Below are 54,626 nucleotides of genomic sequence, written 5' to 3'. Positions count from 1 at the left end.
GATCGCGCGACGGATGTGCGTGACCCCGGTCACTTTGACCGGACAAACCGGACACAATCTTTGTGCACGCGTTCACAAAGACATAGCCTGCATTCGACGGGGCGGTCCTGGGACATACGGCCGCCTGCAGCCCCGCTCATCCCGCAGGAGCACCGTGGCAACTGGCCGAAATCACCGACCGGCGACCCGTAGCCGAGGAATTCCCGAGGCCACCGTCGCCCGACTTCCGCTGTATCTCCGTGCGCTGACCGCGCTCTCCGAGCGCTCGGTCCCCACGGTCTCCTCCGAGGAGCTGGCCGCGGCTGCGGGGGTCAACTCCGCGAAGCTGCGCAAGGACTTCAGCTATCTCGGCTCGTACGGGACGCGCGGCGTCGGCTACGACGTCGAGTACCTCGTCTACCAGATCTCGCGTGAGCTGGGCCTCACCCAGGACTGGCCGGTCGCCATCGTCGGCATCGGAAACCTCGGCGCGGCCCTCGCCAACTACGGCGGGTTCGCCTCGCGCGGGTTCCGCGTCGCCGCGCTGATCGACGCCGATCCGGCGATGGCGGGTACGCCCGTCGCCGGTATCCCCGTGCAGCACGCCGACGACCTGGACCGCATCATCAGCGAGAACGGCGTGTCGATCGGTGTGATCACCACCCCGCCCGGCGCCGCCCAGCAGGTCTGCGACCGGCTCGTCGCCGCCGGTGTCACCTCGATCCTGAACTTCGCCCCGACCGTCCTCTCGGTGCCCGACGGCGTCGACGTGCGCAAGGTCGACCTCTCCATCGAGTTGCAGATCCTCGCCTTCCACGAGCAGCGCAAGGCCGGTGAGGAAGGCGTCGACGCCGGTCCCGACCCGGCCGCGCCGCCCGTGCGCGCCACCACCACCACGAACACCGGCCGGAAGGGACCTGACGGGGACATGCCCGCCGTGATGCCGGCATGAGCCTGCTCCTCGTGGGTCTGAGCCACCGCAGCGCCCCCGTCTCCCTGCTGGAACGGGCCTCGCTGGCCGCTGACACCCAGGCCAAGCTGCTCCAGGACACCCTGGCCGCCGAGCCCGCGGCCGAGGCCGCCGTCCTCGCCACCTGCAACCGCATCGAGCTGTACGCCGACGTGGACAAGTTCCACGCGGGCGTCGCCGAGCTGTCCACGCTCCTCGCCCAGCACAGCGGCGTCGGTCTGGACGAGCTGACTCCGTATCTTTATGTGCACTACGAGGACCGGGCCGTCCACCACCTCTTCTCGGTGGCGTGCGGGCTGGACTCGATGGTCGTGGGCGAGGGCCAGATCCTCGGCCAGATCAAGGACGCCCTGGCCCTCGGTCAGGAGCTGCACACCGCGGGCCGGCTGCTCAACGACCTGTTCCAGCAGGCCCTGCGGGTCGGCAAGCGCGCCCACAGCGAGACCGGGATCGACCGGGCCGGGCAGTCGCTCGTCACCTTCGGCCTGGAACAGCTCGCCGACGGCGGCGACACCGCCGCCTGGGCCAAGGGCAAGCGCGCCCTGGTCATCGGCGCCGGCTCGATGTCCTCGCTGGCCGCCGCGACCCTGGCCCGCACCGGCGTCGCCGAGATCGTCGTCGCCAACCGCACCCGGGCCCGCGCCGACCGGCTCGCCGAGATCCTGAACCAGCCCGGCGGTACGGGCACGCGCGCGCACGCCGTGGAGATGGCCGAGGTCTCCGGCGAACTGACACGTGCCGACATCGTCGTCTCCTGCACCGGCGCCACCGGACTCGTGCTCACCGCCGACGCCGTCGCCGGGGCGCTCGGCCCGGACCGCGTGCCCGCACGGGACGGGGCCGGTCTGATCCCGGCGCAGTCCACCGGGCCGGTGCGCCTCGCCCTGCTCGACCTCGCCATGCCGCGCGACATCGACGGCGGCGCCGGCCGCCTCGACGGTGTGCGCCTCGTCGACATCGAGTCGCTCGCCGAGGCGTCGGCCGACGCCCCGATGGCCGCCGATGTGGACCAGGTGCGCACCATCGTCGCCGACGAGGTCGCCGCCTTCGGTGCCGCCCAGCGCGCCGCCCACATCACCCCGACCGTCGTCGCCCTGCGCACGATGGCCGCCGGTGTGGTCGCGGACGAGATCGCACGGCTGGACGGCCGCCTCCCCGACCTGGACGACAAGCAGCGCGCCGAGATCACGCAGACCGTGCGCCGCGTGGTCGACAAACTCCTGCACGCGCCCACCGTGCGGGTCAAGCAGCTCGCCAGCGAGCCCGGCGGCGCCGGGTACGCGGACGCGCTGCGCGAACTCTTCGACCTCGACCCGCAGACGGTCGCCGCCGTCTCCCGGGCAGACCTGAACGACCCGAATCGAGGGCGGTCATGACCGACAACTCACCCCTGAGGCTGGGGACTAGGCGCAGCAAGCTCGCCATGGCGCAGTCCGGCCACGTCGCCGACGCGGTCAGCGAGGTGACCGGGCGCGCCGTCGAACTCGTGGAGATCACCACGTACGGGGACGTTTCCCGGGAGCACCTGGCGCAGATCGGCGGGACCGGCGTGTTCGTCGCCGCGCTGCGCGACGCGCTGCTGCGCGGCGAGGTGGACTTCGCCGTCCACTCGCTCAAGGACCTGCCGACCACGCAGCCCGAGGGCCTGGTCCTGGCAGCCGTGCCGGTGCGCGAGGACCCGCGTGACGTGCTGGTGGCCCGGGACGGGCTGACGTTCGCGCAGCTGCCGTCCGGCTCCCGCATCGGCACCGGCTCGCCGCGCCGCATGGCGCAGCTCAACGCGTACGCCCGCAGCCACGGCCTCGGCATCGAGACCGTCCCGATCCGGGGCAACGTCGATACGCGCATCGGTTTCGTACGCAACGGTGAGCTGGACGCGGTGGTTCTCGCCGCCGCCGGGCTCAACCGTCTGGGCCGCAGCGGTGAGGTGACCGACTTCCTGTCGGTCGACACCGTGCTGCCCGCTCCCGGTCAGGGAGCACTGGCGATCGAGTGCGCTGCCGGCAGCGCCGACCTCGCCGCCGCGCTCGCCGAGCTCGACGACCCGTACACCCGGGCCGCCGTGACCGCCGAGCGTGCCCTGCTCGCCGCCCTGGAGGCCGGCTGCTCCGCACCCGTGGGTGCGCTGGCCGACCTCCTCGCCGACGGTCAGGCTGTCAACGAACTGCGCCTGCGCGGTGTCGTCGGTACCACCGACGGTTCCTCGCTGGTGCAGCTGTCCACCACCGGTCCCGTTCCCACGTCGCACGACGACGCGGCGGCGATCGGTCGCGAACTCGCGGCCGAGATGCTTGCCAAGGGTGCGGCCGGTCTTATGGGGGAGCGAGCACTTTGAGCCCCACCGGCCCCGCCGCATCCGATTTCCCTGTCCTGTCCGCAGGGCACGTCACCTTCCTCGGCGCCGGTCCCGGCGACCCGGGACTGCTGACCCTGCGCGCCGTCGAGGCGCTTGCGAGCGCGGACGTTCTTGTCGCCGAGCCGGACGTTCTCGGCGTCGTTCGCTGCCATGCGCGGGCAGGGGTAAGTACCCCTGAGCTGGCGGTTGTTGACGCGCAGTCAGCAGCTGCCGGAGTACCCGTTCTCAGGGATGCGGCCAATCTTGTCATGGAGGCCGCGAAGGGCGGCAGGCGGGTCGTGCGTGCCGTGGCCGGTGACCCCGGCCTGGACGGGAACGCGGGCGGCGAGATGCTGGCCTGCGCCGCGGCCGGCATCCCCTTCGAGGTCGTGCCGGGCATCGCCAACGCCGTGGGGGTGCCCGCGTACGCCGGGGTGCCGCTGCGGGACGCGCAGGGCGCGGACGTCCGGTTCGTCGACGCCCGTACGGCGAGCGACCGCTGCTGGAGCGAGGTCGGCGCGAGCGATGCCACGTGCGTCATCTCGACGTCGCTCGACGCGGTGGCCGCGGCCGCCGGTGAGCTGGTTTCGGCGGGCCGCAAGCCCGACACCCCGCTGACCGTGACGGCCGCCGGTACGACGACGCGCCAGCGCACCTGGACGGCGACCCTCGGGACGATCGCCCAGGTCTTCAAGCAGGGCAAGGTGCTGCCGTCGCCGGAGGGGCACCAGCCGGTCATAGCCGTGGTCGGGGAGCGCAGCTCCGCCGCCCAGCGCGATCAGCTCGCATGGTTCGAGTCCAAGCCGATGTTCGGCTGGAAGGTCCTCGTGCCGCGTACGAAGGAACAGGCGGCCTCGCTCTCCGACCAGCTGCGTTCCTACGGTGCGGTGCCGCACGAGGTGCCGACGATCGCCGTCGAGCCGCCGCGTACGCCCCAGCAGATGGAGCGGGCGGTCAAGGGCCTGGTCACGGGCCGGTACGAGTGGATCGCGTTCACCAGCGTGAACGCCGTGAAGGCCGTCCGGGAGAAGTTCGAGGAGTACGGGCTCGACGCCCGCGCCTTCGCCGGGATCAAGGTCGCGGCCGTCGGTGAGCAGACCGCCGCCGCGCTCATCGACTTCGGTGTGAAGCCGGACCTGGTGCCCTCGGGCGAGCAGTCGGCCGCCGGGCTGCTGGAGGACTGGCCGCCGTACGACCCGGTCTTCGACCCGATCGACCGCGTCTTCCTGCCGCGCGCCGACATCGCCACCGAGACGCTGGTGGCCGGGCTGATCGAGCTGGGCTGGGAGGTGGACGACGTCACCGCGTACCGCACGGTCCGCGCCTCGCCGCCGCCCGCCGAAACGCGGGAGGCCATCAAGGGCGGCGGTTTCGACGCGGTGCTGTTCACCTCGTCCTCGACCGTGCGCAACCTGGTCGGCATCGCGGGCAAGCCGCACAACGTGACGGTCATCGCGTGTATCGGCCCCGCCACGGCGAAGACCGCCGAGGAGCACGGGCTGCGCGTGGACGTCCTGTCGCCGGAGCCCTCGGTGCACAAGCTGGCCGAGGCCCTTGCCGAGTTCGGCGCGCGGCGCCGGGACGCGGCGCGGGAGGCCGGCGACCCGGTGACCCGGCCGAGCGAGCGGCGCCCGGGCGCGCGGAGGCGTCGTACGACGACCTGATCCCGTCGTGCGTGGGGCCCGGCCGCTTCTTCTCGAAGCGGCCGGGCCCCGCCTCGTTTCCCGGCCCGTTTCCCGGCACGGGTGTCGGCAAGAGCGTGATGTGTACGGGTCTAGTCTCGAAGGATGACTGTGTACGGAAACTTCCCCGGCTCCCGCCCCCGGCGGCTGCGGACGACCCCCGCGATGCGGCGGATGGTCGCCGAGACACGGCTCGACCCGGCGCATCTGATCCTGCCCGCCTTCGTGCGCGAGGGCATCGACGCCCCGGTCGCCATCTCGGCCATGCCCGGTGTGCAGCAGCACACCCTGGACACCCTGCGGAAGGCCGCCGTGGACGCGGTCTCGGCCGGGGTCTCGGGGATCATGCTGTTCGGTGTGCCCCTGGACGAGAAGAAGGACGGCCGGGGCACGGCCGGCACCGATCCGGAGGGCATCCTCCAGCTGGGTCTGCGCGCGGTGCGCGAGGAGGTCGGGGACGATCTCGTCGTCATGTCCGACCTGTGCCTGGACGAGTACACCGACCACGGCCACTGCGGTGTGCTGACCGGGGACGGCCGCGTCGACAACGACGCGACGCTGGAGCGGTACGCGGAGATGGCCCAGGTCCAGGCCGACGCGGGCGCCCATGTGGTCGGCCCCAGCGGCATGATGGACGGCCAGGTCGGCGTCGTCCGCGACGCGCTCGACCAGACCGGGCACGAGGACGTGTCGATCCTCGCGTACACCGCGAAGTACTCCTCCGCGTTCTACGGCCCGTTCCGCGAGGCCGTCGGCTCCTCGCTCCAGGGTGACCGCAAGACGTACCAGCAGGACCCGGCCAACATCCGCGAGTCGCTGCGCGAGCTGGCGCTCGACCTCGAAGAGGGCGCGGACATGGTCATGGTCAAGCCGGCCGGCCCGTACCTGGACATCCTGGCGAAGGTCGCCGAAGTGTCGGACGTGCCGGTCGCCGCGTACCAGATCAGCGGTGAGTACGCGATGATCGAGGCCGCCGCCGAGAAGGGCTGGATCGACCGGGACGCGGCGATCATGGAGAGCCTGACGGGCATCCGCCGGGCGGGTGCGCAGATGATCCTCACGTACTGGGCGACGGAGGTCGCGCAGCGACTGCGGGGCTGAGCGCCGCTCACGGCCAGTCCAGGAGGGCCATGAAGACGACCCACGCGAGGAACACGGTGACGGGTGCGGCCGCGGCGAGGACGACCGCGGCCGTCGGCTTGAGGCGGGCGCACACCCAGCTCGCGACCAGCACGCCCAGGGCCAGCACCAGGCCGCAGCGGGACGCCGTCCAGGCCGGGGCGAAGCTCGCGTCGAACCGGTGGGCGTCCGCCTCCGAGCACGAGTCGCAGGCCATCGGAGCGAGCGCGCCGAACGCGAGGGCGAGGAAGGCGAGCGGCAGCGTGACGACCGTGGAGGCCAGCGAGGCGATCCAGGTTCTGCGGGGGCGGTCGTCCGCGACGACGTGGTGAGACATGTGTGCGATTCCATCAGACGCGGCGACCGCGCACATGAGTTGTCGTACCTAGGTGGTTCCGCAACCCTGACTTCTTCACCGTCGTGCCGTCGAGCGGGACCGCCGCCCCCGCCGGAATCAGCGGGGGCGGCGGTCCCGCCATCGATGCGGACGGTACGCACCGGATCTCGTTCGACTTCGAGACGGCCGGTCAGTAGGTGAGCGCCTGGTCCATCTCGCTCTGCCAGTAGGTGACGAAGCCGTTGTCGTCCCAGTACGTCGTGCCGGGCAGCGTCAGCTCGGCCGGCGAGGAGTTGACGGGCGCGTTGCCGCGGTCGGCGAAGATGACCCCGAGGTGCTTGCTCTGGTACGGCTTCTGGCCGTTGGGCTCACCGGTCAGGGCGATGCCGGCGTACGCCGACTGGCCCGGGTCGAGCGTCACCACGGCCTGCGGCCGGCTGCTCTGCAGGACCTGGAACACCGCCTGCGCGCCGTCGAAGCGGAGCATGGGCGCGTGGTACGCGTAGCAGGGGCGGTCGCCCGTGTTGGTCGCCGTGAGCAGCAGGTGGTTGATCGGGCGGCTCACCTTGGTGACGGTGACCTTCGTGTTCGAGCCGGTGCACGTGACGGGGGACTTCGGCTTGGGGTTGGCCGGGGCCTTGGTCTTCGTGTCCGCGGCCGGGGTCTTCGGCTTCGTGTCCGCGACCGGGGTCTTCGGCTTGGCGTCGGCGGCGGGCTCGGTGTCGGTCGCCGACGTCGAGTCCTTGGCCGGGGTGGCCGAGGGCGCCGGGGAGTTCCCGCCGTCCTTGTCCGCCGTCGGGCCGGCCGCGGCGGCCGCGTCGGGCTTGCCGGTGTCGGTGCCCTCGTCCCCGCTGCACGCCGTGAGCGAGAGCGCGGCGAGCAGGGCGGTGGCTGCGAGAACGGTGGTGCGGATGCGGTTGCTGCGCATGGTGGTACTCCCCGTAGGCGTGTTCTGTGTGGTGCGGTCTGTGGTGCGGTCCGAGTCGTTCTGTGGTGCGGTCTTGGTCGTTCTGTGGCGCGCGGTCCGAGTCGTTCCGTGGTGCGCGGTCCGAGTCGTTCTGTGGTCAGTTCCGGCAGATCAGGAGCAGGACGATCGCGGTTGTCGCGATCACCACCCCGATGGCCAGGGCATCGGTCAACTCGATGCGGAAGAGGGTTCGCACTGCGTCGGTCCCCGTGGTCGCTGTGGTGTGATCCGAGCTTGCGGCACGGCGGATTCCGGCCGCAACGCCCGCCGCACCATTGGGGATGCTGGAATGCTTGCGCGTACTGTGACCTGGGCAGATTCCACGTCCCTGGAACGATGATCCGGGACGGACCAGGAGGGGGAACGCCGTAGTGGCGACGCCGGAGGCCGAGGAATTCGCGGGCCTGCTGAAGAAACTGAAGGACCGTTCGGGGCGCAGCTACGGGGTGCTGGCCGGCCGGCTGCACGTCAGTACGTCGACGCTCCACCGGTACTGCAACGGGGACGCGGTGCCGGGCGAGTACGCCCCCGTGGAGCGGTTCGCCCGCCTCTGCGAGGCCACGGCCGACGAGCTCGTGGAGCTGCACCGCCGGTGGATTCTCGCCGATGCGGCACGGCGGCGGGGGAAGCCGGACGCCCCCGTTGCGGGGGCGCAGGTTCCGGACGCGGTGCCGGAAGCGGACGCTCCGGTTGAGCCCGCCCCGCCCCCGGTTCCGGCTCCGGCTCCGGCTGAGCCCGCCTCGGCCACCGAGCCGGAGCCCGAACCCGTTCCCGAGGTCGAGCCCCATCCCGGTTTCGTCCCCGAGCCCTCCTCGCGTTGGCGCCGGGCCTCCGCCCGTACGCGGGTGCTGCTCGCCGCCGCTGCGGTCGTCGCGCTCACCGTGCCGACCGCCGTCGTCATCGGGCAGCTCAAGGAGACCGGTTCGGACGCCGCCGTGGGCGTGCCCGGTGGGCGGGACACGGGGGAGGGCAACGGGGCGGACGCCGTGTCCGAAAGCCCGGAGAGCCCGTCGGCGTCGGCGTCGGCGTCGGTCTCCGCGTCCGCGTCGGAGCGGGCCGGCGCCTCCGCGAGCGCCGGGTCCGCCAGTCCTTCCGTACGGTCCTCCGTCTCCGCCTCGCCCACCGCTGTGGGCGGTACCGGGGGGCCGCCGACCGTCACCATCAGCTCGTACAACTGGGAGGCGCCCTGCGGGCAGTTCTACCTGCTCAGCCAGGACCCGGCCACCGTCCCGCCCCCGCCCCCGCCCACCAGCACCCGGGGATGGGCCCGTTCGCTCGGCGGGGTGGACGGCGGCAGCATGAAGCTGGAACTCACCGTGCAGGGCAGCTCCCAGGCGGCCGTCGTCCTGACCGGCATGCACGTCCGCGTCCTGAGCCAGCGGGCCCCCGTGCAACAGCCGGCGTTCTCCATGGGCGAGGGCTGCGGGAGCGGCATCGAACCCCAGTCCTTCGACATCGACCTGGACAACAGCCGCCCGACGCTCACCCCGGTGGCGGGCACGCAGGGGGACGAGGTCGTGCCGGCGAAGGACTTCCCGTTCCGGGTCTCGTCCAGCGATGTGGAGGTCTTCGACCTGGACGCGCATGTGGAGGGCCACGACGTCAGCTGGTACCTGGAGCTGGAGTGGAGCAGCGGCGGCCGCACGGGGACGCTGCGCGTCGACGACGGCGGCCAGCCGTTCCGTACGAGCAGCATCGCGGGGCGGCCCGAGTACTACTACCGCTACGACACCTCGGTCTGGGAGAAGCGCTGACCGTCCTCCGCCGCCCGGCGGGTCGCTCCCTCGGCTTCCGCCCCGGCGAGTAACGAGATCACCTTGACCGCCACCCGCCGGTCCAGCGTCTCGTCCTGCGCCTCCCAGACCTCGCCCATGCCGCCCTCGCCAAGCCGGCGCACCAACCGGTAGCGGTCTCCCAGGAGTTGATCCCGCACTCTGGCCCCCTCGCCGGTGTCCTGCCCTCGGACTCGGCTCGCTCCGATCATGCCCGAAGGCGACCGGGCCCGTTGTGCACCCCGCCAAGGCGAAGTGCACGGAGTGCGGGGTTCCGGGGCCGATCGAGGCGCTGCCGGACGGGCTGTGCCGGGCCTGCCGTCAGGCTGACACGCCGAACCGTGCGCGTCGTCCGCGTCGTCCGCCGGGTGTGCCGTCGACGTCCGCGACCGGATCGCGGCCCTCAAGGACCTTGAGAAGTCGTCCTGAGGGCCGCGTTCCGGAAGGGATGGGTCAGGCGCGCTTGCGGCGGCGGGCCATGACGACCAGGCCGGCACCGGCGGCGACGACCACGGCGCCTCCGATGGTGATCGGGACCATGTTGCTGCTGCCGGTCGTCGCGAGGTCGCCCTCACCGGGCTGCGACGGGCCGGCGGACGGGGCCGGGGCGCCCGGCGTCGCGGAGCCCGACGGGGTGTCGGTCGGCGTGGCGCTGTCGGACGGCGGGGTCACCGAGGCCGACGGCGTGCCGGTCGCCGGGGGCGTCGTCGTGGGCGTACCGCTCGGGGTCGCGCTGGGCGACGGGGTCTCGGTGCCGGGGACCCCGGGCAGGCAGCCGGAGAACGGGAAGTGGTGCGTCTCCGCCCCGCCCGAACCGTGCAGCGAGGCCACCCACACCGAGCCGTTGACCGGCGCGGCCGTGCCCAGCTCCAGGTGGGCGTGGGGCGCCAGGACGCTGCCCGGCCAGGCGGCCTGGCTGTTCTTGACGACCTTGGTGGCGTCCGGGAAGTTCCACAGGAGCTTGGCCCGGACCGCGCCGCCGGACGCGCTCTGCAGCTTGTCGTCCAGGACGAAGTCCTGACCGCCCGACAGGAAGAAGCCCGTGGTGCGGGCCGCCGCCATGTCGTACTCCTGGCCGCTGACGTTGACGATCGTCGTCGCCCCGGCCGGGACCTTGATGAAGACCTCCTTCGCCTTCTCCAGCTGCGCCGCCGGTACGGAGAAGACGTTGCGGGCGTTGTCCGTGCCGGTCAGCGTCAGGCGGTCCCCGTCGAGCCGCACCTCGGCGCCCGAGGTCGCGGACTCCTTGGCCAGCGCGGCGGAGTAGGACCGGAGCTTGGCGAACTCCCCGTCGAAGTCGATCAGGTCGGCCTTCTGGCTGAAGCTGCCGTTGTGCAGCTCGACGGCACGGTCCTTGACCTGGCCGCCGACCACCGCGTTGCCCTTCATCACGACGGTGGCCGAACCGCCGTTGAGCAGGTCACCGCGCACGACGAGCGAGGCCCGGCCGGGCAGGGCGTCGACCTCGGCGGCCGACAGCTCGTTGGCGACGCTGAACCCGCCCCGGAAGTCCGCGTTGCCGCCGACGGCCACCGCGCCCTCCGCGTCGGGCGAGTGGACGTCGTCCCCCAGGACGAACTCGCCGTACTTGCCGGCGATCCCGAAGGCGTCGGTGGTGCAGTCCGCCGAGGCGGGGGTGGCCTGGGCGGCCGGAGCGACGGTGAGCCCGAGGACGAGGGCACCGCCGAGCGCCGCGAGTGCGGCAGAGGTGGGTATGCGCATAGTGGGTGGTTCTCCTGCGGGGCAGTTATGAAGGTTCTGTGGCGACTCCGGTCATGATTCCCATAGTTGCGAAAATTGGTCAAGACCAATGCGTGATTCGGTACCTGGTGGTGAGGCGCGGGGGCGGGGCGGGGCAGGCCCGGCTCAGTCCCACCAGAACGCCCAGGTCTCCTGCTTGAGGAGTGCCGTCTCCGCGTACGCGCGGAGCGTGTTGAGGCTGGACTGCTGGACGTTGTCCGGGCAGAACGCGAAGTGTTCCGCCGCCAGCGCCTCCGCCTCGGCCATCGTCGTGGGCGGGCGGCTCACCGAGAGCACCAGGGTGTCGAACCCGAGCACGAGGACCCGTGCCCCGTACCGGTCCTCCCAGGAGCGCAGCACCGCGCTGAGCCTCGCCACGTCGTTCTCATGATTCGCCGGGCCGGACCAGCCGATCGCCGCCGGTATGTCCGCGCTGCGGCGCGCGGGGACCAGCGCGATCCGTATCCCCGCCATCGGGCTCCCCGGAGCGGTCAGCTGGTCCGCGATCTCGGCCGCGAGGGCATCCGGCTCGTCCGGTCCCGCCTCGGACGGGCTCGGCGCGAGGCCCGGCCACGCGCCGTCCGAGTCCACGAGGCCCGGCTCGTCGCTCTCGTGCGCCTCCCATGCCTCGGTCAGCACGGTCTCGGCGTCATGATCGCCCGGATACGACGTACTCGCCGGGTCCAGGTCCCAGTCCTCCGGCCACGCGGCACGCCTGCCGCCGTCGACCAGGACCGGCAGCAGACCGGCCGGCCGCCCGGCGGCGCGCAGCTCGGCCCAGACCCCGGGGGTCGCGGGCCCGTCCGCGTACCAGAGGAGGGGTTCGTGCCAGGTCTCGTCGATCGTGGTGTCCACGAGCGTGCCGGGCGGGAGTTCCAGCCCGGCATCGGCCGGTGAACGAAGTGCATTCGGGAGCGTCGCCATATCGGTGACTCTAAGTGCCCCCACTGACAGTGGACTTCTCAGCGCCCCACATGCCCGGTGAACGCGGCCCAGGCGGCGGGCGCGATGGTGAAGACGGGGCCCTCCAGGTTCTTGGAGTCACGTACGTGCACGGCGGCAGGGTGCGCGGCGACCTCGACGCAGGCACCGCCCTCGTCGCCGCTGTGGCTGGACTTGACCCAGTGGTAAGCGACTTCGAGGCACTGGCCGCCCTCGTCACCGCTGTAACTCGACTTGAACCAGTCGTAGGCGACTTCGAGGCACTGGCCGCCTTCGCTGCCGCTGTAGCTGGACTTGAACCACGTACGTGCAGTGCTCATTGCTCTCCCAGCAACCTGTCCAAGAAGGCCCTCGTCTCTTCAGGCGTGAGGGCCTGGGCTCGCAGCATCGCATACTTCTGCGCGAGGATGCTGACCTCGTCGGGGTCGGAGATGAGCAGGCTGCCGCGCTGCGTCTCGGAATACCCGACGCGCTGGAAGTCCGGGGTTTCGAGCAGGGTGAAGGGGCCGTTCAGACCGGCGTGCGTCCGGTGGTTCAGGGGCAGGATCTGGATGCAGACGCCCGGGAGGTCGGCGCAGCGGCGGAGATGGCGCAGCTGCTCCATGTGCTCCTCGTCGCTGAGGAGTTGCATCCTCACCGCGGGCTCCCAGATCACGAAGCTGATCGTCGGCGGGTTGTCGCGGTGCATGATCTCCTGGCGCTTCAGCCGGTTCGCGGTCTGGTCCGCGATCTGCTCCTCGCTGAAGACGGGGACGCGGTTGCGGAAGACCGCGCGGGCGTACGCCTCGGTCTGGAGCAGGCCCGGCAGCAGCTGGTTGTCGTACCAGGACAGGGACAGCGCCTCCTGCTCCAGGTCCATGTACTCCTCGGCCCAGACCGGGATCAGGTCGGTCTCCGGCAGGTGTTCCAGCGCCGTGATGAGCGCCCCCTTGGTGTCCAGGATGGCGTCCAGGACACGGGCCAGCGCGGGAACCAGGTTCCTGCGGCCCTGCTCGATGGAGGCGATGGTTTCCGGCTGGACGTTGGCCTCGTCAGCGAGTTGATGCTGAGTCAGGCCGCTCGCCCGACGGAACCGGGCGACCAGCGCGCCCACGAGCTTCTTGGCCGTCGCGTCTTTGCGCAGGCGGTTGTTCTTTTGCATACGGAGCCCACTCCCCACCCGGGCCCCTGCTTCACGCGCGCCCGACCCGTACAAGATACGTGTACGGGTGGTTACAGTGCGCGATCATCGCGAAGCAGAGCCGCGTCCAGGGCCGTGCGGACGGCCTTCGTGGCGGTCTCGTGGTCGAGACCGGGCTCGTTCATGACGACCGTGCCGTAACTGCCGTTGTCCACCCAGCTGCACGCCACGCGGGAGCCGGGGGTCTCCGAGTCGTTCGCGTACGAGACGCAGCGGAGCCGGCGGCCGTCCGGACCCGGGTCCGGCTTCCAGACCCCGTCGATGGTCGAGTCCGACTCGGCGAGCCCCAGTTCGTAGCCCTTGAGGGCTTTGTCGGGGGTGTTGCGGAAGTCGCCCACCGCGCCGAAGACGAGGGCGGCCGGGCCGATGGGGCCATCCGGGTCCGCGAGGTCGCCGTAGACGTAGGCGAACGCGCCCTCGGCGTTCAGGGCCTGGGTCCACAGCGAGGCCATGTCCGAGCTGACGCCGTCCACCACCGGGACGGCGGAGAACAGCGGGGCGCCCCGGAACGTCTTCGGTGCCGTCGCCGTGTAGTGCGGATAGCTCGTGTCCGCCGGGTACTTGAGCGCCAGCGGCGAGACCACCGCGAACACCGCCAGGGTGAGGGCCGTGCCCAGCAGCACGAAGTCCCGGGCGCCGGGCGGGGGCGGCGGGGGCAGGGGACTCGCCGGTTCGGGCGCGCCCTCCGGGAGCGGCGGTGTGCGGTGGACGGCGCGGGAACGGGCGCCGCTCTCCAGGACGGCGAGCAGGCGGTACGGGACGAGGGTGAGGAGCGCGGCGGCCCCCGCCCACATCGACCAGGGCGCGGCCGACTCGGGGACGAGGGCGACGGCGCCCACGGCCAGGACGGCGAGCACGCTCAGATACGGGGCCCTGACCTGGCCCAGGAGCAGCCTCCGGCCGGGGTGGAGGAACGCGGTGAGCGTTTCGGCACGGATGGCCAGACGCAGGTCGTACGGGTGCTGCCCCGCCTCCTCGTCGGCTCGGCGGGCCGCCTCCGCCAGGTTCGGAGCGGCGGCCAGGGCGCTGCGGACGTCGTGGCGCTGGGTGTGGGAGACGGAGAGGCGGGGCGTCGGGGGCTGTGCGGCCCAGACCGGGGCCGGGTCGCTGAGCCGGAGCGCTTCCGGTGAGCCGGGGGCCAGTTCGGCGACGCGGGCCATGAGACGGTCGGCGCGGGCGTGGCGGCCGGGGCGGTCCAGCGCGTCGGCCGCCCGGCAGAGTTCGGCGTACGCGGTGAGCAGGGCAAGGTGGTCGGGAAAGGCGTCGAGCCCCCGGCGGTAGGCGCGTTCGGCCTCGTCGTCGTGGTCGTCCTCGTCCTCGGCGACGTGCGCCTGGCCCAGCAGGAGGTACAGGTCGGGGTCGGGGCCGTACGCCTCCAGCGCGGCGGCGGCCTGCTCGCGGGCGGCCGCCGGGCGCTTGCTCCGGAGGGCTTCCCGGACGGCTGCCGCGGCGGCCTCGGACGCGGCCCGTGCCCCGGGCTCCGGTCTCGGTCCCTCCGGCGGCGGTGCCGTTTCGGGCGTGTTCGTCTGCCCGGCGTCCTGCATGTGATCCCCACCCCTGGTGACGCGTCCGGTGCTCACCGGACGCGTCACCATCCCCTGCGGCGGGGCGCGCGGTCAACGCCATTTGGGTGACGATGCCGCGGGGTACGCCTTTCGTTTTCCCGGGAAAGCGAGTGGGGGGTCAGCGGGCCATTGTCGCGCTGATGATCTTTCCCTGGCCCATGTGGTTCCGGACGGTGACTTTCCTGGCCAATTTCAGGACCAGCGGCCAGCCGAAACCTCCGGCCGCGCCGCTCATGTCCGGGACGCGCTGCTGCGGGCTGTCGGGGCTGGGGTCGGCGACCTGTACGTACAGCGCCTTCTCGTCGGCTCCGAACGCCAGGGCGGTGACGGCCCCGGCGTGGCGTACCGCGTTCGTCACCAGCTCCGAGACGAGCAGCAGCAGGTCCTGGGCCGCCGAGGGCGAGGGCAGGGGATCGAGCGCTTCCACGAATGCGACAGCCGCCGCACGGGCTTCGGCCGCTTTCGCCGGCGGGGGCACGGTCTCGGTAATGGCCTCCGGCGAAGGCGGGTCATGTGCTGTGCAATGGTCACTCATCTTTCGCCCCCAGAGAAAGGTTCGTCGAACGGCCTGAATTCTTCTTTTGCCCCCGAGACGCGTTGCGTACCCGAATAATTTCGGGGGCATCCGAGAAAGGCGGGGCCCGGCGCACCGGAGTGCTGCCGGGCCCCGCCTTCCGCTTACGGCGTGCGCCGGTGTGCTCAGAGCCGTTCGGGGGTCCGGATGCCGAGCAGCGCCATGCCCTTGTGCAGGGTGCGGGCGGTGAGGTCGCAGAGGAACAGCCGGTTCTCCACGACCTCGGCCGGGTTGTCCTCGCTCAGGACGTGGCACTGGTCGTAGAACGTCGTGAAGAGCGACGCGAGCTGGTAGAGGTACGCGGCCAGCTTGTGCGGCTCGTAGCCGGTGGCCACCTCCGCCAGCACCTCGCCGAACTGGTCCAGGTGCAGGCCGAGCGCCCGCTCCGCCGGCGCCAGCTCCAGCTCCGGGTGCGCGACCGGCTTCGCGTCCCCGGCCCTGCGCAGGATCGACCGGATGCGCGCGTACGCGTACTGGAGGTACACCGACGTGTCGCCGTTCAGCGACACCATCTGGTCCAGGTCGAACTTGTAGTCCCGCACGGCGGAGGTCGACAGGTCCGCGTACTTCACGGCGCCCACGCCGACGTACCGGCCGTTCTCGACGATCTCCTCCTCGGACAGGCCCACCTTCTCGGCCTTCTCCCGGACCACGGCCGTCGCCCGCTCGACCGCCTCGTCCAGCAGGTCCTCCAGCCGGACCGTGACGCCCTCACGGGTCTTGAACGGCTTGCCGTCCTTGCCGAGCACCGTGCCGAAGGCGAGCTGGTGCGCCTTGACGTCGTCGTTCAGCCAGCCGGCCCGGCGGGCCGTCTCGAAGACCATCTTGAAGTGCAGGGACTGCCGCGCGTCCACCACGTACAGCAGGGTGTCCGCCTTGAGGTTCCGCACCCGGTCGCGGATCGCGGAGAGGTCGGTCGCCGCGTAGCCGTAGCCGCCGTTGGTCTTCTTGACGATCAGCGGGACCTTGTTGCCGTCGGGGCCCAGCACGTCGTCGAAGAAGACGCAGAGCGCACCCTCGGAGCGGACGGCGACGCCCGTCTCCTCCAGGATGCGGCAGGTCTCCTCCAGCATGTCGTTGTACCCGGACTCGCCGACGATGTCGGGGTCGCTGATCTCCATGTCGAGCTTGTCGAAGACCGAGTAGAAGTAGATCTTCGACTCGTCCACGAACCGCTGCCACATGGCCAGCGTCTCCGCGTCCCCGGCCTGGAGCGCGACCACCCGGTCCCGGGAGCGGGCCTTGAACTCCTCGTCCGAGTCGAACAGGGCCCTGGACGCCTTGTAGAGCCGGTTGAGCGAGGACATGGCGGCCTCGCCGTCCTCCTTGCCGCCCTCGTGGTCCAGCTGGTCCGGGTGCTCGATGAGGTACTGGATGAGCATGCCGAACTGGGTGCCCCAGTCACCGATGTGGTGGCGCCGGACCACGGACTCGCCGGTGAACTCCAGGATCTGCACCATCGCGTCACCGATCACGGCGGACCGCAGGTGGCCCACGTGCATCTCCTTGGCCACGTTCGGCTGGGCGTAGTCGATGACGGTGGTGCCCGCCGCGTCGTTCGCCGGGATGCCGAGCCGGTCGCCGTCGGCGGCGCGCGCCGCGAGGGTCTCGGTGATCGCCCGGTCGGTGAGCGTGACGTTCAGGAAGCCGGGGCCGGAGACCTCGATGTCCTTGATCAGCTCGGAGGCCGGGAGGGCGGCCGTGACCCGGTCGGCCAGCTCGCGCGGGTTGCCCTTGAGCTTCTTGGCGAGCGCCAGGATGCCGTTGGCCTGGAAGTCGGCCCGGTCGCTTCGGCGCAGCAGCGGGTCCGCGGTGCCGGCCTCCGGCAGTGCTGCCGTCAGGGCGTCCGCCAGCTGCTGCTGGAGCGTGGAAGCGAGGGAATTGACCGAGGCCATGAGCTGGCTGCCGTTTCCGTAGGGGTACAAGGGATGACCTCAAGTATCCCACGGCGTGTAAACGGGTTTTCCGCCCGTGCCGCAGGGCCCCGTAAAGCCGTTTTCGCGCTGCGGGCCGCACCTGGGAGAATGGGCGGTGCCCCTACGAGTCCTACCCGAGAGAAGGACGTGCCGACCGTGGCTCAGAGTCAGAGCAGCACCGAGACCGACTGGGTCTCCCGCTTCGCGGACGAGGTCATCGCCGAATCGGAGCGTCGTGCGCCTGGCAAACCGGTCGTCGTCGCCTCCGGCCTCTCCCCGTCGGGCCCGATCCACCTCGGCAACCTCCGCGAGGTCATGACCCCGCACCTGGTCGCCGACGAGATCCGCCGCCGCGGCCACACCGTGCGGCACCTGATCTCCTGGGACGACTACGACCGCTACCGCAAGGTGCCGAACGGCGTCCCGGGCGTGGACGAGACCTGGGCCGAGCACATCGGCAAGCCGCTGACCTCGGTGCCCGCGCCCGCCGGGTCCTCGTATCCGAACTGGGCCGAGCACTTCAAGGCCGCGATGACCGCGTCCCTGGACGAGCTGGGCGTCGAGTACGACGGCATCAGCCAGACCGAGCAGTACCTCGCGGGCACCTACCGCGAGCAGATCCTGCACGCGATGCGCCACCGCGCCGACATCGACGCCGTCCTCGACCGCTACCGCACCAAGAAGGACCCGGCGGCCGGCGGTGCCAAGGGCGGCAAGAAGCCGCAGCAGCAGAAGAAGGTGGACGAAGCCGAGCTGGAGGCCGAGGCCGGTTCCGGCGCGGCGAGCGAGGACGACGGCAGCGGCGGTTCCGCTGGCTACTTCCCGTACAAGCCCTACTGCGGCAACTGCGAGAAGGACCTCACCACCGTCACCTCGTACGACGACGACTCCACCGAGCTGAACTACGCCTGCTCGGCCTGCGGCTTCGCCGAAACGGTCCGCCTGAGCGAGTTCAACCGCGGCAAGCTGGTCTGGAAGGTCGACTGGCCGATGCGCTGGGCGTACGAGGGCGTGATCTTCGAGCCCTCGGGCGTCGACCACTCCTCGCCCGGCTCCTCCTTCGTCGTCGGCGGCCAGATCGTCCGCGAGATCTTCGACGGCGTCCAGCCGATCGGCCCGATGTACGCCTTCGTCGGCATCTCCGGCATGGCCAAGATGTCCTCCAGCAAGGGCGGCGTGCCGACCCCGGCCGACGCGCTGAAGATCATGGAGGCGCCGCTGCTGCGCTGGCTCTACGCCCGCCGCAAGCCCAACCAGTCCTTCAAGATCGCCTTCGACCAGGAGATCCAGCGGCTCTACGACGAGTGGGACTCGCTGGGCCGCAAGGTCGCCGACGGCTCCGTGCTGCCGGCCGACGCCGCCGCGTACGCCCGCGCGGTCGGCACCGCGGCCGGTGAGCTGCCGAGCACGCCGCGCCCGCTGCCGTACCGCACCCTCGCCTCCGTCGCCGACATCACGGCCGGTGCGGAGGACCAGACGCTGCGCATTCTCAGCGAGCTGGACCCGGCGAACCCGCTGACCTCGCTGGACGAGGCCCGGCCGCGCCTCGACCGCGCCGAGTCCTGGATCACCACCCAGGTCCCGGCCGAGGCCCGCACCGTCGTCCGCGACGAGCCGGACAAGGACCTGCTGGGCTCGCTCGACGAGCAGGGCCGCGAGTCGCTGCGGCTGCTGATCGAGGGGCTGGACACGCACTGGTCCCTGGACGGGCTGACCACCCTCGTCTACGGCGTGCCGAAGGTCCTCGCCGGTCTGGAGCCGGACGCGAAGCCGACGCCCGAGCTGAAGACCGCCCAGCGGTCCTTCTTCGCCCTGCTGTACCGGCTGCTCGTCAGCCGTGACACGGGGCCCCGCCTGCCCACGCTGCTGCTCGCGGTCGGGGCGGACCGGGTGCGGAGGCTGCTGGGCGCGTGAGCGCGCGGATGCGCTGAAGGGCCGTCCCCCCGCGGTGGGGGGCGGCCCTTCGGTTTTGCGTCTGTGGTTCCCCGGTCAGGCGATGTGGTCGGCTTCGAGCTCTGCCTGCTCCGCGGCGTAGCGCTCCTTGAACAGCGGCATCAGCTGCCGGATCAGGGCCTCGCTGCGCGGGTGCCGCACGTTGTGCCCGTCCGACAGGTGTATGTCGAGCACCGCGATGCTCGGGTAGTCATGGTTCTCGGTCACGAACGCCGCGAACACCTCGTACGCGATCTCGCTGAACTCCGCGTCCTCCTGCGCCCATTCCTCGGCCCATTCCTCGGCGGCCTCGGTCACGGGCTGCTCCGGCAGCGGCTGCTGGATGTGCGGCGGCTGGATGTGCTGCTGCGGGAGCGGTTGCTGCGGGAACTGCTGCTCGGTGAGGGCGTCTGGGGCGGTGCTGCCCACCGTTCCCACGTTGCCCAGGGGGCGGGTGCGGCCGTTGGGGCCCGAGGGGACCTGGAGCGGGGCGGGCTCGGGGCCTTCGTAGCCCGGGTCGTACCCGCCCTCGTAGACCTTGGCGGTCGCCTGCGCCGGGAACCAGGGGTTCTCGTCGGAGGCGGGCTGCTGGGGGGCCTGGGCCGCCTGGGGGTGGTCCTCGGGCTGCTGGTGCGGCTGGGGCTGCTGGTGCTCGTGGGGCTGCTGCTGCGGCTGCGGCTGCTGGTGGTCCTGGGGGGCTGTGGCAGCTGTGGGGGCCGGGGGGCCTGCGGGAGCTTCCGGGTGGGCGGTCCGGGGGAGTTCGGGGTGCTGCTGGGCCGTCTCCACGACGGCGGGGGCCGGGGCCGGGGGGAGGAGGGCCGGTTCGATGCCGGCGGCGGCCAGGCCGGCGGGGCCGGTTTCGGCCAGCGGGATGCCGTACTTCGCGAGGCGGAGCGGCATCAGGGCCTCGACGGGCGCCTTGCGGCGCCAGTTGCGGCCGTAGCGGGCCTGGAGGCGGGCCTGATAGATCAGCCGGTCCTGTTCGAGCTTGATGACCTGCTCGTAACTGCGCAGCTCCCACAGCTTCATGCGGCGCCAGAGGCGGAAGGTGGGGACGGGGGAGAGGAGCCAGCGGGTGAGGCGGACGCCTTCCATGTGCTTGTCGGCGGTGATGTCCGCGATCCGGCCCACCGCGTGGCGGGCGGCCTCGACGGAGACCACGAACAGGACCGGGATCACGGCGTGCATGCCGACGCCGAGCGGGTCGGGCCAGGCCGCGGCGCCGTTGAACGCGATGGTCGCGGCCGTCAGGAGCCAGGCCGTCTGCCGCAGCAGCGGGAAGGGGATGCGCAGCCAGGTCAGCAGCAGGTCCAGGGCCAGCAGGACGCAGATGCCCGCGTCGATGCCGATCGGGAAGACCAGCGAGAAGTCCCCGAACCCCTTCTGCAGGGCCAGCTCGCGCACCGCCGCGTAGGAACCGGCGAAGCCGATCGCGGCGATCAGCACCGCGCCGGCCACCACCAACCCGATCAGCACGCGATGCGTGCGCGTCAGCTGCATCGCAGCCACCCCCCATCCCCTCCCTGTTCCCTTGTCCTCGTGCCCTTGGCTTGTTTCCGGCGGGCACAGCCTGGCACATGTGTGCGAGGGGTGTCGCGGGGGGAGGGGAGAAGGCCGGTCCCGGGTGTCAGTCCGACTTCTTGGACTTGGCCGACGAACTGGGGGAGTTGGAGGTCTTCGGCTCCGGGGAGCCGCTGGGCTCCTCCTTGCTGCCGTTGGCGTCGGCGACGGCGGCGACCGCGTCCTTGGCCGCCATCGTGGCGCCCTTCAGGACGGTCTCGGCGGTGGGGGTCTTCGAGCCCGCGTAACCCGCGCCGTTGTAGTTGACGACGACGACCACGTTCCCCGTACGGGCGACGATCGTCGTGTACCTGAAGTCCTCGCCCGTCTTGGTCACGTCATACGTGATCTTGGTCGCCTGGTCGCCGAAGCCGGTGACGGGGGCGGACTTGACGTTCTTCGCGCCGTCCGTCGCCTGGGCCTTGCCGACCTGCTTGGCGAAGTCGTCCCCGGCGCGCGAGGCCCCGCTGCCCAGGGTCTGGTCCGAGGTGAAGCGGGTGAAGCCGACGTCCAGCCAGCGGTACTGGGAGCCCTTGACGCCCTTGTCGGCCAGGCCGTTCCAGGAACAGCTGCCCCGGGCCGAGGAGTCGCTGGACTTGCCGCGGGTGCCCTTCGCGCTCTTGGCCGAGGGCACCAGGGACTTGACGGTCTTCGCCTTGACCGACGCGCAGGGGTCCGGCAGCTCGGCGAACTTCGCCGCCTCGACGGCCGGTTCCGACTTCGTCGCCTCCGGCGAGGCCGAAGCGGACGAGTCCGCCTCCTTCTTGCCGTCGGAGTCCGACGAGCAGCCGGCGACGACGAGCATCACCGGGACGGCGGCGCAGGCGAGTATGCGGGGGAGTCGCGAGGCTGATCGGTGCATGGTTCCTTCAGTCGGATGGCGCGGCGGTCGGGGGACGGTTGCGCGGCGGTAGCCGTGCGGAGGCAGGCGGCGGCGGGCGGCCGCCGGTGGCTCCGGAGGGCCACGGTACGACGGACGGCGGCCGGATGCCGCCTCGGCCGGACGGCCCGGGGAGCGGTCCGGGCCGGGGCCGGGCGGGCCGCGGGCGGCGTCAGGCGTTGAACGATTCGACCAGCCGCCGCGCCAGTGCCTGGGCCTTCTCCTGGAGTTCCTTGCTGTCGGGGACCTGTGTGGAGAGGGCCGGCTGGGCCGTGTACTCGATGGTGACGATGACGTTCGATGTGCGGAACACCACGCTCACCGTGCGGTGCTGCGCGGTGGAACCCGCCCGGGTGAGCAGATCGTCCAGGAACGCGCTGTCGCCGAGCTTGTCGAGGAGCCGGGGCTGAAGGTTCTCGGCGGGGCTGCCGCCGGTGTCCCCGTCGGACGTGCCGCCGTCGGCGGTCGCGTCCGACGACTTGCCGTCGGTGTCCGCGTCGCCGCTCGGGTCGCCGCTCGCGTCCGGGTCCGCCTTGCCGGAGCCGGACGCGGAGGTGTCGTGGGTGCCGCCGGTCGCGCCGCCCGACGGGAGGGAGGAGGTGGGGAGGTCGGCCGCCGCCTCCTTCTTCGCGTACACCTCGCGGGCGCGGTCGTCGTCGCTCACCGACGTGTCGTAGGAGACGACGCGCTCGAAGTCCAGGTGGATGCTGCGGGCGCCCTCGGGGGCGTCGGACTTCCAGCGGCAGCCGATCCTGCGGTCGGTGTCGTAGGTGACCGTGGCGGCACCCTCGTACACCTTCTCCTGCTGGGCCTCGGGCATCTCGGCGGTGCCGGGCAGGAGGTCCTTGAGGGTGGCGAGCGGGATGGCGCGGCAGGCGTCGGGGAGGGTGCGGTACTTGCCCGGGGGCGCGGACGACGCGGCCGGTGTCCCGGGCTTGCTGTCGGGGGCGGAACCGCCGCTTCCGGAGTCGCTGGAGCAGCCGGCGGCGAGCGCCGCGATGAGCACGGCGCCGGCCGCGTACGCCATTCGTCGCACGGTCCTGGGCTCCCTTCGTGCGAAAAACGGTTGCCGCTCGATGACGGCCGGTGGACACAATGTGTATCGCACGCGCCGCTGTGAATGCCGGTCGGCCGACCTTATTGCCGATCTTGGCGCCGGTTTTGCGCTTTCAGTCTTTTCGGGGGAATCGAGGGGTTATGTCGTATGTAGAGGTACCGGGGGCGAAGGTTCCCATCCGGATGTGGGCCGATCCGGCTTCGGTCGAGGACGTGGCGATGCAGCAGCTGCGCAACGTCGCCACGCTGCCCTGGATCAAGGGCCTGGCCGTCATGCCCGACGTCCACTTCGGCAAGGGCGCCACCGTCGGCTCGGTGATCGCGATGCACGGGGCGGTCTGCCCGGCCGCGGTCGGCGTGGACATCGGCTGCGGCATGTCCGCGGTGAAGACCTCGCTGACCGCCAACGATCTGCCCGGGGACCTGTCCGGGCTCCGCTCGAAGATCGAGCAGGCCATTCCGGTGGGCCGGGGGATGCACGACGAGCCGGTGGGCCCGTCCGGTCTGTACGGGCTGGCGGCACCGGGCTGGGACGACTTCTGGGGACGGTTCGACGGGGTGGCCGAAGCGGTCAAATTCCGTCAGGAACGGGCGACGAAGCAGATGGGAACGCTCGGATCGGGAAATCATTTCATCGAGTTCTGTCTCGATGAGTCGGGTTCGGTCTGGCTGATGCTGCACTCCGGGTCCCGGAACATCGGCAAGGAGCTGGCCGACTTCCATATCGGCCAGGCGCAGAAGCTCCCGCACAACCAGGGCCTGGTCGACCGTGACCTGGCGGTCTTCCTCGCGGACACCGAGCCCATGCGCGACTACCGCAACGACCTGTTCTGGGCGCAGGAGTACGCCAAGCACAACCGCGCGGTCATGATGGCGCTCTTCCAGAACGTCGTCCGCAAGGAGTTCAAGAAGGCCAAGGTCACGTTCGAGCCGGTCATCTCCTGCCACCACAACTACGTGGCGGAGGAGCGGTACGACGGGATGGACCTGCTGGTCACCCGCAAGGGCGCCATCCGGGCCGGCTTCGGCGACTTCGGGATCATCCCCGGCTCGATGGGCACCGGCTCGTACATCGTCAAGGGACTCGGCAACGCGAAGTCCTTCAACTCGGCCTCGCACGGCGCGGGCCGGAAGATGAGCCGGAACGCGGCGAAGAAGCGGTTCTCGACCAAGGACCTGGCGGACCAGACGCGGGGCGTGGAGTGCCGCAAGGACTCCGGCGTCGTGGACGAGATCCCGGGCGCCTACAAGCCGATCGAGAAGGTCATCGACCAGCAGCGCGACCTGGTCGAGGTCGTCGCGAAGCTGAAGCAGGTCATCTGCGTGAAGGGCTGAGCCCGGCCCTGCGGTGTGGGGCAGGGCTGAGCCGGGCCCTGTGGTGCGGGGGTTCAGTTCGTGCGGTGGACCTTCGAGTTGGAGGCCTGGGCGCGGGGGCGGACCACCAGGAGGTCGATGTTGACGTGGCTGGGGCGGGTCACGGCCCAGGTGATCGTGTCGGCCACGTCGTCGGCGGTGAGGGGGGCGTCGACGCCCGCGTAGACCTTGGCGGCCTTCTCGGTGTCCCCGCGGAAGCGCGTGGTGGCGAACTCCTCGGTCTTGACCATGCCCGGGGCGACCTCGATGACGCGGACCGGGGTGCCGACGATCTCCAGGCGCAGGGTCTCGGCCAGGACGTGGGCGCCGTGCTTGGCGGCCACGTACCCGGCGCCGCCCTCGTAGGTGGACAGGCCCGCGGTCGAGGAGAGGACGACCACCGTGCCGTCGCCGCTCGCGGTGAGGGCGGGAAGCAGGGCCTGGGTCACGTTGAGCGTGCCGATGACGTTGGTCTCGTACATCTGGCGCCAGTCCTGCGGGTCACCCGTGGCGACCGGGTCGGCTCCGAGCGCGCCGCCCGCGTTGTTGACGAGGACGGCGAGGCCGCGGAACGCGGTGGCGAACTCGTCGACCGCGGCGCGGTCCGTGACGTCCAGGGCGTAGGCCGTCGCCTGGTGGCCCGCCTCGGTGAGTTCGGCGGCCAGCGCCTCGATGCGGTCCTTGCGGCGGGCGGTGAGCACGACGCGGTAGCCGGCGGCCGCCAGCTGCCGGGCGGTCGCGGCACCGATGCCGCTGCTCGCTCCGGTGATGACGGCGATGGGGGATGCGGCCATGACGGGCTCCTCGGACAGCTGATCGGTAGGGGCCCAGGATAGGCAGGGCCGTCGTGGATCAGTGGTTGCGGGGGGCGTACATGATCACGGCCATCCCGGCCAGACAGACCAGCGCGCCCGTCACGTCCCAGCGGTCCGGGCGGTAGCCGTCGGCAGCCATCCCCCAGGCGATCGACCCCGCGACGAAGACCCCGCCGTACGCCGCGAGCACCCGCCCGAACTCGCCGTCCGGCTGGAGCGTCGCCACGAAGCCGTACGTGCCCAGCGCGATGACCCCCGCGCCGATCCAGGCCCAGCCGCGGTGTTCGCGCACGCCCTGCCAGACGAGCCAGGCGCCGCCGATCTCGAAGAGCGCGGCGAGGACGAACAGGGCGGTGGAGCGGAGCACGGACATGGGAGCAGGGTGCCATGGGCCGCGTACCGCAGGACGCGCCGAACCGGTGGGTAAATACGCACAATTAGGGGTGATCGGTATCTTCGGGGCATGGTTCTGACGCGTAAGGCTCTGCTCGGGGTGTCCGCCGCGGCGGCGATGGCTGCGACGGCGGTGGTGATGGCTCCGGCCGCCGGCGGGACCGCCACGGCCGTCGGCGCGCCGGTGGCCGGTTCGCCTCTGCCCCGGGCCGGTTCGCCCGCGGATGCTTCGTCCGGGGGCGGTTCGCCCGCGGGTGCTTCGCCTGCGGATGCTTCGCCCGCGGTCGGCGGCATCGCGCCCGAGGCCGATGTGTCGCACCACGGGCACGTCTCGCTGCGGGACGGCGGGCTCGGGATCTGGCTGCGCAGCGAGAACAGCGGGCCCTCGGACCTGCCCGGGGTGACCGTGCGCCTGCGGGTGTCCGTGCCGCCGGCCGACCGGCAGGAGCTGCCCGGGGCGTGCCTCCGGGCCGACCCTCGGACCGTGCTGTGCCGGACCGGCCCGCTGCGGGCCGACGGCTCCCAGCAGCGGCGGCTCGCGCTCCACCTCCAGCTGCGGGGCCGGCCGGACGAGGTCGTCGTACGCATCGACACCGCGTGGAACGGCGGGGCCACGGACCGGAACACGAAGAACAGCGAGCACGAGGTGCTGGCCCCGGCGACCGGGGACCCGTACGTGTTCTGAGCTCGGGCGACGGGCCGGACCCCGCCTCTCCGCTTCGTACACTCTCCGCATGCCGCCCAAGCCGTCCCCCCGCCGCAGCGCGCTGCTGGCCGAGCTCTCCACCGCGTCGCGGCGCTACATGGCCGCGTACGCGCTGTTCAACCAGGCCGTCGCCGACCGGCTGGGGCTCCATCCCACCGACCTCCAGTGCCTCAACCTGCTCGGCTTGGAGGCGGGGCCCGTCACCACGGGCCGCGTCGCCGAGCTGACCGGGCTCACCACCGGCTCCGCGACCCGGCTGGTGGACCGCCTGGAGCGGGCCGGTTACGTGACGCGCGCGCGGGACACGGCGGACCGGCGGCGGGTGCTCGTGACGATCGTGCCCGAGCGGATGGCGGAGTTCGGCGCGGTCTGGGGGCGGCTGACCGGCGGCTGGGACGTCCTGTTCGACGCGTACGACGACGACGAGGTCGCCCTGCTCCTCACCCACATGCGGCGCACGGTGGAGCTGAGCGCGGTGCAGATCGCGCGGCTGCGCGCCGAGGGCGACGCCCCGGCCGGTCCCTGACCCCGGCGGTCGGTCAGCCGGCGGTCGGTCAGTCGGCGGTCGGTCAGTCGGCGGTCGCGGCACCGAATTCGCGGACCGCTTCCGTCACGATCGCCTCCAGGCGGGCGTGGTGCGCGCCCCGCCAGTAGACCCGCCCGCACTCCGCGCACTGCGCGAACACGTCGTACGAGCGCCGCGTCCCGTGTTCCAGGTGCGGGCCGACCGTGTCCTTGTCGGCCGCCTTCAGCCGGCCGTTGCAGGCGGTGCACCGGGTCCACGGGGCGAGGTCCGGCGCGAACCGTTCCAGTACGTCCCGCAGCTGCTCGTCCGGGCGGTCGCTGTACACGTACGCGCCCGCCCAGATCTCCCGGCGGTGCAGCAGCCCCCGGTCCCGGGAGAGCAGGACGCGCCGCTCCTTCGCCGAGAGCGCGGCCAGTGCCGGATCGCCGATGTCCTCGCTCTCGTACGCGGCATCGACCCCGAGCAGCCGCAGCCGCCGGGCGAGCGTCCCGAGGTGGACGTCGAGCAGGAAGCGCAGGGGCGCGCCCGGCACGCGCTGCGGGCGTGGCACCGGGCGCACCTCGACGACCTCCCCCGCCGCCGGGATGTGCGAGACGGGGACCGGGCGGCCGTCGACCAGCAGCAGGCCCGCCTCGGTGAGCGGGATGCCGAGGGATTCCACGACATGGCCGAGCGTGGACGCTCCGTCGGTGGTCACCGGTGTCCGCCCCTGCCGGCGCCCGTGGGCCACGAAAAGCCTGAGTTCGGGGGCGACTTCGAGGTGGATCTCCGGTCCGTTCACCTGGTCAGGATGCCATCGGGGCCTGGGAACCGGCCACGCAGTTCGGGGCGGGCGGGCCGTGCGGTTCAGGCGGTGCGGGCCGTGCGGTGGGGGCGCGTGGGCCGTGCGGGGGTCCTGGGCGGAACGTCACGTTCGGGCGCGGAAGGCGGCGGCGTGCTCGGCGGCCCAGGAGTCGAACGTGCGGGCCGGACGGCCGGTCAGCTTCTCGACATCACCGGTCACTTCGGCCGGCGCGCCGTCGGTGAGCACCCAGTAGGCGAGCAGCCCGTCGGCAATGGCCTCCGGCATGAAGGGGGCCATGGCCTCCTTCCACGCGGCCGGGCTCACCGCGTTGACGGTGACGGGGGAGCCGGACGCCGAGGCCAGGACCGCGACCTGCTCGGCGGCGCCGAGGGATTCGGGGCCGGTGAGGTGGTACGCCGCGCCCTGGAGCGCCGGGTCGGTGAGCACGGCGAGGGCGGCCTCGGCGATGTCGGTCTCGTGGATCGGGGCGCCCTCGCTCCGGGGGTAGGGCAGGTCGACGGAGTGCCCGGACCGGAAGGCGCCCGACCACTGGTACGCGTTGGTCGCGAAGGCGCCGGGGCGCAGGAGCGTCGTGGTGAGGGGCGAGGCGGTCAGGGCCTGCTCGACCGCGTGGTGCGAGGCGGCGACGGGGTTGGACGCCGGGTCCGGGACGAGGACGGAGCTGGAGGAGAGCAGCACGATGTGCCGCACTCCGGCGGCCTGCGCCGCGGCGAGGAAGGCGTCGATGTGCGCGGGCTCGGCGTACAGGAAGACGGAGTCGACGCCTTCCAGGGCGGCGGGGAAGGTCGCGGGGTCGCCGAGATCGCAGGCCACGGCCGGGACGCCGGTCGGCAGGGAGAGCCCGGCGGGGTTGCGCGAGGCGGCGCGGACGGCGTGGCCGCCCTGGTGCAGGAGGGCGGCGAGCGCGGAGCCGACGCGGCCGCGGCATCCGGTGACGAGCGTGAGCATGGGGCGGTTCTCCTGGTCCGTTTGCGGCATCTTCCTGTGTCACCCATAAACTGCGTGACGCAGCTAAATATGTGCGAGGAGGTCCGCGCCCGTCAAACGATTACGCCCGTCAAACGGATTACGCGGCGTCTGTGCCGGCGGGGTGCCCGGGTGCCCGGGTGCCCGGGTGTCAGGTGCCCGGTGTCAGGCGGCCGTCTCGTCCGGGTGCAGGTCCAGGCGCCAGTCGTTGGTGAGGAGCGGGTGTCCCGGCGGGTACTCGATCTCGCACTCACCGAGCAGCGTGAAGCCCGCCTTGCGGCACACGCCGTTCGACGGACCGTTGGCCACGGACGGGTACGCGTGCAGATAGCGGTGCTTGCGCGCGGCACGCGCCCGGCCGGCCACCGCGCGGGTCGCCGCCGAGGCGATGCCCCGGCCCTGGAACTCCGGCAGGACGGTCCACCCCGTCTCGTACACCTCCTGGTCCCGCCAGGTCCGCTCCCAGAACCCGATGGTGCCCACCGCATCGGCCTCGCCGGTCAGCGCGATGCGGAACATCCTGCCCCGGCCCGTACGGTCCGCGCTCAGCGCGACATAGCGGGCGTGCCGCCCCATGAGCTGCTCCTCCGGCTCGGGGCCGCCGAGGTGGGCCATCAGCTCCGGCGCGTTGGCGCGGCGGAGGAGGTCCAGGTCGCTGTCCGACCAGGGCTCGATCCGTACGGAAGATGCTGCGGTGCGCTCCATGACGGCACTTTAGAGCCGGGCACTGACAGATCGGACGGGACGCGGGCGGTCAGCGGGCGCCCAGTGCCGTGGGCGGTACGCCGATCGTCGCAGTGAAGTCCCTGACCAGGTGCGCCTGGTCGCTGTAGCCGAGGTCGGCGGCGAGGGCCGCCCAGTCCACGGCCGGCTCCGATCCGGCGCGCTCCAGCGCCTCATGGATGCGGTAGCGCAGGATGACCCACTTGGGGCCGACGCCCACGTACGCGGCGAACAGCCGTTGCAGCGAGCGGGCCGACACCCCCTCGGCGCGGGCGAGTGCGTCCACGCGCAGGACCGTGCGGTCGGTGCGCACCAGGTCTACCAGGGCCATCGCCCGCTCGGCCCGGGGGTCGGGCTCGGGGCCGAGCGCCAGCAGGTACGCGTCGAGCGCGGCGACCCGGTCCTCCCCGGCCTCCGGGTCCAGCACGGCCGAGGGCGGGGCGGGCGGCGCGAACACCTCGGCCACCGGGAGCCGCCGCCCGGTCCACCGCGACACGGGCGGTCCGGGTGCGAAGGGCCGGAAGCCGCCGGGCCGGAACTGCACCCCGCAGACCCGCCCGCGCCCCTCCAGCTTCTGCGTGAACAGCTCCAGGCCGATGCCCGCGACCTCCGCGTACCCCGCCTCCTCGTCGCCGCAGCCCGCGTACCGCTCGAAGACGAGGTTGACGCTGGGGTGCGGGACGACGTGGGAGGCGTACGGCTGGGACAGGTCCCAGTCGATCAGCCAGTAGTGCTCCAGATAGGGCCGCAGCGCGGGGGCGGGCTCGCGGCGCCGGAACTGTACGTGTGCGAACAGGTCGGGCGCGTCGACGATGCCGCGGGTGTCGCGCCGGGGACCTCGGTGACCGGCCATGACGACCGATTTTAGGCCGGGTCCGCGTCAGGCCGGGTCCGCGTCAGGCCGTGTCCGCGTCAGGCCGGGTCCGCTTCAGGCCGTGCCCGCTTCAGGCCGTGCCCGCTTCAGACCGGGTTCGCTTCAGGCCGTGTCCGCGAAGTCCCGCCGCAGGAGGGCCGGACCGCTCTGCCCGTCGTAGAGCCCGCCGAGCGTCCCGTACGCCTCGTCCACGATCCGTTCGGCGTCCACCAGCATCGCCCGCTCGGCCAGCCGGGCGGCCTGATGGGTGTACGGGGACGGCGGGGCCGGGTGCCTGCGCCGCCACCAGGTCTCGGCCGCCGCGTACAGACCGCTGGCGAAGACCAGCGCGGGGACGGACAGGGCCAGCAGAATGTCGCCCATGGCAGGCCTCCTTCAGGCTCGATGCCTCCTGCATCGGCATGCCTCCTGCATCGGCACGTCTGCCCGCTCCCCTGAAGACCAGTCTCCGGCCAATGAATGGCCGGATATGCATGGCCGACATATGTCCTTCGCGCACGTGACCGCACGTGACCGCACGTGGCCGCACCTGACCGCCGGTGGGCGCCGGGGCAGGGCGGGCGCCGGGGTGCCACCGGGACGAAGCGGACGCCCGGGTGGCCCTGGCCCTGCGCCGTCCCCGCCCGAGGCGGACGCCACCTACCGGCGAGGCGGATGCCGCCTACCGGCGAGGCGGATGCCGCCTACCGGCGAGGCGGATGCCGCCTACCGGCGAGGCGGATGCCGCCTACCGGCGAGGCGGATGCCGCCTACCGGCGAGGCGGATGCCGCCTACCGGCGTCTGGGGCCGCCCGCCTACCGGCGTGAGGACGCGGGTGTGTTCACGGCCACACCAGGCAGTACGCCTGGTGCCCCGCGTCGTGCAGCCGGTGCGAGAAGTCCTGCCACTCGTGGAGCAGTTGGTAGACGTTGAACGCGTCGCGGGGGCCGCCGCGGTCCGGGACCGTGGACCAGATGAAGGCTGCGGCGCCCACGGACTCCTCGCCCACGCCGCGCAGGGGGTCCACGACCGTCATCGGGAGCTTGACCACCGCGTAGTCCGGGTGCAGGACGACCAGTTCGAGCGGGGGGACCTTGTGCAGAGGTATGCCCTGTATGCCGGTGAGGACCATCGCGGCCACCGTCTCCGGCTTGATCTTGGTGAACATGCCGCCCATGCCGAGCTCGTCGCCGCCGAGTTCCTCGGGGCGCATGGAAATGGGCACGCGTGCGGCGGTGGCCCCGTCGGGAGCCCCGAAATATTTGTAGGTCACCCCCACCCGGCCACCACTCCTGCTCCCGGCTCCACCGCCTGTCTGCGCCTCACCGGCCTGTATGGCCTGCTTGCGCTCAGCCTCGCGCCGGTGCCGACCCCGCCGGGCAGGCTCGGGCCCCGGGCCGTCCGTCCCCTCGCCCACTCCGCCACCGCGATGCATATCTCATCCACCCGACTACTCACTAGGAGGCACAGCCCCCGCCGTGCAACCCGATCATCGTGTCAGTGACCTCCCCCACGGGCGTGCGGTGAAACACCTGTCCGCAAAGACCGTCCGTGTCTCTGACACCATGGCATGTGTGAGCTTTCCCTATGACGCCCCAGTTTCGCAGACGCTTTTCGACCGCGCGTCCCTCGTGACGCCCGGCGGCGTGAACTCTCCCGTCCGTGCATTCCGGGCCGTGGGCGGTACGCCCCGGTTCATGGTGTCCGGTACCGGTCCGTACCTGACCGACGCCGACGGCCGTGAGTACGTCGACCTCGTGTGCTCGTGGGGGCCGATGATTCTCGGCCACTCCCACCCCGAGGTGATCGCCGCAGTTCAGGAGGCTGTCGCCCGCGGCACCTCGTTCGGTACGCCCGGCGAGGGCGAGGTCGCCCTCGCCGAGGAGATCGTCGCACGCGTCGAGCCGGTGGAACAGGTGCGGCTGGTGTCGTCCGGGACCGAGGCGACCATGTCCGCGATCCGCCTCGCGCGCGGCTTCACCGGGCGGGCGAAGGTCGTGAAGTTCGCCGGCTGCTACCACGGCCACGTCGACGCGCTGCTGGCCGCCGCCGGTTCCGGGGTGGCGACCTTCGGGCTGCCGGACACGCCCGGGGTAACCGGCGCCCAGGCGGGCGACACGATCGTGCTGCCGTACAACGACCTGGAGGCCGTGCGCGCCGCGTTCGCCGCCCAGCCCGGCGAGATCGCGTGCGTGATCACCGAGGCGTCGCCGGGCAACATGGGCGTCGTGCCGCCGCTGGACGGTTTCAACGCGGGGCTCAAGGAGATCTGCGCCGCCAACGGGGCCCTGTACATCTCCGACGAGGTGATGACCGGTTTCCGTACGTCGAAGGCCGGCTGGTTCGGCGTCGACGGGGTGCGGCCCGACCTCATGACGTTCGGCAAGGTCATGGGCGGCGGCTTCCCGGCCGCGGCGTTCGGCGGGCGCGCCGACGTGATGGCCCACCTGGCCCCGGCCGGGCCCGTCTACCAGGCGGGCACACTGTCCGGTAACCCGGTCGCCACCGCCGCCGGTCTCGCCCAGCTGCGGCTGCTCGACGACGCCGCGTACGCCAAGGTCGACGCGGTCTCCGCCGAGATCCGGGGGCTGGTGAGCGCCGCCCTGGAGAAGGAGGGCGTCGCGCACACCGTCCAGGCGGCGAGCAACATGTTCTCCGTCTTCTTCACCGACGAGCCCGTCCGCGATTACGAGGACGCCAAGGCGCAGGAAGCCTTCCGCTTCACGCCGTTCTTCCACTCGATGCTGGCGCAGGGCGTCTACCTCCCGCCGTCCGCGTTCGAGTCCTGGTTCGTCTCCACCGCCCACGACACGCAGGCCGTCGAGCGCATCGCCGCCGCCCTGCCCGCCGCCGCCCGCGCCGCATCGGAGGCCACCGCATGAGCGACGAGACCCGCAAGGACATCACCGTTGTCCATCTGATGCGCCACGGCGAGGTGCACAACCCGGAAGGCGTGCTCTACGGGCGCCGGCCCGGCTACCACCTCTCCGAGCTGGGGCGGAAGATGGCCGACCGGGTCGCCGAGCACCTGGAGAAGCGCGACATCACGTACGTCGTCGCCTCCCCGCTGGAGCGCGCCCAGGAGACGGCGACGCCCGTCGCCAAGGCGCACGGCCTGGACCTCGCCACCGACGAACGGCTCATCGAGGCCGCCAACGCCTTCGAGGGCAAGACCTTCGGCGTCGGTGACGGGGCGCTGCGCAAGCCGGACAACTGGAAGCACCTGACCAACCCGTTCCGCCCGTCCTGGGGCGAGCCGTACGTCGAGCAGGTCGTCCGGATGATGGGCGCGCTGGACGCGGCGCGGGACGCGGCCCGGGGGCACGAGGCGGTCTGCGTCAGCCACCAGCTGCCGATCTGGATCGTGCGCAGCTTCGTGGAGCGGCGGCGGCTGTGGCACGACCCGCGCAAGCGGCAGTGCACCCTCGCCTCGCTGACCAGCTTCACGTACCGGGGCGACAAGATCGTGTCCGTCGGGTACTCGGAGCCGGCCCGGGACCTGGTGCCCACGCACCTGCTGGCGGGGGCGAAGCCGGTGAAGGGCGCGTCGAAGGGGTTCGGGGCGTAGCGGCCCTGTCGGGCCGGGGTCTTCGGTCCGGGCCCGCGCCGGTTGCGGTCGGTGCGTGGGCCCGGGTCGCCCGCGGGCGTTTTGTCCTCAATCGCCGGACGGGCTGAAGCTAGGAACTCTGTTCGGTCAACGCTTGGGGCTGGTTCCGTAAAGAATTGTGTGCTAATCGGGGGAACCCGCGTGTGGCTTCACTCATCTAAGCGTTTGCCAGTTTGTATGTACTTGAGGCAAAACGACCGCAGATGGGAAGCCGCATGCGAGAGATCAGCCGAAGGGGACTGTTGGGGGCCGGGCTCGGGGCCGCGGCCGCCGCCGGAATGGCCGGCTGCAGTACCGCCGGCACGTCCGACACCGGGAGCGGCACCCCGGACAAGGGTGCCACGGGCGAGAAGGCGGCCGGCGGGACCTCCAAGGGCGCCGGGACCAAGAAGAAGGACGTCCGCGCCATCGGGGACGGTTCCACCGCCGACACCGGGAAGCAGCCGAAGCAGCCGCAGGCCCCCGTTCCGCTGGAGCCCGGCCAGAAGCCGCCGCAGTTCGTGATCTTCTCCTGGGACGGGGCCGGCGAGGTCGGCAACGGACTGTTCCCGCGCTTTCTGGAACTCGCCCGGGAACACGACGCGTCGATGACCTTCTTCCTCTCCGGCCTCTACCTGCTGCCGGAATCGAAGAAAACGCTCTACCGCCCGCCGGGCAACCCCGTCGGCGCCTCCGACATCGGCTATCTCACAGACGGCCACCTCAAGGAGACGCTGAAGAACGTCCGGCAGGCCTGGCTCGACGGACACGAGATCGGCACCCACTTCAACGGGCATTTCTGCGCCGGTTCCGGATCGGTCGGCAACTGGACCCCCGCCCAGTGGCAGAGCGAAATCGACCAGGCGATCTCCTTCGTCACCGAATGGCGCACCAACACCGGCTGGAACGACCTCGAATCCCTCCCCTTCGATTACCGCAAGGAACTCGTCGGAGGCCGTACCCCCTGTCTGCTCGGACAGGACAACCTGCTGCCCACCGCGAAGAAGCTGGGCTGGCGCTACGACGCCAGCTCGCCCGGCGGCACCCAGGTCTGGCCCAGCAAGCGCCAGGGCGTATGGGACCTGCCGCTCCAGGGCATCCCGTTCCCCGGCCACAGCTTCGAGGTCCTGTCCATGGACTACAACATCCTGGCCAACCAGTCGCAGAACTCCACCAAGGGAATGCCCTCCCGCTATCCCGGCTGGCGCGAGCAGGCCACGCAGTCGTATCTCAGCGGATTCAAGCGCGCCTACGAGACGAACCGCGCACCCTTCTACATCGGAAACCACTTCGAGGAGTGGAACGGCGGCATCTATATGGACGCCGTCGAGGACGCCCTCAAGCACATCGCCGGCAAACAGGATGTGCGCCTCGTCTCCTTCCGCCAGTTCGTGGACTGGCTCGACGTCCAGGACCCGGCGGTCCTCGCCAAGCTCCGTACGCTCCAGGTCGGAGAGGCACCCGCGGGCGGCTGGAACACCTTCTTTAAACAAGCCTGACAACGGGCTTTACGGGCACCGAGGGGGGTGCCCAAGATCCCCGAAAGCGCCATGCGAAACTTTTCACATGAGCCATGGCCGCGCACCCCGACGCCGCTTCACCCTGCTCGCCGCCCCCGCGGCGGCCGCCGCGCTCGCACTGACACTGACCGCGTGCGGCTCCGGCAACAAGACCGGTGGCGGCGGCGACACGCACTTCGTCACGGGCAGCGGCGGAATCTCCACCGCGGCCAAGGGCGAGCGCGCCGACGCACCGAAGCTCGACGGCCAGAGCCTGGACGGCAAGAAGCTCGATCTCGCCGACTACAAGGGCAAGATCATCGTCCTCAACGCCTGGGGCTCGTGGTGCGCCCCCTGCAGACTCGAAGCGAAGTACTTCAAGAAGGTGGCCGAGGCCACCAAGGACCAGGGCGTCCAGTTCATCGGGGTCAACACCCGTGACACCGAGCGGGCCCAGGCCGTCAGCTTCGAAGAGAACTTCGGCGTCACCTACCCCAGCTTCTACGACCCGACCGGGAAGCTCCTGCTGCGCTTCCCCAAGGGCACCTTCAGGCTCCAGTCCATCCCGTCGACCGTCGTCATCGACCGGGACGGGAAGCTGGCCGCCCGCTTCGTGGGCGGGCTGGACGACACCCAGCTGCACAAAATGATCGACCCGCTGATCGCGGAGAAGTGACCAGGTGATCACCCTCGCCGCCGCCACGCACAACGAGACGGTGCTGAACGGAGCCCTCCTGGTCGCTCTGCCCATCGCCCTCCTCGGCGGGCTCGTCTCCTTCTTCTCGCCCTGCGTCCTGCCCCTCGTCCCCGGCTACCTCAGCTACGTCACCGGGGTCAGCGGCGCCGACCTCGCCGACGCCCGGCGCGGCCGCATGGTCGCCGGCGCCTCGCTCTTCGTCGTCGGCTTCACCGCCGTCTTCGTCTCCGGCGGCGCGCTCTTCGGCTACTTCGGCGACACGCTCCAGGAGTACAGCGGGCCCCTCACCAAGGTCCTCGGCGTGCTGATGGTCCTCATGGGCGTCTTCTTCATGGGCCTCATGCCGTGGATGACCCAGCGCGAATTCCGTATCCACAAGAAGCCGGTGACCGGCCTGGTGGGCGCCCCCCTGCTCGGCGCCCTCTTCGGCATCGGCTGGACCCCGTGCCTCGGGCCCACGCTCAGCTCGGTGTCCTTGCTCGCCCTGGACCAGGGCACCGCCGGGCGCGGGGCCATACTGACCGTCGCCTACTGCCTGGGCCTGGGCATCCCCTTCGTGCTCGCCGCCGTCGCCTTCCGCAAGGCGCTCGGCGCGTTCAGCTGGGTCAAGCGCCACTACGCCTGGGTCATGCGCATCGGCGGCGGCATGATGATCGTGACCGGGCTGCTCCTGCTGACCGGCGCGTGGGGCAGCATGATGCAGGAACTGCAGGGCTGGTCGACCGGCTTCCAGGTGGGGATCTGAGTACCAATGAGCAACACCACGTCCAACCCTTCCCAGCGGGACCGGGACCAGGAAAGCACCTCTGAGCTCGGTGCCGCCGGCGCCCAGCTCTCCACCGCCCCGCGCGAGGAGCCCCTGGCCGACCTCCCCGCCATGGGCGTCATCGGCTGGGTCCGCTGGTTCTGGCGCCAGCTCACCTCCATGCGGGTCGCCCTGATCCTGCTCTTCCTGCTGTCGCTCGGCGCCATCCCCGGCTCGCTGATCCCGCAGAACAGCGTCGACGAACTCAAGGTGCAGACCTTCAAGGACGCGCACACCGTCGTCACACCGATCTACGAGAAGCTCCAGTTCTTCGACGTCTACAGCTCGGTGTGGTTCTCCGCGATCTACATCCTGCTGTTCGTCTCGCTCATCGGCTGCATCGTCCCGCGCACCGCCACCTTCGTCGGCCAGCTCCGCAGCCGCCCGCCCGGCGCCCCCAAGCGCCTCACCCGGCTGCCCGCGTACACCACCTGGCGCACCGAGGCCGAGCCCGAGCAGGTCCACGAGGCCGCGCTCGCGATGATGCGCAGGCGCCGCTACCGGGCCCACGTCGCCGGGGACGCCGTCGCCGCCGAGAAGGGCTACCTGCGCGAGGCCGGCAACCTGGTCTTCCACATCGCGCTCATCGTGATGCTGGTCGCCTTCGCCGTGGGGCAGCTGTTCAAGTCCGAGGGCGCCAAGCTGGTCGTCGAGGGCGACGGGTTCTCCAACACCATCACCCAGTACGACGACTTCAAGTCCGGCTCGCTCTTCGACAACGACTCGCTGACCCCGTTCAGCTTCACCCTGGACGACTTCATCGGCACGTACGAGCGCAAGGGCCCGCAGATCGGCACCCCGCGTACGTACGAGGCGCACGTCACGTACTCCGACGGGGCCTACGGCAAGCCGAAGAAGACCGTCATCAAGGTCAACGAACCCCTCGTCGTCGACGGCACGAAGGTCTACCTCAACGCCCACGGCTACGCGCCCGTCGTCTCCGTCAAGGACGGCCGGGGCAAGGAGGTCTACAAGGCCGCCGTGCCGCTGCTGCCCCTCGACAACAACGTCACGTCGAGCGGTGCCATCAAGGTCATGGACGGCTACCGCGACAAGAGCGGCAAGAAGGAGCAGCTGGGCTTCCAGGCGTTCTTCGTGCCGACCTTCGCCGGCAACGGCCAGGGCACGATGTTCTCGCAGTTCCCCGCCGCCGACATGCCGGTCCTCGCGCTCAACGGCTACCACGGCTCGCTCGGCGTCGACTCCGGCATCGCGCAGAACGTGTACCAGCTGGACAAGACCAAGATGACGGAGTTCAAGGACTCCGACGGCAAGCAGCTCAAGCAGCGCCTCCTCGTCGGCGAGACGATGAAGCTGCCCGACGGGGCCGGCTCCATCACCTTCGAGGGCCTTCAGGAGTGGGCCAGCTTCCAGATCTCCGAGCAGCCCGCCAGCGGCTGGGCGCTCACCGGGGCGATCGGCGCCATCGCCGGACTCGCAGGCTCGCTGTTCATCCAGCGCCGCCGGATCTGGGTCCGGGCCGTACGCGGCGCCGACGGCGTCACCGTCGTGGAGATGGCGGGGCTCGGCCGCAGCGAGTCCGCGAAACTTCCCGAGGAGCTGGCCGGTCTCGCGGTCACGCTCAACGCCGAGGCGCCCACCGCGCCCGGCACCGACCACGAACCCGACCCCCAGCCGGACCCGGACGCCGCCGGCGCCGCGTCCCCCGTAGAGCCTGCCGAAGGGGCTGAGAAGTGAATCTCGCCGCCGCAACCAACGAGAACCTGGCGCACACCAGCAATGTGCTGATCTATTCGTCGATGGCCGTCTACACCCTGGCCTTCTTCGCGCACATCGCGGAGTGGGTGTTCGGCAGCCGCAGCAAGGTCGGCCGCACCGCCGCCGCGCTCACCACCGAGGAAGCCGCCGCCGCCGCGGTGAAGGTCGAGGTCGCCCAGAAGGGCGGGGCCACCGCCGTACTGGAACGGCCGAAGATCATCACCCGGTCCGCAGCCGGTTCGCGCGACGTCCCGGACGGCCCCGGCGCCGCCGGCGGCACCTTCAAGGGCGACCTCTACGGGCGGATGGCGGTCTCCCTGACCGTGCTGGCGTTCCTCGTCCAGGCGGGCGGCGTCGTCGCCCGCGCCATGTCCGTACAGCGCGCCCCCTGGGGCAACATGTACGAGTTCTCCATCACCTTCTCCACGGTGGCGGTCGGCGCGTACCTCGTCCTGCTCGTGCTGAAGAAGAACGTCCGCTGGATGGGGTTGCTGCTGGTCACCACGGTCCTGCTGGACCTCGGCATCGCGACCACGGTGCTCTACACCTCCAGCGACCAGCTGGTGCCCGCGCTGCACTCGTACTGGCTGTGGATTCACGTCTCCACCGCCATCATCTGCGGCGCCGTCTTCTACATCGGCGCGGTCGCCACCCTGCTCTACCTCTTCCGCGACAGCTACGAGAACAAGATCGCCAACGGCGGTGAGCCGGGCTCGTTCGCGCACTCCGTGCTCTCCCGGCTGCCCGCCGCGTCGACCCTCGACAAGTTCTCCTACCGGATCAACGCCGCCGTCTTCCCGCTGTGGACGTTCACGATCATCGCGGGCGCGATCTGGGCGGGCGACGCCTGGGGCCGCTACTGGGGCTGGGACCCCAAGGAGGTCTGGTCCTTCATCACCTGGGTCGCGTACGCCGCCTATCTGCACGCCCGCGCCACCGCCGGCTGGAAGGGCCGCAAGGCCGCCTACCTGGCCCTCGTCGCCTTCGGCTGCTGGCTGTTCAACTACTACGGCGTCAACATCTTCGTCACCGGCAAGCACTCCTACGCCGGCGTCTGACACCCCCTTCACGACGGCTGCCCGCCACCCGGAGAACCGGGGGCGGGCAGCCGTCGTGCGTCGTGCGGGCTCACCCAGCGGGCGGGGTCGAGCCCTCCGGGCCGTTCTCGCGGCGCTTGAGCTCCTCCTCGCGGCGGCGCAGGTCCGCCTCCCAGTCCTTGAGAAGCCCCTCGTCCTTCTTGTTCTCTTCCTTCAGCGACTTCAGGAAGTCCGGGTTGTCGTCCGGCGCCACCCACTGCTGGCGGTGGCTGCGGTGCCATTCGGACGGCGTACGGCCCCCGGCGGGCACCTCGCGCACCTTGCCCGCGGCCAGCCACACGATCGGGCCGACGATCCAGAACAGCAGGATGATGAAGACCCAGGCGATCTTCGGCAGGTGCTTGGCCTCGTCCTCCGGGGTGTTCAGACAGTCGATGAACGCGAAGATCGTCAGCGCCAGCGGCAGAAGGTAGATCAGGGCCCGGAGCATGGTGGAGAAATCCCCCCGAGAAGAGTTGGCGGGGCAATGTCCCGCCCCGGTGACGGGCCCAGAGTAGCGGGTGTCATTCACGTCCCACGGCGAGCAGGTGGGAGCTGGCGGCGAGCAGGTCCGGATACGGTTCGGCCGTGCGGGCGGCAGCCGGCGCGGAGGCGAACGAGCGCGATCCGACAACGGAGTCTCCCGTGTGGCGCTCGGTTGCCTTCAGCAGCGCCCAGGCGGGGCCTTCGACGCCGTGAACCTGGGTCTCGGTGAAGCCGGCTTCGCACATCTCGGCGTCCAGTTCCGGACCGGTGTGGCAATGGGCTTCGGTGAAGCCCTTCTTCCCGTCGCGCGATCCGCTGTCCGGGATCTCGGCGATGCCCTGCTGGAGTGAGCCACGGTCGAGATGGGCGAGGGCGGTGTGCTCGAAGATCGAGGCGTAGCGGTTGATGCCGGCGGCAGCGACGGGCCCACCGGGCCGGACCACGTGGAGCCCTCCAGGCGTCTGCCGGGACCGTGAAACGTCAACCGGGTCGTCGGCTCGCCGGCGTGCCACCGCGTCGGCGGAGGGCTGACGCGGGGGAGCCCTGGCGGCTGCCGCCGGGGAGGATGTCAAACTTGGCCGTATGGCTTACGACGATCTTCGATCCCTCCTCCGGGCTCTGGAGCGCGAGGGCGAGCTCAAGCGCATCAAGGCCGAGGTCGACCCCTACCTGGAGGTCGGTGAGATCGTCGACCGGGTGAACAAGGCCGGCGGGCCCGCGCTGCTCTTCGAGAACGTCAAGGGTTCCTCGATGCCCCTGGCAATGAACGTCTTCGGCACCGACAAGCGGCTGCTCAAGGCGCTCGGGCTGAAGTCCTACGGCGAGATCAGCGACAAGATCGGCGGGCTGCTCAGGCCCGAGCTGCCGCACGGCTTCGTCGGGGTCCGGGAGGCATTCGGGAAGCTCGGCACGATGGTGCACGTACCGCCGAAGAAGGTGAAGAGCGAGAACGCGCCCGTCCAGGAGGTCGTCCTCACCGGGGACGACGTCGACCTGGACCTGCTGCCCGCGCTGTTCACCTGGCCCAAGGACGGCGGCTCCTTCTTCAACCTGGGCCTCACCCACACCAAGCACCCGGAGACCGGCGTCCGCAACCTCGGGCTCTACCGGCTCCAGCGCCACGACCGGCGCACCATCGGCATGCACTGGCAGATCCACAAGGACAGCCGCAACCACTACCAGGTCGCCGCCCGGCGCGGGGAGCGGCTGCCGGTCGCCATCGCGTTCGGCGCGCCGCCCGCCGTCACGTACGCCTCCACCGCGCCGCTGCCCGGGGACATCGACGAGTACCTGTTCGCCGGGTTCATCCAGGGCAAGCGCATCGAGATGGTCGACTGCAAGACCGTGCCGCTCCAGGTCCCGGCCAACGCCGAGGTCGTCATCGAAGGGTGGCTGGAGCCCGGCAAGACGCTGCCCGAGGGGCCGTTCGGCGACCACACCGGGTTCTACACCCCGCAGGAACCGTTCCCCGCACTGACGATCGACTGCGTGACCATGCGCAAGCGGCCGCTGCTCCAGTCGATCGTGGTCGGCCGGCCGCCGACCGAGGACGGGCCGCTGGGGCGGGCCACCGAGCGGTTCTTCCTGCCGCTGCTGAAGATCATCGTGCCGGACATCGTGGACTACCACCTGCCGGAGTCCGGCGGTTTCCACAACTGCGCGATCGTCTCGATCGACAAGAAGTACCCGAAGCACGCCCAGAAGGTGATGAGCGCCATCTGGGGTGCGCACATGATGTCGCTGACCAAGCTGATCGTCGTCGTGGACTCCGACTGCGACGTCCACGACCTGCACGAGGTGTCCTGGCGGGCGCTCGGCAACACGGACTACGCGCGCGACCTGACGGTCTCCGAGGGCCCGGTCGACCACCTCGACCACGCCTCGTACCAGCAGTTCTGGGGCGGCAAGGCGGGCATCGACGCGACGAAGAAGTGGCCCGAGGAGGGCTACACCCGGGACGGGGGCTGGCCGGACATGGTCGAGTCGGACCCGGAGACGGCCGAACGGGTCACGCGACGCTGGAAGGAGTACGGACTGTGAGCGCCGCCGAAGCGACTCTGGGCTCCGGGCCCGCGCAACCGAACAGCAAGGTCAGAGCCTTTCTGCGGCTCGTGATGATCGAGCACTCGGTCTTCGCGCTGCCCTTCGCCTACATCGCCGCCCTGACCGCGATGTTCCGGATGGACGAGAACATCCACTGGGGCAGGCTGCTGCTCGTCACGCTCGCGATGGTCGGGCTGCGGACGTTCGCGATGGCCGCGAACCGGATCATCGACCGCGAGATCGACGCCCGTAACCCGCGTACCGCGACCCGTGAGCTGGTGACCGGTGCGGTGTCGGTGAAGTCGGCGTGGACGGGCGCGCTCGTCGCCGTCGTCGTGTTCCTCGGGGCCGCGGCCCTGCTGAACCTGCTGTGTCTGGCGCTGGCGCCGGTCGCCGTGATCCCGATGGTGGTCTACCCGTACGGCAAGCGGTTCACGAACTTCCCGCACGCGATCCTGGGGCTCGCCCAGGCCATCGGGCCCATCGGTGCCTGGCTGGCGGTGACGGGCAGCTGGTCGTGGGACGCGGTGATCCTGGGTCTCGCGGTCGGGATCTGGATCGGCGGGTTCGACCTGATCTTCGCCTGCCAGGACGTGCGGGCCGACCGGGCGCACGGGGTGCTGTCCTTCCCGGCGCGCTTCGGTATCCCGGCCGCGCTGTGGGGGGCGCGGGTCTGCCACGTGGTGACGACGGGCCTGCTGGTCTGGTTCGGTCTGGCGACGGACGCGGGGGCCTTCTACTGGGCCGGCATGGTGATCGTCGCGGTGGCCTTCGTGTACGAGCACCGGGTGGTGCGGCCGCACGACCTGTCCCGGCTGAACCGGGCGTTCTTCTCGGTGAACGGCTTCATCGGCATAGCGCTGTTCGTGTGCGCGCTGCTGGACCTGGTGGCGCGCGGGCTCACGGTGTGAGCGGGCGGGGGGTGGAGCGGCGCAGCGTGAAGGCCGCCACCACCCCGGCTATCAGCCCGAAGAGGTGGCTCTGCCAGCTGACGCCCGGGTCGGTGGGCAGGACGCCCTGGAGCAGTGAGCCGTACACCGCGGCGACGACCAGGCCGACGACCACGTCGAGCGGGCGGCGGTCCACGAAGCCGCGGACCAGCAGGTAGCCGAAGAGGCCGAAGACCACGCCCGACGCGCCGAGCGTGACGGTGCCCGCGGGGGCGATGAGCCAGACGCCGAGGCCCCCGATCAGGATCACGGTGAGCACCACTCCGGCGAAGCGGCGCAGGCCGCCCAGCGCGGCTATGAAGCCCAGGACCAGCAGGGGGACGCTGTTCGACGCGACGTGGGCCCAGCCGTCGTGGAGGAAGGCGGCGGGGACGATGTCGAGCAGTTCGCCGGGCTCGCGGGGGCTGATGCCGTGGTCGTCCAGGCCGTGGCCGGTCGCGAGGTCGATGGCCTCCAGGGCCCAGAGCAGCCCGACCCACCCCAGCATGACCACTCCGGCCATGAGAGCCCGGTCGCCGGTCCTCATACGTACGTCGTTCATGGCACGGCACCCCCCTTCACCCGTCGGAACGTACCAGCCCCCTCGGACAGTTCCGGGTGCCGTGCGCCGGATAGGCTCGGGGGGTGGATTCCCGGACTTCAGTAAGTCAGCAGCAGCGAATGCCTTGGATTGTCGGGGTTTCCGGCGCTTCGGGCACCCCATTCGCCGCCGCGGTGCTGCGTGGGCTGCTGGCGGCGGGGGAGAGCGTCGATCTGGTCGTGAGCCGGGCCTCGCGGCTGACCCTGCTGGACGAGACCGGGATCGCCTTCCGCGACGCGCACTGGCGCGAGGACCTGGCCGGCTGGCTGGCGCGGGGGGCGGACGGGAAGCCGGACACCTTCGGCGTGGACGTGTCCGGCGTACGGCACTGGGCGGCCGGTGATCTGGCCGCGGGGCCGTCCTCGGGGTCGTACCCCGCCAGGGGGATGCTGATCGTCCCGGCGTCGACGGCGTGTGTGGCGGGGGTGGCGCTCGGGCTCTCGAAGGATCTGTTGCAGCGGGCCGCGAGCGTGACGCTCAAGGAGCGGCGGAAGCTGGTCGTGGCGGTCCGCGAGACGCCGTTGAACGGGCAGACGCTGAAGCATCTGGTGGCCCTGGACGAGGCGGGCGCGGTCGTGCTGCCCGCCTCTCCGGGGTTCTACGCGGGGGCGACGCACATCCAGGACCTGGTGGACTTCGTCGCGGGGCGGGTGCTGGACGCGGCGGGGGTGCCGCACCGGCTGTACCGCCGCTGGGAGGGGGAGCTGGGGGGTGGCTCCGAGGGTGGCTCCGGGGGCTGATCCGGCGGGGTCAGCGCTTCTTGGGGGCGCGCGGGCCGCGGGTCCGGTCGACCCGGAGGGCGGCGGCGGGCTGGTGGGCACGCGAGCGGTTGGCCAGGTCCTGCAGCTCGCGCATCCGGGCGTAGGCCATCTCGATCGTGTACACGGTGCTATCACTCCTGAAGATTCGAAAGCGTTTTTTGATTAAGCGAGAAGATTTGCAGGCCTCAATGCCTGCACGCCTTAGATTCTACACGTAGACTTGCGATACTGCTGAACAATGGAAGGTTTCAGTCACATGGACGCGGTGGACAGGCAGCTCATCCAGGCCCTCCGGGAGAACGGCAGGGCCTCGTACGCCGAGCTCGGACGGCTCGTGGGGCTCTCCGGGCCCAGCGTCACCGACCGCATCAACCGGCTGGAATCGGCCGGTGTCATCACCGGCTACCGCGCCACCGTGGACGCGGCCTCGCTCGGGCTCGGCGTGACGGCCCTGATCGGCATCTCGCTGTCCGACGCCGCCGACCACGAGGACGTGGCGCGCCGGCTGAAGGACCTCGCGGAGATCGAGGACGCCTGGTTCATCGCGGGCGACGACTCCTACATGCTCAAGGTGCGCGTCGGTGACGTGGACGGCCTGGAGAGGACCATCCGCCGGCTCAGCGGCACCAAGGGCGTCTCGCGCACCCGTACCACGATCGTGCTGTCCACCAAGTGGGAGAACCGGGTCGGAGAGCTCCCCGAGCAGAGCTAGGGGGTGTCTCGCCTGTCGGGGCACTAGGCGTACGGTGGGCGGGGTCGGTTACGGAGAGAAATGGGAGGCGCCCTAGTGGACGCGGGACTCAAGCGCGAGCTGGAGCAGAAGGTCCGGGCCGGTGAGCGGCTGACCCGCGAGGACGGGATCGCGCTCTACGAGTCCGACGACCTGGCGTGGCTCGGCGGTCTGGCCCATGAGGTGCGTACGCGCAAGAACGGCGACGTCGTCCACTTCAACGTCAACCGGCACCTCAACATGACCAACGTGTGCACCGCCTCCTGCGCGTACTGCTCCTTCCAGCGAAAGCCGGGGGAGAAGGACGCGTACACGATGCGCATCGAGGAGGCGGTGAAGCTCGCCAAGGCGATGGAGGGCGAGAACCTCACCGAGCTGCACATCGTCAACGGGCTGCACCCCTCCCTGCCGTGGCGCTACTACCCGCGCTCGCTGAGCGCGCTGAAGGAAGCGCTGCCGCAGGTCTCCCTCAAGGCGTTCACGGCCACCGAGATCCACCACTTCGAGACGATCTCCAAGCTGTCCGCGTCGGAGATCCTGGACGAGCTGATCGAAGCCGGTCTGGAGTCGCTGACCGGCGGCGGTGCGGAGATCTTCGACTGGGAGGTCCGCCAGCACATCGTGGACCACCGCACGCACTGGGAGGACTGGTCGCGCATCCACCGGCTCGCCCACGAGAAGGGGCTCAAGACCCCGGCGACCATGCTGTACGGGCACATCGAGGAGCCCCGGCACCGCGTCGACCACGTGCTGCGGCTGCGGGAGCTCCAGGACGAGACCGGCGGCTTCCAGGTCTTCATCCCGCTGCGCTACCAGCACGACTTCGTGGACATGAAGGACGGCAAGATCCGCAACAAGCTCCAGGCGCGGACGACGATGGCGACCGGTGCCGAGGCGCTGAAGACCTTCGCGGTCTCCCGGCTGCTGTTCGACAACGTGCCGCACGTCAAGGTGTTCTGGGTGATGCACGGCGTGCAGACCGCCCAGCTCGCGTTGCAGCACGGTGCGGACGACATGGACGGCTCGGTCGTCGAGTACAAGATCACGCACGACGCGGACAACTACGGCACGCCGAACAAGCTCGGCCGCGAGGATCTGCTCGACCTGATCCGCGACGCCGGCTTCCGGCCCGTCGAGCGCAACACCCGGTACGAGATCATCCGCGAGTACCCGGGCCCGGACGCGGAGCGGCGCGAGTCGCCGCAGCCGATGCGGGTCTGACCCCCGGCGCCGTCGCGCTCGCGGCGCTGCACGTACGAAAGCTCCGGCCACCGTCCCCGGCCGGAGCTTTCTCGCGCCCGCAGGACTTTTCTCGCGTCCGCAGGGCTTTCTCGCGTTCCGGACCCTGGTTGAGTCGAAGGGGGCGTAATGGCTAATCTGCCTCTATGGCGCTTACATTCGAGGTGGACCCGAAGTTCGACCGGTCCGTGCGCGACGGCATAGCCGCGCTGTGGGCCGACGTGTCCAACGCGGGCGGCGCCGTGGGCTTTGTACCGCCCGTGACGGCCGAGGACGTCCGGCCCGAGCTGGTCAAGCACCTGGTCGCCATGGCCGAGGGCCGCACCCGGCTCCTCGTCGGCTACGACGAGGACGGCACGATCGCCGCCACCGCCTTCCTCGCGCGCAACACGCACCGGCTGATGACGCACTGGCTGTGGGCCTACACCGTGATGGTCCACCCCCGCCACCAGGGCCGCGGATACGGTCGCGACCTGATGGCGGCCGCCGCCGACGCGGCCCGCGCGACCGACGGCATCGAGGCCATCCGGCTCACCTGCCGGGGCGGCACGGGCGCCGACCGCTTCTACACGGCCTGCGGATACAAGGAGGTCGGGCGGGTGCCGGGGGCGATCCGGGTGGCCGACGGCGACGACCGCGACGACATCATCATGCTGCTGCCGCTCAGCTGATCACCGCCAGGATGGAGCCCTGCGAATCGATCGATTGCGGGGCATGCTTCACTGGTCGGGCAGGACTGTCGTACGTAGAGAGAAGGCCAGCTGTGTCCGCTGCCAAGCCGAGCGCAACGATCCGGTACACCGCGATGCGTCTCAGCATCTTCGTCGGCTGCTTCGTCGTCGCCGCCATCGCCGTCAACCTCGGACTGGTGCCGTCCGGGGCCGGGGGATCGAACCTCGTCTGGGTCATCCTGTTCGCCCTGGTGCTGTCCGCACCGCTCAGCTACGTCCTGCTGCGCAAGCAGCGGGACGAGATGTCCGAGCAGATCGTCTCCTCGGTCGACCGCGCCAAGGCCCGCCTGGAGGCCAACCGCACGCGTGAGGACGGCGTCACGCCGTAGCGTGTAAGGGGAACGTAAGCTTCCTCACACGCCCCGCCTTTTCCGACGAACCCCGGCACGGGAGCACTCGCTCCTGTACTGGGGTTTCTCGCGTTTCCAGGCGGAGTTGAGGATTCCGGTCCGTCCTGCGGGGCTTGCGGGGCGCTGTTCCGTGCCAAAGAAGACCTTTGAGGTTCTCAAAGTTCAAGTGTTAACGTGTTCGACGTGAAGACTGATGTGCGCCTCCGACCTGCCACGAGCGTCCCGCTCGTGGAGCGCCTTCATGTCGACCTCTGCCGCTGTATGTCCGCGGTCTGTTGCCGCAACGTCTGAAACCGGCACCATGCAGCGGCGCCGCCCCTGACGCGGGCGCCGCACCCCCGTCCCCCTCCGCACACCGTCCCCGTGCGTCCCGATGCGTCACATCTGGAGTGTGTCCGTGTCCGCGAACCCCGCGTCCACCGCCGAGAAGCCCGCCGGCTCCGGCTTCCGTATACCCAAGGTCCCGTTCTGGGCCCAGATCGTCGCCGGTCTGGTCCTCGGTGTCCTGCTCGGCTGGCTCGCCCGCAGCCAGGACATCGACTGGCTCTACACCACGCTCGACAAGGTCGGCCACATCTTCGTCCAGCTGCTGAAGCTGGCCGTCGCGCCCCTCGTCTTCTTCGCGATCCTGGTGTCGATCACCAACCTGCGCAAGGTCAACAACGCCGCCCGGCTGGCCGGGCGCACCGTGCTCTGGTTCATGATCACCTCGCTGATCGCCGTAGCCATCGGCCTCGCGATCGGCCTGATCACCAACCCGGGCTCCGGCACCGGCCTCACCCCGAAGGACGGCAAGCTCCCCGAGCACGCCGGCTCCTGGCTCGACTTCCTGACCGGCATCGTCCCGAGCAACGTCATCACGCCGTTCGCCGAGCTGAACGTCCTGCAGATCGTCTTCATGGCCGCCGTCGCCGGTATCGCCGCCCTCAAGCTCGGCGAGAAGGCGCAGCCGATCCTGACCCTCAGCGAAGCCGTCCTGGAACTCCTCCAGAAGGCCCTGTGGTGGGTCATCCGCCTCGCCCCGCTCGGCACCGTCGGCCTCATCGGCTACGCGATCGCCGACTACGGCTGGGACCTGATCGGCAAGTACGCCACGTTCACCGCCGACGTCTACATCGGCTGCGCCCTGGTGATGTTCGGCGTCTACCCGCTGCTGCTCGCCACCGTCGCCAAGGTCAGCCCGATCCAGTTCTTCAAGGGCGCCTGGCCCGCGATCCAGCTGGGCTTCGTCTCGCGCTCCTCGGTCGGCACCATGCCGGTGACCCAGCAGGTCACCGAGCGCCTGGGCGTCCCGAAGGAGTACGCCTCCTTCTCCGTCCCGTTCGGCGCCACCACCAAGATGGACGGCTGCGCCGCGATCTACCCGGCGCTCGCCGCGATCTTCATCGCGCAGATCTTCGACGTGCAGCTGGGCGTCGGTGACTACATCCTGATCGCGTTCGTCTCGGTCATCGGTTCGGCGGCCACCGCCGGTCTGACCGGCGCCACGGTCATGCTGACGCTGACCCTGTCGACCCTGGGCCTCCCGCTGGAGGGCGTCGGCCTGCTGATGGCCATCGACCCGATCCTGGACATGATGCGGACGGCGACGAACGTGGCCGGTCAGGCGCTCGTCCCGGTGCTGGTCTCGGCCCGCGAGAAGATTCTCGACCACGACGCGTACAACTCGGCCTCGGCCTCCCCGGTCGACGACGTCGAGCCGCGCGACACCGAGCCGGAGCGCGTCCCGGTCGCCGTCTGACCGGCGCTGACCGCCCGTCGCACCTGTGGGCCCCTTCTCCGTCGCGGAGGAGGGGCCCTGGTGCGCTCCGTACGACGGGCCCCGGGCGCGCCCCGTACCCTTACCCGGGAGTAGTGCTGCGGGGGAGGGAGGAAGTCGACGTGGGTGCTGTGAGGAACAAGCGGATGCCGCGCGCGGTGCGTGAGCGGCAGATGATGGACGCCGCGGTGCAGACGTTCGGGCAGCGGGGGTACCGGGCCGCCTCGATGGACGAGATCGCCGAGCTGGCCGGTGTGTCCAAGCCGCTGGTCTACCTCTACCTGAATTCAAAGGACGAACTCTTCACCGCGTGCATCCGGCGCGAGGCGCAGGCGCTGCTCGCCGCGGTCCGGGCGGGCGTCGAGCCGGGGCTGCCGGCCGACCGCCAACTCTGGGCCGGGCTACGGGCGTTCTTCACGCACACCGCGGAGAACCCGGACGGCTGGGCGGTGTTGTACCGGCAGGCGCGGACGCACGGGGAGCCGTTCGCCACCGAGGTCAACGTGATGCGCGAGGAGATCGTCGCGTTCGTGACGGGTCTGATCGGGGCCGCCGCCCGCGAGGCGCACCACGACCCGGCGCTCCCGGACCGGGACGTGGCGGGCCTCGCGCAGGCGCTGGTGGGCGCGGCGGAGGCGCTGGCCGGCTGGGCCAACGAGACCCCGGGCGTCTCGGCCCGGGAGGCGGCGGCCACCTTGATGAACTTCTCCTGGGCGGGCCTGGAGAACCTGATGAACGGGCGCCCGTGGCAGCTGCCGCCGGAGGGTGCTTAGCGCTCAATGCGGGACCTGCTCCGATAGCTACGGGCCCAACCGCGTGGCCGATCGACGGCTGTTGACGGCGATTATGGCGCTTGCGGCGGTGGTTGCCGTGATCGCGGGCCGGAACATACGTCGTTCGAGAGCGTCTACTCTTCTTCGTCCTGCTCCGCCTCGATTTCGAGGATTTGCTCCTCGGAGAGTTCATCCGTGAACAGCGCGCGAATCCGTTCCCGTGACTGATCGGCTGACGTCTTGCTCGGCGTCGGCATGTTGTCCGGGTGTGACCACCAGCGGCCGGGATGAAGTTCGTCCCACGGAGGACGGAGACTGGTCGGGCGTCGGTTGGCGCCCGGGTCGTGGTTGCCGAAACCGTCGGCGATGCTGTTCCACACCGGTCGGTAGTGCCGGATCATGACCCGTTCCGCGATGCTTACGAACGCCTCGATCGCGACCAGGTAGCGGACGCGGAAGTCGGCAACATCGAGATCATGGACTTGGAGGATCGACTGACGATGCTCGTACATCCGATCCCACAGAGTCGATGCGTCGGGCTTCTCCTCTGCCGTCCCCTTGCGTACGCCGGCGGGCCGGGCTTGCCCCACGTAGATGGGGATCCGGCACTCGGCTGAGCTGATCGGTGCGTACAAGGAGTGCGGGCCGCAGTAGTACAGGGCATACACTCCGGCGCCGTACACCGGAGTGACCGACTCCAGTGGTTCGGCCTCTCTGTTCAGGAGTTCGGCCTCGACGCTGCGGCCCAGGTTCACCAGGTCCAGAGGGTTGTATGGGGCGGAGCGGAACTCATTTGCGGTCTTGTGCCATGCTTTGGTCTTCCGCGGCTTCGGCGAGGGCTTCACCGGAGCGGGAAGAGCGCCGTACGGCGGATTAGGGGGAACCGACAACTGTCCTCCGAATCGTGGTTGTTACCGAGGTGGTTGGCTTACGGCGCGTGGACGTCCACGACGCCGGTGTTGCGGTAGTAGCGGCGTGCGCTCGGGTAGTCCTCGGTCTTCGGGTACATGATCAGGTATCCCGGCAGCGAGGTGATCTGCCACTGGTTCGGGAGACGCGCGGCGATGGTACGGAGCAGTTCGTCGGCGGTCGTTTCGTGGGCGGGGGGCTCTACGGTGATGTCGTCGAACTCGTTCGACGCCTGGTAGCGGAAGACGTAGGGCAGCTTCGTCTTGGTTGCCTGGAGGAGCGTGCTCAACGACACTTCCGCGTCGAGCGGCATGCTTTGGACCGGCAACTCGGTGATCTTGAAGTCGAGATCGATGGGGTAGTGGTGGTCGAAATGGTCATCGTCGACCTCGGTCGTGTCACGGCGCTTGCCGGGGTCGTTGTTCCCGAAGCCGTTGTAATTCCAGGGCACCTGCCCCTGGCCGCGATGCTGATTGATCAGTAGGCGCTCGGGTGCCACTGCCCCGAAGTCCTCGTCGACGTAGAGGCAGGTGAATGCCATCTCCGTGATGTCGATGTTCGTGCGCCCCGAGATCTTGCGGAAGTGCTTCTCGACGCGCTGTGGAAGGCTTCGGTCGGCCTTGCCCACGTATACGAGGTCGCCGGCCTTGTAGAGCTGGTACACGCCGGGAAGCGGGCGAAGGGCGCGAATGTTGGACATGGTTAGCCTAGCGGGGGTCAAGCCTTCCAGTGCTGTCGCGAGCTGGTCACCGAGGGCCTTGGTGATGCTGAGCTTGAACTCGGCGTGGTTCTCCAGCGGCACGACCAGGGCCTCCTGACATGTGGCGAGTGATTGGCATCACTCTAATCGGTGAATCCGGGAGATACGGGGCCGGACTTCCGTGAAGCGCTCACTTGATCGATAACTCCGCGGTATGGTTTTGACATGCCTGAGCTGCGAAAGAACCGCCCTGTGGTGGGAACCTGTGTGGAGTTGTTCGCCGGAGGCGGCGGCCTTGCCATGGGCGTTCACGACGCCGGTTTCCGGCCGCTATTGGTGAACGAGTACGCAAAGCGGGCCATCGAGACACTTCAGACGAACGAGATGCCCGGTGGTGGGAAGTGGCCACTCAAGCCCGGTGACGTCCGGTCCCTGACCGAGGACTTCAAGAGACTGGACGGCCAGGTGGACGTCCTCGCCGGTGGCCCGCCGTGTCAGCCGTTCAGCCTGGGTGGCGTCGCGAAGGGCGTCGAGGACGAGCGGAACATGTTCCCGCAGATGTTCCGGGCTATCCGAGAGATGCGCCCGAAGGCTGTCATCTGCGAGAACGTGCGCGGCCTCCTACGAAAGTCCTTCGAGCCGTACTTCAACTACATCCTCAACGAGTTGCGCCTCCCATTCGTCGAGCGGACCGAGGGGGCGACTTGGGAGGAGCACAACGAGGTCATCGAGAAGCTCCTTGCCAACGATTCCGTCCCGGCCTCGGAGCGGTACTACGTCGAGGCCGTGCCGGTGAATGCCGCGAATTTCGGCGTGCCTCAGATTCGCCAGCGCGTGATCATCGTCGCCTTCCGTGCCGACTTGTGCGCCGACTGGGAGAATGTCTGGGAGGAGCGCAGGCCGAGGCAGACGCACTCCGACGAGGCGCTGATCCACTCCATGCGCGAAGGCGGTGAGTACTGGTCGCGGTACAGCTGGGTGGATTCCGAGGCCCGCGCTCGCGCGATCGCCAACCTGCCCACGCTCAACCTCGACAACGCCAGGACGAGGGAGCTGGTGGCGCTCCGGCCCTGGCGCACGCTTCGTGACGCTATCCAGGGCATTGACGAGTTCAAGGGCCATTCCCTGCCGTTCGTGAACACCGACGACGTCAACGGGAAGGTGCAAGTGGGCGAGATCTCGGATCACTTCGGCTGGCCAGGCGCACGCATCTACACCGGACACACTCCGAACTTGCTGGACCGTCCGGCCAAGACCGTCAAGGCCGGCGTGCACGGTGTACCGGGAGGGGAGTCCGTGATGATGATGGATGATCCAACCTTTGACGGGAGCGGGTATCGCTACATGACCGTCCGCGAGACGGCGCGCGTCATGACCTTCCCGGATGATTGGCGGTTGGCAGGCCCGCGAGGCGAGAAGATGCGCCAGCTCGGGAACGCCGTGCCTGTGAAGCTCGCCAGAGTCTTCGGTGAGGCGGTCGCGGCCGCGCTGGACTCCGTCGGAGCCCTGGACAAGCCTGGCCTGAAGCGGTGACTGGGGCGGCCGTCGCAGGACAGCAAGGCTGGAACGATCGGCTTCCGCCGGGGAAGGCGTACAAGGCACAACCCGGCCTGTCCCGCGAGAAGAGGAGCGCTGAGCAGGACAGGGCCGCCGGTGGCAGGCATCGTCGCGCGGTCCCTCTCGATGATGAACAGTTCGCCCGTGCGTCGATCTCGCTCCGTCTGTACCGGAGTACGCGTCGAATCAGGGCCTACCTGCGCTGGTCGGACGGCGGGGGGACGGAGGAGCGCTATGTCTGCGAAGTCCATGAACTGACCCGCAAGGCCAACCTTGAGGTGGCTTGGAGCAGGGCGCGTGAGGCCGGAATGGTGGTTGACGAGCGGCTGCCCGCCAGTTCCTCCGCCTCGTCGGTCTCTGTGCGCGCGGTCATGAGCGCGAACAAGGGGAAGGACACCAAGCCCGAGCTACGTCTGCGCGCCGCTCTTTACCGGAAGGGCTTGCGTTACAGAGTGGGTATCCGGCCGCTCCCGCAACTACGTCGGACGGCGGATGTGGTCTTCCCCAAGGCCAAGGTGGCCGTATTCGTGGACGGCTGCTTCTGGCACGGCTGCCCGGAGCACTACCGGCCGGCGAAGAAAAGAGGCCAGGCGTGGGCGGAGAAGATCGAGGGGAACCGAGACCGTGATGCGGCTACTACGCTGGCGCTCAAGGAGCAGGGCTGGTCGGTTCTTCGATTCTGGGAACACGAGGACCCCGAGATGGCCGCAGAGCAGGTTCGGGTCGTCGTCGAGGAACGCCGTGCGACGACTGGATGACTTGCCTGTCTGCGGGGGCCCTTCCTTGGTTGAGGATGTATTGCCATGATCGGGCGCTAAGCCCTACTCGCCGAACTCATCGGCCTTGGCCCTCGTGAGGTAGCTCACTCGTCCCGTGTTCAGGACTGAACAGTTCGAGACGTGCCCGTGCTGTCCTGGACTGCTTGACCCCCGTCGGACGTGCGGGCAACTTCGGCACAGAGGAATCCCTGAAAGGGGACGATTTCCTGGTCCGTGATTCCCTCCATCCCACCGCTGCGTCACCTCAGGCCAAACCGCAAGTTACCGCTGGAACATCAGCCCGCGCTTGGCGTACCGGACGCGCTCGCCGTCCCCGTGAGGTGCACCCGCTCGCCGTCCCCGCCGCCGCGCAGCTGGAAGGCGGTGCCGTCCGTGGCGTAGGTGACCGTGCCGGGCAGCAGGACGGGCGCGCGGAAGTCGGCCCGTACGGTACGGATCAGGTCCGGCGCGGGGGCCTCGGCGAGGCAGCGGGCGACGGTCCACATGCCGTGGGCTATGGCCCGGGGGAAGCCGAACAGCCGGGCGGTCAGCGGGTACAGGTGGATGGGGTTGCGGTCGCCGGAGGCCGCCGCGTACCGCCGCCCGAGATCCGCGGGCAGCCGCCACTCGGCGACGGCGGGGAGATCCGCGGCGGCGGGGTCCGGGGCGGCTTTCGGTGGTGCGGCGGCGGGTGATGTTCCGGGGCGCGTCGCGTGGCGGGAGAGGTAGCCGCTGCGGGACTCCCACACCAGCTCGCCGGACACGCGGGCCTCGGTCACCACGGTGACCTCCGTGCCGCGTCGGTGCGGCGTCAACTCCTCCGCGTACACCGTGAGTTCGAGCCGGTCCTCGGGGTGCAGGGTGCGGTGGGCGGATATCTCGATCCAGGTGTGGACGAGTCCGGTGACCGGGAGCGGGAAGCGGCGGCGGGTCATCAGCCGCATGGCGAGCGGGAACGCCAGGACGTGCGGGTACGTGACCGGCAGCGGGCCGGAGTCAGCGAAGCCGCATATTCGGCGGTACGCGGCCAGCGGGCCGGGCGCCGCGGGGGCGGCCGGCAGGCTCGGGCGGTCGGCGGGCAGGGTGGCGTCCGGCCGTCCGGCCCGCTTGAGGGGGGAGGTGAGGGCGCCCCGGGCCAGCGAGAGGGTCAGGCTCGGCACGGGGTCACGCTCCCAGCAGGCTCTGGCCGCAGACCCGGACGACCTGGCCGTTGACGGCCGTCGACGCGGGCTGGGCGAACCAGGCGGTGGTCTCGGCGACGTCGACCGGGA

Annotated in this window: 57 protein-coding genes (1 of these 57 cut by a window edge); 28 read left to right on the top strand and 29 right to left on the bottom strand. The window is 70.5% G+C overall.

Annotated features, from left to right (window positions below):
* The first annotated feature begins 154 nt into the window (after window positions 1-154).
* The 5 genes from E6P78_RS09620 to hemB all read left to right on the top strand — a co-directional run bounded on the left by E6P78_RS09620 (window position 155) and on the right by hemB (window position 6,067).
* On the top strand, window positions 155-931 hold the full coding sequence (locus tag E6P78_RS09620; RefSeq protein ID WP_136203093.1) for a redox-sensing transcriptional repressor Rex: 777 nt from the start codon (window positions 155-157) through the stop codon (window positions 929-931).
* Window positions 928-2,325 (top strand): glutamyl-tRNA reductase, encoded by a 1,398-nt coding sequence (locus tag E6P78_RS09615; protein WP_136203092.1) that lies wholly within the window; start codon window positions 928-930, stop codon window positions 2,323-2,325. Before E6P78_RS09620 ends, E6P78_RS09615 begins: the two co-directional genes overlap by 4 nt.
* On the top strand, window positions 2,322-3,284 hold the full coding sequence (gene hemC / locus E6P78_RS09610; RefSeq protein ID WP_136203091.1) for a hydroxymethylbilane synthase: 963 nt from the start codon (window positions 2,322-2,324) through the stop codon (window positions 3,282-3,284). The genes E6P78_RS09615 and hemC overlap by 4 nt, the downstream gene beginning before the upstream one ends.
* Window positions 3,281-4,948 carry a bifunctional uroporphyrinogen-III C-methyltransferase/uroporphyrinogen-III synthase gene (locus E6P78_RS09605; protein ID WP_136203090.1) on the top strand — a complete coding sequence of 556 codons (1,668 nt, stop codon included), beginning with the start codon at window positions 3,281-3,283 and terminating at the stop codon, window positions 4,946-4,948. Before hemC ends, E6P78_RS09605 begins: the two co-directional genes overlap by 4 nt.
* A 123-nt stretch (window positions 4,949-5,071) precedes the next feature.
* Window positions 5,072-6,067: a porphobilinogen synthase gene (hemB, locus tag E6P78_RS09600; RefSeq protein WP_206307766.1), complete on the top strand. Its 996-nt coding sequence runs from the start codon at window positions 5,072-5,074 to the stop codon at window positions 6,065-6,067.
* 7 nt (window positions 6,068-6,074) lie between these two features.
* On the opposite strand, the gene E6P78_RS09595 is transcribed toward hemB, so the two are convergent.
* Window positions 6,075-6,422 carry a hypothetical protein gene (locus tag E6P78_RS09595; RefSeq protein WP_136203089.1) on the bottom strand — a complete coding sequence of 116 codons (348 nt, stop codon included), beginning with the start codon at window positions 6,420-6,422 and terminating at the stop codon, window positions 6,075-6,077.
* 190 nt (window positions 6,423-6,612) lie between these two features.
* Complete coding sequence (locus E6P78_RS09585; RefSeq protein WP_136203088.1) at window positions 6,613-7,350, bottom strand: DUF4232 domain-containing protein; 738 nt, start codon at window positions 7,348-7,350, stop codon at window positions 6,613-6,615.
* A gap of 410 nt (window positions 7,351-7,760) precedes the next feature.
* Here E6P78_RS09585 and E6P78_RS09580 point away from each other — a divergent pair, with 410 nt between their 5' ends.
* Complete coding sequence (locus tag E6P78_RS09580) at window positions 7,761-9,143, top strand: helix-turn-helix transcriptional regulator (RefSeq protein WP_136203087.1); 1,383 nt, start codon at window positions 7,761-7,763, stop codon at window positions 9,141-9,143.
* On the opposite strand, the gene E6P78_RS09575 is transcribed toward E6P78_RS09580, so the two are convergent.
* The 8 genes from E6P78_RS09575 to argS form a co-directional block, all read right to left on the bottom strand.
* A complete protein-coding gene (locus E6P78_RS09575) occupies window positions 9,113-9,322 on the bottom strand; it encodes a hypothetical protein (RefSeq protein ID WP_240799127.1) in 210 nt (69 codons plus the stop codon). The two genes, E6P78_RS09580 and E6P78_RS09575, sit on opposite strands and share 31 nt — an antisense overlap.
* Before the next feature lie 292 nt (window positions 9,323-9,614).
* Window positions 9,615-10,883, bottom strand: coding sequence for a choice-of-anchor A family protein (locus E6P78_RS09570; RefSeq protein ID WP_136203086.1), 1,269 nt, complete (start codon window positions 10,881-10,883; stop codon window positions 9,615-9,617).
* Between the two features lie 144 nt (window positions 10,884-11,027).
* Window positions 11,028-11,825 carry a DUF4253 domain-containing protein gene (locus E6P78_RS09565; protein WP_136203085.1) on the bottom strand — a complete coding sequence of 266 codons (798 nt, stop codon included), beginning with the start codon at window positions 11,823-11,825 and terminating at the stop codon, window positions 11,028-11,030.
* 38 nt (window positions 11,826-11,863) lie between these two features.
* Window positions 11,864-12,163, bottom strand: a complete 300-nt coding sequence (locus E6P78_RS09560; RefSeq protein ID WP_136203084.1) for a DUF397 domain-containing protein — start codon at window positions 12,161-12,163, stop codon at window positions 11,864-11,866.
* Entirely contained in the window at window positions 12,160-12,984 is an 825-nt protein-coding gene (locus tag E6P78_RS09555; protein ID WP_136203083.1) for a helix-turn-helix transcriptional regulator, read from the bottom strand. The genes E6P78_RS09560 and E6P78_RS09555 overlap by 4 nt, the downstream gene beginning before the upstream one ends.
* A 71-nt stretch (window positions 12,985-13,055) precedes the next feature.
* Complete coding sequence (locus E6P78_RS09550) at window positions 13,056-14,603, bottom strand: hypothetical protein (RefSeq protein WP_206307765.1); 1,548 nt, start codon at window positions 14,601-14,603, stop codon at window positions 13,056-13,058.
* 103 nt (window positions 14,604-14,706) lie between these two features.
* Complete coding sequence (locus E6P78_RS09545) at window positions 14,707-15,123, bottom strand: ATP-binding protein (protein ID WP_206307764.1); 417 nt, start codon at window positions 15,121-15,123, stop codon at window positions 14,707-14,709.
* 164 nt (window positions 15,124-15,287) lie between these two features.
* Window positions 15,288-17,057 (bottom strand): arginine--tRNA ligase, encoded by a 1,770-nt coding sequence (gene argS / locus E6P78_RS09540; protein ID WP_136203135.1) that lies wholly within the window; start codon window positions 17,055-17,057, stop codon window positions 15,288-15,290.
* Between the two features lie 168 nt (window positions 17,058-17,225).
* Here argS and lysS point away from each other — a divergent pair, with 168 nt between their 5' ends.
* Window positions 17,226-18,992, top strand: a complete 1,767-nt coding sequence (lysS, locus tag E6P78_RS09535) for a lysine--tRNA ligase (RefSeq protein ID WP_136203081.1) — start codon at window positions 17,226-17,228, stop codon at window positions 18,990-18,992.
* Between the two features lie 75 nt (window positions 18,993-19,067).
* Here the strand turns inward: lysS and E6P78_RS09530 are convergent, their stop codons facing one another.
* The 3 genes from E6P78_RS09530 to E6P78_RS09520 form a co-directional block, all read right to left on the bottom strand.
* The gene (locus tag E6P78_RS09530; RefSeq protein WP_136203134.1) at window positions 19,068-20,510 is read right to left on the bottom strand and encodes a DUF2637 domain-containing protein; all 1,443 of its coding nucleotides are present in this window, start codon (window positions 20,508-20,510) and stop codon (window positions 19,068-19,070) included.
* 127 nt (window positions 20,511-20,637) lie between these two features.
* On the bottom strand, window positions 20,638-21,432 hold the full coding sequence (locus E6P78_RS09525; RefSeq protein WP_136203080.1) for a DUF3558 domain-containing protein: 795 nt from the start codon (window positions 21,430-21,432) through the stop codon (window positions 20,638-20,640).
* A gap of 190 nt (window positions 21,433-21,622) precedes the next feature.
* Entirely contained in the window at window positions 21,623-22,477 is an 855-nt protein-coding gene (locus E6P78_RS09520; RefSeq protein WP_136203079.1) for a DUF3558 domain-containing protein, read from the bottom strand.
* Window positions 22,478-22,647: 170 nt separating this feature from the next.
* On the opposite strand from E6P78_RS09520, the gene E6P78_RS09515 reads away from it, so the two are divergent.
* Entirely contained in the window at window positions 22,648-23,841 is a 1,194-nt protein-coding gene (locus E6P78_RS09515) for an RtcB family protein (protein WP_136203078.1), read from the top strand.
* 53 nt (window positions 23,842-23,894) lie between these two features.
* Here E6P78_RS09515 and E6P78_RS09510 read toward each other — a convergent pair whose 3' ends face one another.
* Together E6P78_RS09510 and E6P78_RS09505 are read right to left on the bottom strand one after the other, a co-directional pair.
* Complete coding sequence (locus E6P78_RS09510) at window positions 23,895-24,653, bottom strand: SDR family NAD(P)-dependent oxidoreductase (protein WP_136203077.1); 759 nt, start codon at window positions 24,651-24,653, stop codon at window positions 23,895-23,897.
* Between the two features lie 58 nt (window positions 24,654-24,711).
* Window positions 24,712-25,047, bottom strand: coding sequence for a YnfA family protein (locus E6P78_RS09505; protein ID WP_136203076.1), 336 nt, complete (start codon window positions 25,045-25,047; stop codon window positions 24,712-24,714).
* A gap of 90 nt (window positions 25,048-25,137) precedes the next feature.
* Here E6P78_RS09505 and E6P78_RS09500 point away from each other — a divergent pair, with 90 nt between their 5' ends.
* Both E6P78_RS09500 and E6P78_RS09495 read left to right on the top strand, forming a co-directional pair.
* A complete protein-coding gene (locus E6P78_RS09500) occupies window positions 25,138-25,752 on the top strand; it encodes a hypothetical protein (protein WP_136203075.1) in 615 nt (204 codons plus the stop codon).
* A gap of 49 nt (window positions 25,753-25,801) precedes the next feature.
* The gene (locus tag E6P78_RS09495) at window positions 25,802-26,299 is read left to right on the top strand and encodes a MarR family winged helix-turn-helix transcriptional regulator (protein ID WP_136203074.1); all 498 of its coding nucleotides are present in this window, start codon (window positions 25,802-25,804) and stop codon (window positions 26,297-26,299) included.
* A 43-nt stretch (window positions 26,300-26,342) separates the two neighbouring features.
* Here the strand turns inward: E6P78_RS09495 and E6P78_RS09490 are convergent, their stop codons facing one another.
* From E6P78_RS09490 to E6P78_RS09465, 6 genes are all read right to left on the bottom strand, one after another.
* Window positions 26,343-27,080 carry a Mut7-C RNAse domain-containing protein gene (locus tag E6P78_RS09490; protein WP_136203073.1) on the bottom strand — a complete coding sequence of 246 codons (738 nt, stop codon included), beginning with the start codon at window positions 27,078-27,080 and terminating at the stop codon, window positions 26,343-26,345.
* Window positions 27,081-27,206: 126 nt separating this feature from the next.
* Complete coding sequence (locus E6P78_RS09485; protein WP_136203072.1) at window positions 27,207-28,052, bottom strand: NAD(P)H-binding protein; 846 nt, start codon at window positions 28,050-28,052, stop codon at window positions 27,207-27,209.
* A gap of 183 nt (window positions 28,053-28,235) precedes the next feature.
* On the bottom strand, window positions 28,236-28,775 hold the full coding sequence (locus E6P78_RS09480; RefSeq protein ID WP_136203071.1) for a GNAT family N-acetyltransferase: 540 nt from the start codon (window positions 28,773-28,775) through the stop codon (window positions 28,236-28,238).
* A gap of 49 nt (window positions 28,776-28,824) precedes the next feature.
* Window positions 28,825-29,646, bottom strand: coding sequence for a helix-turn-helix domain-containing protein (locus E6P78_RS09475; RefSeq protein WP_136203070.1), 822 nt, complete (start codon window positions 29,644-29,646; stop codon window positions 28,825-28,827).
* A gap of 123 nt (window positions 29,647-29,769) precedes the next feature.
* The gene (locus E6P78_RS09470; RefSeq protein WP_136203069.1) at window positions 29,770-30,030 is read right to left on the bottom strand and encodes a hypothetical protein; all 261 of its coding nucleotides are present in this window, start codon (window positions 30,028-30,030) and stop codon (window positions 29,770-29,772) included.
* Between the two features lie 458 nt (window positions 30,031-30,488).
* Entirely contained in the window at window positions 30,489-31,082 is a 594-nt protein-coding gene (locus E6P78_RS09465) for a hypothetical protein (RefSeq protein ID WP_136203068.1), read from the bottom strand.
* A 130-nt stretch (window positions 31,083-31,212) separates the two neighbouring features.
* Between E6P78_RS09465 and hemL the strand changes: the two genes are divergently transcribed.
* From hemL to ccsB, 7 genes are all read left to right on the top strand, one after another.
* Entirely contained in the window at window positions 31,213-32,529 is a 1,317-nt protein-coding gene (hemL, locus tag E6P78_RS09460) for a glutamate-1-semialdehyde 2,1-aminomutase (protein ID WP_136203067.1), read from the top strand.
* Window positions 32,526-33,215 (top strand): histidine phosphatase family protein, encoded by a 690-nt coding sequence (locus tag E6P78_RS09455; RefSeq protein WP_136203066.1) that lies wholly within the window; start codon window positions 32,526-32,528, stop codon window positions 33,213-33,215. Before hemL ends, E6P78_RS09455 begins: the two co-directional genes overlap by 4 nt.
* Window positions 33,216-33,469: 254 nt before the next feature.
* Window positions 33,470-34,732 carry a hypothetical protein gene (locus tag E6P78_RS09450; protein WP_136203065.1) on the top strand — a complete coding sequence of 421 codons (1,263 nt, stop codon included), beginning with the start codon at window positions 33,470-33,472 and terminating at the stop codon, window positions 34,730-34,732.
* Between the two features lie 67 nt (window positions 34,733-34,799).
* A complete protein-coding gene (locus tag E6P78_RS09445) occupies window positions 34,800-35,408 on the top strand; it encodes a TlpA disulfide reductase family protein (RefSeq protein WP_136203064.1) in 609 nt (202 codons plus the stop codon).
* Window positions 35,409-35,412: 4 nt separating this feature from the next.
* The gene (locus tag E6P78_RS09440) at window positions 35,413-36,174 is read left to right on the top strand and encodes a cytochrome c biogenesis protein CcdA (protein WP_136203063.1); all 762 of its coding nucleotides are present in this window, start codon (window positions 35,413-35,415) and stop codon (window positions 36,172-36,174) included.
* Window positions 36,175-36,180: 6 nt separating this feature from the next.
* Window positions 36,181-37,932 (top strand): cytochrome c biogenesis protein ResB, encoded by a 1,752-nt coding sequence (locus E6P78_RS09435; protein ID WP_136203062.1) that lies wholly within the window; start codon window positions 36,181-36,183, stop codon window positions 37,930-37,932.
* Entirely contained in the window at window positions 37,929-39,011 is a 1,083-nt protein-coding gene (gene ccsB / locus E6P78_RS09430) for a c-type cytochrome biogenesis protein CcsB (protein ID WP_136203061.1), read from the top strand. Before E6P78_RS09435 ends, ccsB begins: the two co-directional genes overlap by 4 nt.
* Window positions 39,012-39,081: 70 nt before the next feature.
* Here the strand turns inward: ccsB and E6P78_RS09425 are convergent, their stop codons facing one another.
* A complete protein-coding gene (locus tag E6P78_RS09425; RefSeq protein ID WP_136203060.1) occupies window positions 39,082-39,480 on the bottom strand; it encodes a PLD nuclease N-terminal domain-containing protein in 399 nt (132 codons plus the stop codon).
* Window positions 39,481-39,553: 73 nt separating this feature from the next.
* Window positions 39,554-39,958, bottom strand: coding sequence for a hypothetical protein (locus E6P78_RS09420; RefSeq protein WP_136203059.1), 405 nt, complete (start codon window positions 39,956-39,958; stop codon window positions 39,554-39,556).
* 139 nt (window positions 39,959-40,097) lie between these two features.
* Between E6P78_RS09420 and E6P78_RS09415 the strand changes: the two genes are divergently transcribed.
* Window positions 40,098-41,555 (top strand): menaquinone biosynthesis decarboxylase, encoded by a 1,458-nt coding sequence (locus E6P78_RS09415; protein WP_136203058.1) that lies wholly within the window; start codon window positions 40,098-40,100, stop codon window positions 41,553-41,555.
* Window positions 41,552-42,469, top strand: coding sequence for a menaquinone biosynthesis prenyltransferase MqnP (gene mqnP, locus E6P78_RS09410; RefSeq protein WP_136203057.1), 918 nt, complete (start codon window positions 41,552-41,554; stop codon window positions 42,467-42,469). The genes E6P78_RS09415 and mqnP overlap by 4 nt, the downstream gene beginning before the upstream one ends.
* On the opposite strand, the gene E6P78_RS09405 is transcribed toward mqnP, so the two are convergent.
* Window positions 42,459-43,049, bottom strand: coding sequence for a rhomboid family intramembrane serine protease (locus E6P78_RS09405; protein ID WP_136203056.1), 591 nt, complete (start codon window positions 43,047-43,049; stop codon window positions 42,459-42,461). The two genes, mqnP and E6P78_RS09405, sit on opposite strands and share 11 nt — an antisense overlap.
* 119 nt (window positions 43,050-43,168) lie before the next feature.
* Here E6P78_RS09405 and E6P78_RS09400 point away from each other — a divergent pair, with 119 nt between their 5' ends.
* Window positions 43,169-43,828 (top strand): UbiX family flavin prenyltransferase, encoded by a 660-nt coding sequence (locus E6P78_RS09400; RefSeq protein WP_136203055.1) that lies wholly within the window; start codon window positions 43,169-43,171, stop codon window positions 43,826-43,828.
* 10 nt (window positions 43,829-43,838) lie between these two features.
* On the opposite strand, the gene E6P78_RS33840 is transcribed toward E6P78_RS09400, so the two are convergent.
* Window positions 43,839-43,973, bottom strand: coding sequence for a hypothetical protein (locus E6P78_RS33840; RefSeq protein WP_276607213.1), 135 nt, complete (start codon window positions 43,971-43,973; stop codon window positions 43,839-43,841).
* A gap of 132 nt (window positions 43,974-44,105) precedes the next feature.
* On the opposite strand from E6P78_RS33840, the gene E6P78_RS09395 reads away from it, so the two are divergent.
* The 6 genes from E6P78_RS09395 to E6P78_RS09370 all read left to right on the top strand — a co-directional run bounded on the left by E6P78_RS09395 (window position 44,106) and on the right by E6P78_RS09370 (window position 49,431).
* On the top strand, window positions 44,106-44,561 hold the full coding sequence (locus tag E6P78_RS09395) for an Lrp/AsnC family transcriptional regulator (RefSeq protein ID WP_136203054.1): 456 nt from the start codon (window positions 44,106-44,108) through the stop codon (window positions 44,559-44,561).
* Between the two features lie 75 nt (window positions 44,562-44,636).
* A complete protein-coding gene (gene mqnE, locus E6P78_RS09390) occupies window positions 44,637-45,800 on the top strand; it encodes an aminofutalosine synthase MqnE (RefSeq protein ID WP_136203133.1) in 1,164 nt (387 codons plus the stop codon).
* 164 nt (window positions 45,801-45,964) lie between these two features.
* On the top strand, window positions 45,965-46,489 hold the full coding sequence (locus E6P78_RS09385; RefSeq protein WP_206307763.1) for a GNAT family N-acetyltransferase: 525 nt from the start codon (window positions 45,965-45,967) through the stop codon (window positions 46,487-46,489).
* Between the two features lie 134 nt (window positions 46,490-46,623).
* Window positions 46,624-46,878, top strand: a complete 255-nt coding sequence (locus E6P78_RS09380) for a DUF4229 domain-containing protein (protein ID WP_136203053.1) — start codon at window positions 46,624-46,626, stop codon at window positions 46,876-46,878.
* Window positions 46,879-47,296: 418 nt separating this feature from the next.
* Window positions 47,297-48,640 carry a dicarboxylate/amino acid:cation symporter gene (locus tag E6P78_RS09375; protein ID WP_136203052.1) on the top strand — a complete coding sequence of 448 codons (1,344 nt, stop codon included), beginning with the start codon at window positions 47,297-47,299 and terminating at the stop codon, window positions 48,638-48,640.
* Between the two features lie 164 nt (window positions 48,641-48,804).
* Window positions 48,805-49,431: a TetR/AcrR family transcriptional regulator gene (locus E6P78_RS09370; RefSeq protein ID WP_136203131.1), complete on the top strand. Its 627-nt coding sequence runs from the start codon at window positions 48,805-48,807 to the stop codon at window positions 49,429-49,431.
* Window positions 49,432-49,565: 134 nt separating this feature from the next.
* On the opposite strand, the gene E6P78_RS09365 is transcribed toward E6P78_RS09370, so the two are convergent.
* Together E6P78_RS09365 and E6P78_RS09360 are read right to left on the bottom strand one after the other, a co-directional pair.
* Window positions 49,566-50,186 (bottom strand): Eco29kI family restriction endonuclease, encoded by a 621-nt coding sequence (locus tag E6P78_RS09365; protein ID WP_240799126.1) that lies wholly within the window; start codon window positions 50,184-50,186, stop codon window positions 49,566-49,568.
* A gap of 173 nt (window positions 50,187-50,359) precedes the next feature.
* Window positions 50,360-51,142, bottom strand: coding sequence for an Eco29kI family restriction endonuclease (locus E6P78_RS09360; protein ID WP_136203050.1), 783 nt, complete (start codon window positions 51,140-51,142; stop codon window positions 50,360-50,362).
* 123 nt (window positions 51,143-51,265) lie between these two features.
* Here E6P78_RS09360 and E6P78_RS09355 point away from each other — a divergent pair, with 123 nt between their 5' ends.
* Together E6P78_RS09355 and E6P78_RS33320 are read left to right on the top strand one after the other, a co-directional pair.
* On the top strand, window positions 51,266-52,573 hold the full coding sequence (locus E6P78_RS09355; RefSeq protein ID WP_136203049.1) for a DNA cytosine methyltransferase: 1,308 nt from the start codon (window positions 51,266-51,268) through the stop codon (window positions 52,571-52,573).
* Window positions 52,570-53,355 carry a very short patch repair endonuclease gene (locus tag E6P78_RS33320; RefSeq protein WP_240799125.1) on the top strand — a complete coding sequence of 262 codons (786 nt, stop codon included), beginning with the start codon at window positions 52,570-52,572 and terminating at the stop codon, window positions 53,353-53,355. The genes E6P78_RS09355 and E6P78_RS33320 overlap by 4 nt, the downstream gene beginning before the upstream one ends.
* A 296-nt stretch (window positions 53,356-53,651) precedes the next feature.
* Here the strand turns inward: E6P78_RS33320 and E6P78_RS09345 are convergent, their stop codons facing one another.
* Window positions 53,652-54,515, bottom strand: coding sequence for a MaoC/PaaZ C-terminal domain-containing protein (locus E6P78_RS09345; protein WP_136203048.1), 864 nt, complete (start codon window positions 54,513-54,515; stop codon window positions 53,652-53,654).
* Window positions 54,516-54,519: 4 nt separating this feature from the next.
* Window positions 54,520-54,626, bottom strand: partial view of a 3-oxoacyl-ACP reductase gene (locus E6P78_RS09340; protein WP_136203047.1) — the 3' portion only. The gene runs 1,213 nt beyond the window's last position; the window shows 107 of its 1,320 coding nt (coding positions 1,214-1,320); its start codon lies beyond the right edge, outside the window — the gene reads right to left on this strand; its stop codon occupies window positions 54,520-54,522.

The organism is Streptomyces sp. A0958, assembly GCF_004795035.1.
GTDB lineage: Bacteria > Actinomycetota > Actinomycetes > Streptomycetales > Streptomycetaceae > Streptomyces.
This window is presented reverse-complemented; position numbering and strand designations above follow the sequence as displayed.

Bases quoted from the DNA above. Each gene is read 5' to 3' on its own strand.
- E6P78_RS09470 (WP_136203069.1), bottom strand. From the start codon at position 30,030: ATGGGCGACATTCTGCTGGCCCTGTCCGTCCCCGCGCTGGTCTTCGCC.
- E6P78_RS09485 (WP_136203072.1), bottom strand. From the start codon at position 28,052: ATGCTCACGCTCGTCACCGGATGCCGCGGCCGCGTCGGCTCCGCGCTC.
- E6P78_RS09480 (WP_136203071.1), bottom strand. From the start codon at position 28,775: ATGGAGCGCACCGCAGCATCTTCCGTACGGATCGAGCCCTGGTCGGAC.
- argS (WP_136203135.1), bottom strand. From the start codon at position 17,057: ATGGCCTCGGTCAATTCCCTCGCTTCCACGCTCCAGCAGCAGCTGGCG.
- hemB (WP_206307766.1), top strand. From the start codon at position 5,072: ATGACTGTGTACGGAAACTTCCCCGGCTCCCGCCCCCGGCGGCTGCGG.
- E6P78_RS09435 (WP_136203062.1), top strand. From the start codon at position 36,181: ATGAGCAACACCACGTCCAACCCTTCCCAGCGGGACCGGGACCAGGAA.
- E6P78_RS09520 (WP_136203079.1), bottom strand. From the start codon at position 22,477: ATGGCGTACGCGGCCGGCGCCGTGCTCATCGCGGCGCTCGCCGCCGGC.
- hemL (WP_136203067.1), top strand. From the start codon at position 31,213: ATGGCATGTGTGAGCTTTCCCTATGACGCCCCAGTTTCGCAGACGCTT.
- E6P78_RS09545 (WP_206307764.1), bottom strand. From the start codon at position 15,123: ATGAGTGACCATTGCACAGCACATGACCCGCCTTCGCCGGAGGCCATT.
- E6P78_RS09380 (WP_136203053.1), top strand. From the start codon at position 46,624: ATGCGTCTCAGCATCTTCGTCGGCTGCTTCGTCGTCGCCGCCATCGCC.
- E6P78_RS09565 (WP_136203085.1), bottom strand. From the start codon at position 11,825: ATGGCGACGCTCCCGAATGCACTTCGTTCACCGGCCGATGCCGGGCTG.
- E6P78_RS09595 (WP_136203089.1), bottom strand. From the start codon at position 6,422: ATGTCTCACCACGTCGTCGCGGACGACCGCCCCCGCAGAACCTGGATC.
- E6P78_RS09385 (WP_206307763.1), top strand. From the start codon at position 45,965: ATGGCGCTTACATTCGAGGTGGACCCGAAGTTCGACCGGTCCGTGCGC.
- E6P78_RS09415 (WP_136203058.1), top strand. From the start codon at position 40,098: ATGGCTTACGACGATCTTCGATCCCTCCTCCGGGCTCTGGAGCGCGAG.
- E6P78_RS09370 (WP_136203131.1), top strand. From the start codon at position 48,805: ATGCCGCGCGCGGTGCGTGAGCGGCAGATGATGGACGCCGCGGTGCAG.
- E6P78_RS09400 (WP_136203055.1), top strand. From the start codon at position 43,169: ATGCCTTGGATTGTCGGGGTTTCCGGCGCTTCGGGCACCCCATTCGCC.
- hemC (WP_136203091.1), top strand. From the start codon at position 2,322: ATGACCGACAACTCACCCCTGAGGCTGGGGACTAGGCGCAGCAAGCTC.
- E6P78_RS09510 (WP_136203077.1), bottom strand. From the start codon at position 24,653: ATGGCCGCATCCCCCATCGCCGTCATCACCGGAGCGAGCAGCGGCATC.
- E6P78_RS09585 (WP_136203088.1), bottom strand. From the start codon at position 7,350: ATGCGCAGCAACCGCATCCGCACCACCGTTCTCGCAGCCACCGCCCTG.
- E6P78_RS09505 (WP_136203076.1), bottom strand. From the start codon at position 25,047: ATGTCCGTGCTCCGCTCCACCGCCCTGTTCGTCCTCGCCGCGCTCTTC.
- E6P78_RS09455 (WP_136203066.1), top strand. From the start codon at position 32,526: ATGAGCGACGAGACCCGCAAGGACATCACCGTTGTCCATCTGATGCGC.
- E6P78_RS09445 (WP_136203064.1), top strand. From the start codon at position 34,800: ATGAGCCATGGCCGCGCACCCCGACGCCGCTTCACCCTGCTCGCCGCC.
- E6P78_RS09515 (WP_136203078.1), top strand. From the start codon at position 22,648: ATGTCGTATGTAGAGGTACCGGGGGCGAAGGTTCCCATCCGGATGTGG.
- E6P78_RS09405 (WP_136203056.1), bottom strand. From the start codon at position 43,049: ATGAACGACGTACGTATGAGGACCGGCGACCGGGCTCTCATGGCCGGA.
- E6P78_RS09560 (WP_136203084.1), bottom strand. From the start codon at position 12,163: ATGAGCACTGCACGTACGTGGTTCAAGTCCAGCTACAGCGGCAGCGAA.
- E6P78_RS09615 (WP_136203092.1), top strand. From the start codon at position 928: ATGAGCCTGCTCCTCGTGGGTCTGAGCCACCGCAGCGCCCCCGTCTCC.
- E6P78_RS09465 (WP_136203068.1), bottom strand. From the start codon at position 31,082: ATGCATCGCGGTGGCGGAGTGGGCGAGGGGACGGACGGCCCGGGGCCC.
- E6P78_RS09570 (WP_136203086.1), bottom strand. From the start codon at position 10,883: ATGCGCATACCCACCTCTGCCGCACTCGCGGCGCTCGGCGGTGCCCTC.
- E6P78_RS09450 (WP_136203065.1), top strand. From the start codon at position 33,470: ATGCGAGAGATCAGCCGAAGGGGACTGTTGGGGGCCGGGCTCGGGGCC.
- E6P78_RS09525 (WP_136203080.1), bottom strand. From the start codon at position 21,432: ATGCACCGATCAGCCTCGCGACTCCCCCGCATACTCGCCTGCGCCGCC.
- E6P78_RS09355 (WP_136203049.1), top strand. From the start codon at position 51,266: ATGCCTGAGCTGCGAAAGAACCGCCCTGTGGTGGGAACCTGTGTGGAG.
- E6P78_RS09530 (WP_136203134.1), bottom strand. From the start codon at position 20,510: ATGCAGCTGACGCGCACGCATCGCGTGCTGATCGGGTTGGTGGTGGCC.
- E6P78_RS09475 (WP_136203070.1), bottom strand. From the start codon at position 29,646: ATGGCCGGTCACCGAGGTCCCCGGCGCGACACCCGCGGCATCGTCGAC.
- E6P78_RS09555 (WP_136203083.1), bottom strand. From the start codon at position 12,984: ATGCAAAAGAACAACCGCCTGCGCAAAGACGCGACGGCCAAGAAGCTC.
- E6P78_RS09395 (WP_136203054.1), top strand. From the start codon at position 44,106: ATGGACGCGGTGGACAGGCAGCTCATCCAGGCCCTCCGGGAGAACGGC.
- E6P78_RS09425 (WP_136203060.1), bottom strand. From the start codon at position 39,480: ATGCTCCGGGCCCTGATCTACCTTCTGCCGCTGGCGCTGACGATCTTC.
- E6P78_RS09495 (WP_136203074.1), top strand. From the start codon at position 25,802: ATGCCGCCCAAGCCGTCCCCCCGCCGCAGCGCGCTGCTGGCCGAGCTC.
- E6P78_RS09500 (WP_136203075.1), top strand. From the start codon at position 25,138: ATGGTTCTGACGCGTAAGGCTCTGCTCGGGGTGTCCGCCGCGGCGGCG.